General features: G+C 49.1%; 50 protein-coding genes and 5 pseudogenes (1 of these 55 running past the window's edge). 6 read left to right on the forward strand and 49 right to left on the reverse strand.

What is annotated here, in order from left to right; all coding sequences use genetic code 11:
* Nucleotides 1–174: 174 nt before the first annotated feature.
* The 3 genes and pseudogenes from D3H35_RS34550 to D3H35_RS01395 all read left to right on the forward strand — a co-directional run.
* Nucleotides 175–285: pseudogene (locus D3H35_RS34550) on the forward strand (mannose-1-phosphate guanylyltransferase); the annotation flags it as partial.
* Nucleotides 286–372: 87 nt separating this feature from the next.
* Nucleotides 373–1,218 (forward strand): annotated as a pseudogene (locus tag D3H35_RS01390) (DUF6492 family protein).
* Nucleotides 1,215–1,994 carry a YheC/YheD family protein gene (locus tag D3H35_RS01395; protein WP_119147436.1) on the forward strand — a complete coding sequence of 260 codons (780 nt, stop codon included), beginning with the start codon at nucleotides 1,215–1,217 and terminating at the stop codon, nucleotides 1,992–1,994. The pseudogene D3H35_RS01390 and the gene D3H35_RS01395 overlap by 4 nt, the downstream one beginning before the upstream one ends.
* 933 nt (nucleotides 1,995–2,927) lie before the next feature.
* Here the strand turns inward: D3H35_RS01395 and D3H35_RS01405 are convergent.
* Together D3H35_RS01405 and D3H35_RS01410 are read right to left on the reverse strand one after the other, a co-directional pair.
* Entirely contained in the window at nucleotides 2,928–5,150 is a 2,223-nt protein-coding gene (locus tag D3H35_RS01405) for a tetratricopeptide repeat protein (protein ID WP_119147437.1), read from the reverse strand.
* A gap of 112 nt (nucleotides 5,151–5,262) precedes the next feature.
* Nucleotides 5,263–6,372, reverse strand: a complete 1,110-nt coding sequence (locus D3H35_RS01410; protein ID WP_119147438.1) for a metallophosphoesterase family protein — start codon at nucleotides 6,370–6,372, stop codon at nucleotides 5,263–5,265.
* Between the two features lie 448 nt (nucleotides 6,373–6,820).
* Here D3H35_RS01410 and D3H35_RS01415 point away from each other — a divergent pair.
* Nucleotides 6,821–7,890 (forward strand): annotated as a pseudogene (locus D3H35_RS01415) (IS3 family transposase).
* Nucleotides 7,891–8,414: 524 nt separating this feature from the next.
* On the opposite strand, the pseudogene D3H35_RS34555 reads toward D3H35_RS01415, so the two are convergent.
* The 40 genes and pseudogenes from D3H35_RS34555 to D3H35_RS01605 form a co-directional block, all read right to left on the reverse strand.
* Nucleotides 8,415–8,849, reverse strand: a pseudogene (locus D3H35_RS34555) (tyrosine-type recombinase/integrase); the annotation flags it as partial.
* A gap of 284 nt (nucleotides 8,850–9,133) precedes the next feature.
* Complete coding sequence (locus tag D3H35_RS01425; protein ID WP_119147440.1) at nucleotides 9,134–11,071, reverse strand: hypothetical protein; 1,938 nt, start codon at nucleotides 11,069–11,071, stop codon at nucleotides 9,134–9,136.
* A complete protein-coding gene (locus D3H35_RS01430) occupies nucleotides 11,064–14,903 on the reverse strand; it encodes an HTH domain-containing protein (protein ID WP_119147441.1) in 3,840 nt (1,279 codons plus the stop codon). Before D3H35_RS01430 ends, D3H35_RS01425 begins: the two co-directional genes overlap by 8 nt.
* A 4-nt stretch (nucleotides 14,904–14,907) precedes the next feature.
* Nucleotides 14,908–15,225: a hypothetical protein gene (locus tag D3H35_RS30220; protein WP_147355703.1), complete on the reverse strand. Its 318-nt coding sequence runs from the start codon at nucleotides 15,223–15,225 to the stop codon at nucleotides 14,908–14,910.
* A gap of 585 nt (nucleotides 15,226–15,810) precedes the next feature.
* Nucleotides 15,811–16,619, reverse strand: a pseudogene (locus D3H35_RS01435) (arsenite methyltransferase).
* 54 nt (nucleotides 16,620–16,673) lie between these two features.
* Nucleotides 16,674–17,483 (reverse strand): PhnE/PtxC family ABC transporter permease, encoded by an 810-nt coding sequence (locus D3H35_RS01440; RefSeq protein ID WP_119147442.1) that lies wholly within the window; start codon nucleotides 17,481–17,483, stop codon nucleotides 16,674–16,676.
* 1 nt (nucleotide 17,484) lies between these two features.
* Nucleotides 17,485–18,270, reverse strand: a complete 786-nt coding sequence (locus D3H35_RS01445) for a PhnE/PtxC family ABC transporter permease (protein WP_119147443.1) — start codon at nucleotides 18,268–18,270, stop codon at nucleotides 17,485–17,487.
* Nucleotides 18,260–19,045, reverse strand: coding sequence for a phosphonate ABC transporter ATP-binding protein (gene phnC, locus D3H35_RS01450; RefSeq protein WP_378124785.1), 786 nt, complete (start codon nucleotides 19,043–19,045; stop codon nucleotides 18,260–18,262). Before phnC ends, D3H35_RS01445 begins: the two co-directional genes overlap by 11 nt.
* A 47-nt stretch (nucleotides 19,046–19,092) precedes the next feature.
* Nucleotides 19,093–20,163 (reverse strand): PhnD/SsuA/transferrin family substrate-binding protein, encoded by a 1,071-nt coding sequence (locus D3H35_RS01455; RefSeq protein ID WP_119147445.1) that lies wholly within the window; start codon nucleotides 20,161–20,163, stop codon nucleotides 19,093–19,095.
* A gap of 114 nt (nucleotides 20,164–20,277) precedes the next feature.
* Nucleotides 20,278–20,979 (reverse strand): phosphonate C-P lyase system protein PhnL, encoded by a 702-nt coding sequence (locus D3H35_RS01460; protein ID WP_119147446.1) that lies wholly within the window; start codon nucleotides 20,977–20,979, stop codon nucleotides 20,278–20,280.
* A gap of 13 nt (nucleotides 20,980–20,992) precedes the next feature.
* Nucleotides 20,993–22,177, reverse strand: a complete 1,185-nt coding sequence (phnM, locus tag D3H35_RS01465; protein ID WP_119147447.1) for a phosphonate metabolism protein PhnM — start codon at nucleotides 22,175–22,177, stop codon at nucleotides 20,993–20,995.
* 25 nt (nucleotides 22,178–22,202) lie between these two features.
* On the reverse strand, nucleotides 22,203–23,054 hold the full coding sequence (locus D3H35_RS01470; RefSeq protein WP_119147448.1) for an ATP-binding cassette domain-containing protein: 852 nt from the start codon (nucleotides 23,052–23,054) through the stop codon (nucleotides 22,203–22,205).
* Between the two features lie 7 nt (nucleotides 23,055–23,061).
* On the reverse strand, nucleotides 23,062–23,913 hold the full coding sequence (locus D3H35_RS01475; protein ID WP_119147449.1) for an alpha-D-ribose 1-methylphosphonate 5-phosphate C-P-lyase PhnJ: 852 nt from the start codon (nucleotides 23,911–23,913) through the stop codon (nucleotides 23,062–23,064).
* Nucleotides 23,897–25,054 (reverse strand): carbon-phosphorus lyase complex subunit PhnI, encoded by a 1,158-nt coding sequence (locus D3H35_RS01480; RefSeq protein ID WP_119147450.1) that lies wholly within the window; start codon nucleotides 25,052–25,054, stop codon nucleotides 23,897–23,899. Before D3H35_RS01480 ends, D3H35_RS01475 begins: the two co-directional genes overlap by 17 nt.
* A complete protein-coding gene (gene phnH / locus D3H35_RS01485; protein WP_119147451.1) occupies nucleotides 25,054–25,644 on the reverse strand; it encodes a phosphonate C-P lyase system protein PhnH in 591 nt (196 codons plus the stop codon). Before phnH ends, D3H35_RS01480 begins: the two co-directional genes overlap by 1 nt.
* A gap of 16 nt (nucleotides 25,645–25,660) precedes the next feature.
* Nucleotides 25,661–26,086, reverse strand: coding sequence for a phosphonate C-P lyase system protein PhnG (phnG, locus tag D3H35_RS01490; protein ID WP_119147452.1), 426 nt, complete (start codon nucleotides 26,084–26,086; stop codon nucleotides 25,661–25,663).
* Complete coding sequence (locus D3H35_RS01495) at nucleotides 26,083–26,802, reverse strand: GntR family transcriptional regulator (protein ID WP_119147453.1); 720 nt, start codon at nucleotides 26,800–26,802, stop codon at nucleotides 26,083–26,085. The genes phnG and D3H35_RS01495 overlap by 4 nt, the downstream gene beginning before the upstream one ends.
* 27 nt (nucleotides 26,803–26,829) lie before the next feature.
* A complete protein-coding gene (locus D3H35_RS01500) occupies nucleotides 26,830–27,462 on the reverse strand; it encodes a DapH/DapD/GlmU-related protein (RefSeq protein WP_119147454.1) in 633 nt (210 codons plus the stop codon).
* Nucleotides 27,459–28,379 (reverse strand): PHP domain-containing protein, encoded by a 921-nt coding sequence (locus tag D3H35_RS01505; RefSeq protein WP_119147455.1) that lies wholly within the window; start codon nucleotides 28,377–28,379, stop codon nucleotides 27,459–27,461. Before D3H35_RS01505 ends, D3H35_RS01500 begins: the two co-directional genes overlap by 4 nt.
* Nucleotides 28,380–28,645: 266 nt before the next feature.
* Complete coding sequence (map, locus tag D3H35_RS01510; RefSeq protein ID WP_119147456.1) at nucleotides 28,646–29,392, reverse strand: type I methionyl aminopeptidase; 747 nt, start codon at nucleotides 29,390–29,392, stop codon at nucleotides 28,646–28,648.
* Between the two features lie 27 nt (nucleotides 29,393–29,419).
* Nucleotides 29,420–30,142, reverse strand: a complete 723-nt coding sequence (locus tag D3H35_RS01515; RefSeq protein ID WP_119147457.1) for a TetR/AcrR family transcriptional regulator — start codon at nucleotides 30,140–30,142, stop codon at nucleotides 29,420–29,422.
* 309 nt (nucleotides 30,143–30,451) lie between these two features.
* Entirely contained in the window at nucleotides 30,452–30,931 is a 480-nt protein-coding gene (locus D3H35_RS01520) for a hypothetical protein (protein ID WP_147355704.1), read from the reverse strand.
* Entirely contained in the window at nucleotides 30,903–31,394 is a 492-nt protein-coding gene (locus D3H35_RS01525) for a hypothetical protein (RefSeq protein ID WP_119147459.1), read from the reverse strand. The genes D3H35_RS01520 and D3H35_RS01525 overlap by 29 nt, the downstream gene beginning before the upstream one ends.
* Nucleotides 31,382–31,963: a MauE/DoxX family redox-associated membrane protein gene (locus D3H35_RS01530; protein WP_119147460.1), complete on the reverse strand. Its 582-nt coding sequence runs from the start codon at nucleotides 31,961–31,963 to the stop codon at nucleotides 31,382–31,384. Before D3H35_RS01530 ends, D3H35_RS01525 begins: the two co-directional genes overlap by 13 nt.
* Nucleotides 31,920–32,384 carry a thioredoxin-like domain-containing protein gene (locus D3H35_RS01535; RefSeq protein WP_119147461.1) on the reverse strand — a complete coding sequence of 155 codons (465 nt, stop codon included), beginning with the start codon at nucleotides 32,382–32,384 and terminating at the stop codon, nucleotides 31,920–31,922. Before D3H35_RS01535 ends, D3H35_RS01530 begins: the two co-directional genes overlap by 44 nt.
* On the reverse strand, nucleotides 32,381–34,174 hold the full coding sequence (locus D3H35_RS01540; RefSeq protein ID WP_119147462.1) for an ATP-binding cassette domain-containing protein: 1,794 nt from the start codon (nucleotides 34,172–34,174) through the stop codon (nucleotides 32,381–32,383). The genes D3H35_RS01535 and D3H35_RS01540 overlap by 4 nt, the downstream gene beginning before the upstream one ends.
* A complete protein-coding gene (locus D3H35_RS01545; RefSeq protein ID WP_119147463.1) occupies nucleotides 34,171–34,665 on the reverse strand; it encodes a hypothetical protein in 495 nt (164 codons plus the stop codon). Before D3H35_RS01545 ends, D3H35_RS01540 begins: the two co-directional genes overlap by 4 nt.
* Nucleotides 34,666–34,760: 95 nt before the next feature.
* A complete protein-coding gene (locus tag D3H35_RS30545; RefSeq protein WP_158593892.1) occupies nucleotides 34,761–34,928 on the reverse strand; it encodes a hypothetical protein in 168 nt (55 codons plus the stop codon).
* 139 nt (nucleotides 34,929–35,067) lie between these two features.
* Nucleotides 35,068–36,402: an ABC transporter substrate-binding protein gene (locus D3H35_RS01550; RefSeq protein ID WP_119147464.1), complete on the reverse strand. Its 1,335-nt coding sequence runs from the start codon at nucleotides 36,400–36,402 to the stop codon at nucleotides 35,068–35,070.
* A 16-nt stretch (nucleotides 36,403–36,418) separates the two neighbouring features.
* Nucleotides 36,419–36,664 (reverse strand): helix-turn-helix transcriptional regulator, encoded by a 246-nt coding sequence (locus D3H35_RS01555; protein WP_119147465.1) that lies wholly within the window; start codon nucleotides 36,662–36,664, stop codon nucleotides 36,419–36,421.
* Nucleotides 36,665–36,698: 34 nt separating this feature from the next.
* Nucleotides 36,699–38,036 (reverse strand): ABC transporter substrate-binding protein, encoded by a 1,338-nt coding sequence (locus D3H35_RS01560; protein WP_119147466.1) that lies wholly within the window; start codon nucleotides 38,034–38,036, stop codon nucleotides 36,699–36,701.
* A 481-nt stretch (nucleotides 38,037–38,517) separates the two neighbouring features.
* Complete coding sequence (locus D3H35_RS01565) at nucleotides 38,518–39,243, reverse strand: cytochrome c oxidase assembly factor Coa1 family protein (protein WP_158593893.1); 726 nt, start codon at nucleotides 39,241–39,243, stop codon at nucleotides 38,518–38,520.
* Nucleotides 39,244–39,543: 300 nt separating this feature from the next.
* Entirely contained in the window at nucleotides 39,544–40,137 is a 594-nt protein-coding gene (locus D3H35_RS01570; RefSeq protein WP_119147468.1) for a YdeI/OmpD-associated family protein, read from the reverse strand.
* A gap of 334 nt (nucleotides 40,138–40,471) precedes the next feature.
* Nucleotides 40,472–41,968 (reverse strand): MDR family MFS transporter, encoded by a 1,497-nt coding sequence (locus D3H35_RS01575; protein WP_119147469.1) that lies wholly within the window; start codon nucleotides 41,966–41,968, stop codon nucleotides 40,472–40,474.
* Nucleotides 41,969–42,088: 120 nt separating this feature from the next.
* Nucleotides 42,089–44,506 carry an RNA polymerase recycling motor HelD gene (gene helD, locus D3H35_RS01580; RefSeq protein ID WP_119147470.1) on the reverse strand — a complete coding sequence of 806 codons (2,418 nt, stop codon included), beginning with the start codon at nucleotides 44,504–44,506 and terminating at the stop codon, nucleotides 42,089–42,091.
* Between the two features lie 381 nt (nucleotides 44,507–44,887).
* Entirely contained in the window at nucleotides 44,888–47,143 is a 2,256-nt protein-coding gene (locus tag D3H35_RS01585) for an ATP-binding cassette domain-containing protein (protein ID WP_119147471.1), read from the reverse strand.
* A gap of 81 nt (nucleotides 47,144–47,224) precedes the next feature.
* Nucleotides 47,225–47,623 carry an SRPBCC family protein gene (locus D3H35_RS01590; protein ID WP_119147472.1) on the reverse strand — a complete coding sequence of 133 codons (399 nt, stop codon included), beginning with the start codon at nucleotides 47,621–47,623 and terminating at the stop codon, nucleotides 47,225–47,227.
* Nucleotides 47,620–47,949: an ArsR/SmtB family transcription factor gene (locus tag D3H35_RS01595; protein WP_119147521.1), complete on the reverse strand. Its 330-nt coding sequence runs from the start codon at nucleotides 47,947–47,949 to the stop codon at nucleotides 47,620–47,622. The genes D3H35_RS01590 and D3H35_RS01595 overlap by 4 nt, the downstream gene beginning before the upstream one ends.
* Nucleotides 47,950–48,123: 174 nt before the next feature.
* A complete protein-coding gene (locus tag D3H35_RS01600; RefSeq protein WP_119147473.1) occupies nucleotides 48,124–48,753 on the reverse strand; it encodes a DUF2306 domain-containing protein in 630 nt (209 codons plus the stop codon).
* A 1-nt stretch (nucleotide 48,754) separates the two neighbouring features.
* Nucleotides 48,755–49,762 carry a DJ-1/PfpI family protein gene (locus D3H35_RS01605; RefSeq protein ID WP_119147474.1) on the reverse strand — a complete coding sequence of 336 codons (1,008 nt, stop codon included), beginning with the start codon at nucleotides 49,760–49,762 and terminating at the stop codon, nucleotides 48,755–48,757.
* A gap of 189 nt (nucleotides 49,763–49,951) precedes the next feature.
* On the opposite strand from D3H35_RS01605, the gene D3H35_RS01610 reads away from it, so the two are divergent.
* The gene (locus D3H35_RS01610; RefSeq protein ID WP_119147475.1) at nucleotides 49,952–50,644 is read left to right on the forward strand and encodes a response regulator transcription factor; all 693 of its coding nucleotides are present in this window, start codon (nucleotides 49,952–49,954) and stop codon (nucleotides 50,642–50,644) included.
* Nucleotides 50,641–51,735, forward strand: coding sequence for a sensor histidine kinase (locus D3H35_RS01615; RefSeq protein WP_119147476.1), 1,095 nt, complete (start codon nucleotides 50,641–50,643; stop codon nucleotides 51,733–51,735). The genes D3H35_RS01610 and D3H35_RS01615 overlap by 4 nt, the downstream gene beginning before the upstream one ends.
* A gap of 740 nt (nucleotides 51,736–52,475) precedes the next feature.
* On the opposite strand, the gene D3H35_RS01620 is transcribed toward D3H35_RS01615, so the two are convergent.
* From D3H35_RS01620 to D3H35_RS01650, 7 genes are all read right to left on the reverse strand, one after another.
* On the reverse strand, nucleotides 52,476–52,829 hold the full coding sequence (locus D3H35_RS01620; RefSeq protein WP_119147477.1) for a VOC family protein: 354 nt from the start codon (nucleotides 52,827–52,829) through the stop codon (nucleotides 52,476–52,478).
* A 27-nt stretch (nucleotides 52,830–52,856) separates the two neighbouring features.
* Nucleotides 52,857–53,585: a VOC family protein gene (locus tag D3H35_RS01625; protein ID WP_119147478.1), complete on the reverse strand. Its 729-nt coding sequence runs from the start codon at nucleotides 53,583–53,585 to the stop codon at nucleotides 52,857–52,859.
* Entirely contained in the window at nucleotides 53,524–54,363 is an 840-nt protein-coding gene (locus D3H35_RS01630; RefSeq protein WP_119147479.1) for a MerR family transcriptional regulator, read from the reverse strand. Before D3H35_RS01630 ends, D3H35_RS01625 begins: the two co-directional genes overlap by 62 nt.
* 156 nt (nucleotides 54,364–54,519) lie before the next feature.
* On the reverse strand, nucleotides 54,520–55,140 hold the full coding sequence (locus D3H35_RS01635; RefSeq protein WP_119147480.1) for a CDP-alcohol phosphatidyltransferase family protein: 621 nt from the start codon (nucleotides 55,138–55,140) through the stop codon (nucleotides 54,520–54,522).
* Nucleotides 55,137–56,402, reverse strand: a complete 1,266-nt coding sequence (locus D3H35_RS01640) for a hypothetical protein (RefSeq protein ID WP_119147481.1) — start codon at nucleotides 56,400–56,402, stop codon at nucleotides 55,137–55,139. The genes D3H35_RS01635 and D3H35_RS01640 overlap by 4 nt, the downstream gene beginning before the upstream one ends.
* The gene (locus D3H35_RS01645) at nucleotides 56,399–57,175 is read right to left on the reverse strand and encodes a phosphatidate cytidylyltransferase (protein ID WP_158593894.1); all 777 of its coding nucleotides are present in this window, start codon (nucleotides 57,173–57,175) and stop codon (nucleotides 56,399–56,401) included. Before D3H35_RS01645 ends, D3H35_RS01640 begins: the two co-directional genes overlap by 4 nt.
* Nucleotides 57,176–57,276: 101 nt before the next feature.
* On the reverse strand, nucleotides 57,277–57,671 hold the final stretch of the coding sequence (locus D3H35_RS01650; protein ID WP_119147483.1) for a PfaD family polyunsaturated fatty acid/polyketide biosynthesis protein. Its footprint extends 1,219 nt past the window's final position; the window shows 395 of its 1,614 coding nt (coding positions 1,220–1,614); its start codon lies beyond the right edge, outside the window; its stop codon occupies nucleotides 57,277–57,279.

Below are 57,671 nucleotides of genomic sequence, written 5' to 3' on the forward strand. Positions count from 1 at the left end.
CGCATACGCCGGCATGCCGCGGCTTTCCATCGATTATGCCGTTATGGAGAAAGCAAAGACGATCTACTGCTTGCCGGTAAATTGCGGATGGGACGATATTGGATCCTGGGGCTCTTTGCTGCGGCATCTGTCGTCGGACCGTGCGGGAACGTCATCCACGGCGAGGTCGATCTGATGGATGCGTCCGGAAATCTCGTGTTTATGGATAACAAGAAGGCGGTCATTATCGGGGTTAGCGGCCTTATCGTCGCCTCTACTTCCAACGGTTTGCTCATCTGCCCTAAACACGAAGAGTCTCGGTTGAAAATGGCTGTCGGCGGGGAAAGGAAGTGGACGACTGCCCAACCCAAGACGATCAGCCGGCATATTCTGATGAGAACCAGTTATGAAAGGAGCGGATTCGCGATTGTCTCGGACTCGGGTATCATCATCGACGTCGTCATTCCGGCTATTGACAAAGATTTGGACACGCTGCCCTATGTGATCGACAGCATAAGAAAATACGTGCGGCATCCTATCGGCCGTATTTTCGTCGTGGCCCCGAACAGCCCAAAATCAAAGCCGTCTGCCATCGCAAAGGCTGTGTCTTCACTCATGAAAGTACGGTTCTTCCCCTGCGAAAAAATCAATAGCCTACCGTTCCAAACGGTGGGAGAGATCCGGTTGGTTGTACCCAGCAGCTGTTGAAGCTCGGCAGCAGTTCCATTGCGACGCAGCGGCACTTCTTGGTTGTTGACGCGATACCGTGCTGATCCGGCCGACCGGTTTTACGCCGACGGAAAGCATCTGTTCTATTGCCGAAGCTGGAGCCAGCCCGAATATTTCGTCACCTACCGCAAGCTGCTCGGAAAAAAAGCCCCGTCCCCGTTCTTTCGTGACGCACTACATGTTGTTCGACAAAACGAAGCTGAGATCGCTCAAGAACAAAATCGAAGCGAAACACGGAACGAAGTGGTATAAAGCCATTCTGAGAAGCATTAATCGAAAAAAACAGTTCGGCTTTTCCGAATTTGAGACATACGGAAATTACGTCTATTCGCTAACCCCGGGAAGCCGTCTCAAAAGCGCGCTTAACAAAGTCTCTCGACCAGCCCCTCCGCTCTGTCGGGTTCTACAATCGGCAAGCTTGCCCAGCGCTACCGCTCACTGTCTTTTCACAAAAGAAGGGTTACACCCGAAGCGCAAAATAATCGTAAATGCAGGAGGTTCGACGCTTGAAATCAACGGCGCGAAAGAACGTTTTAAGCAAATGGCTGAAAACAAAGGCCATATTGAAAGACCCGAAAGTCCGCAGAGTGGTGCCGGAAACCCACCGAATGAATGAAAAATCGCTCCGCGAAATGCTGAGCCGTTATTCGATGGTTTACATCAAGCCGGAAGCCGGCACATACGGCAAAGGTGTCATGCGCGTGGAACAAGACAACGGTTCTTATTGGTATCAGAAGGAAGAAAAAAAACGCGCGTTCGATTCGTTTTCATCCATGTATCGGTCTATCGTTCGCAACAAACGCAAACGTCCTTATTTGGTTCAAAAAGGAATCCATCTCTTGAAATACAAAGGACGCCGGTTTGATATCCGCGTCATGGTTCAACGCAATCGCAAATTGGCTTGGGAGATGACCGGCATGATCGGGCGGGTCGCTCACCCGAGGAAGATCGTCACGAATTACCATAGCGGGGGCAAACCGACGGACGTTCGGACATTGCTGAAGGCTTTTGCTTCCGGAGAGAAGCTGTCCTCAATCGAAAAGAACCTTTCCAAAACCGGGTATGACGCTGCCATAGCTCTAAGCCGAACGTATCCCGGACTCAACATGGTCGGCGCGGACATTGGCTTGGATAATCACCTTCGCCCTTGGATCATCGAACTTAACACGAATCCCGATCCCTATATATTCCGGCATTTGGCGGACAAGAGAATCGCCCGCAAAGTACTAAGCTACGCCAGAGCCTTGCGTCGAATTCCTCCGGCCAAATCCAAGCCGAAACGGTGATACTCTAAACATCGTGCCCGTCGCATACTTCAATTTCAAGTTCAAGTAGCACGACCTTGATACCTTCTTTCATACGATACAAACCAGCCCTTAATGTTTTACCTTGACTAATAGAACGTAACGTACCACGAATAGAAGGTATCACAGGGCTCGGATCTAATCCTCTCGCCGTTTGTTAATAATATTCTATTTGAATATCACTTTGCTTGCCCAAGCGTATTCTCATCAACCATTTAAAATTGTTCATCTCAAGTCGTGCTATATCGCCAATCGTCTGTAGACCCATCCGTAAAAAATGACCCAATTCACATGTTCTTGAATGTGTCGAGCTAGTTCCTTAGCCGATTTTAAGTTTCTTAATACATCAGTGACATCCAAAAACTGCTCGTCGATTCTGTTGTCAAGGGGTTGTACTCTATTTGTCAACCATTTTAAATATTATATTTTTGTTATCTAAGTTAAACTCTCCGCTTATAAATCGATGTTTAAACTCAAACAAATAATCCATATTAGTATCATACCCCTATATATCATGATAGAGTTTGTGAATGGGGTTTAATGAAGCTACACCAAAGACTAGTGGATGAAGTAAAGTAGTTTGTGTACCAACATTTGGAGCCTTAACAGGCAACAAAAAAGTAGGGTATTCTCGGGGTTACCACACACCAAGAAGGAGCCCTAATCGATGACTACTATACCCGATAATGCGTTTGACAATCTACTTGAAAATGCTGTACTAAGCTGATTCAGCAGAATCTCGAATTTCTGCTTCTCGAAGAAATCAAGAACTATATCAGCACCAAGCACCAAGGCCCGCGTACCAGTCTTAACGACATACACACGTACTTACCAAACGCGCTATGGCACCATTAAATAGACCACCGTTGCTGTGAAGTAGAAGTCCCGTCACGAACAAATAACTATTCATCTATTTCAGTTGAAATAATTATTTTGGATAAAAATAATAAATTCTGCTTCTTTTTGTAAATTATTAGTTTTTAGTATAAAGGAAACAAATGTATTGAACAAGTTGTAGGCCAATTGATTTTCTTGTCCGTAATTCTGGTGAATAATTGCCAATGCATTTTTCAAGTCTGCTTTGGCCGCCTTATTTTGTCCTATCATATACAATGCGGATGCTCTATGCCCTATCGTAGATGCATAATCTAGACTATTCGTTAAGCCATTATTTCGATATATTTTTTCTGATTGATTTAAGTAATCAACGGCTTTTTTATAGTTATTTATATCCATCATTATCACAGCCAGCTTACCTAAATCTTTTGCAACCTCCGGGTGGTTATCTTTAAAGATGGCACGATCGATTGCTAGTGCTTGTAGTACATGTAATTCTGCCTCTTTGAAGTTACCCAGAAACTGATATGCTCCACCAATGTTGTATAGCACATTTGAATTATCCTCATTTAGTTCTTGATTCAAAAGTTTGAATATTTCCTTCGACTTGAGATAGTACTTCAAAGCATCGTCTATTTTATTATCTAATTCATAAGCCATGCCTAAATTATTGGTAATATGAGCAGTGACAATGTTTGGTAGAGGATTAATTTCACTTATGATTTCTAATGCTTTTCTTAAATATCTTTTTGCATGAAAGGCGTCATACAGCTTATAGTAGGCTAGCCCTAAATTTGAATACTCCCGAGCAAAGTGTTCATGTGCCTCTTGAAAATACTTTTTGCTAATCTCTATAGATTTATGATAATACTGAATTGCCTTCTTTAGATCTCCCTTCTTCTCATAAACTTGCCCAAGGTTACTTAATATCGAAGGCTGGTCATATTCTCTTGCAGTTTCTAAAGATTTGTTCAATGTAATCTCTGCTTCGTCATATCTCGATAAGGCAATTAAAACCCTGCCTTTGGAATTAAGAATTGCATCATAACCATCATTTCCAGTAGTAGTAGCGATAAATTGTTCGGCTTTTTCTAGATATTCAAGTGCGGACTCAAATTTTCCCGATTCTCGTTCTACATTAATTAATGTATTTAACACATTTAATAGGTTTTCAGAGTTTTCGGGGAGAGATTGGTATGCTTCCAAAAGAAAATTTCTGGCCTCTATATAATGCCCTTGTGTGAAGTGGAAGGCCCCCAAACGAAGAGCAGCTTCGGCTAACAGTTCAGGACTGTTGTTTAAATAAGTAGTAGTATTAGTGTATAGAAACATTGAGAGAGAAAGCGCGTTTTCATAATAAGAAAGTGCGAGATGAACTTTTGCTTGGCTAGCAATAAGTTCGGCAATATTTTCATTAAAAATTTGATTATCAATGATGTGTTTTATTAAATAGTCTCGATGGTGTAGTAGCTCTGAACCAGTGCGTTGCTCCTTGTTGGCACTAAGTACAGTATCAACATGAAGCTGGATCCATTTGGCTCGTTGCTCAGATTCTAATAAATCAATAGTCATGGCTACAACCAAACGATGTATCGAAATTCTGCCGTCGACAATTTTAACTAATGAAAGTCTTCTTAGCTGCGCAATAATTTTATCTAGAATCAATTCTGAAGTAATGGTTGTATCAGATACAGGTGAGATTTTTTTGTTTAACAAGTAATCTTTACTTATTCTGTCCGGCGCAAGAAAACAAATGTATGTAAATAGATTATGGGTAATTTCAATATTTTCTGTTATTGAATTTAATAATAATTTCCATGTGGTTGCGATATTTTTATCATAGTTTAATGGTTTTCCTTGTACAGCAAGTTCTGCTCTATATTTTTTGAATTTTTGAAGATACTCATAAATACTAAGACCAACTTCTCGAATATAAGCAGCAGCTTGTTCCAAAGCGAGAGGTAAGTAGCCTAGTTCACTACATAATTCTAGCGCAACGGATTCATCCCCCTCGTTTGCATTGGTGCTGCTGCTTATCAATTTACACGCATCTTCAGGCAATAATATGTCTATCGGGAGTGAATTTCTCCAATTTGGATTAGTAGATGTAACTATGATGTCGCAATTCGGATAATTATAGGGGATATAATTGCTCAATTTTTCTTCGTCTAATGCATTATCAAAAATTAAAAGACAATTTATTTTTACATTATTCGACAATATTTTTTTGAAATTTTCTACCAGGTTAACTCCTTCTTTTACAACAACCCCTAGTTCTTTGCAGAAACTCTCAATGCTCATTAATAAAGAAGCTGACTCTTCCCCTCAAACCACCAAACCACATCATATTTACCTTGATGTTCAAAAGCATATTCAATTATGAGTTGGGTTTTACCTATACCAGACAGCCCACTCACGCATAAATACATTGATTCATGGGTATCAAAAAATTATTGATTTTTTTTAATTCGTGGATTCGTCCTTGAAAAAACGGATGTTTTCTGTAAGGTACATAAAAAACTTTTTTTTGTGCTTGTTGTGGCAATGATTCAATTAAAGCTTTTTTTTTAATATCTAGGTAGGTATTCCTTTTTCTCTCCCACTCGGTTGAACGAGGATCATATTCAAAAGGGATTTGATTTATTTGGAACGAGCTCCTGTTAACTTGAATAATTGAAAAGTTGTTTCTTAATCTGTTTCCGGCATATGAAGCGCCATTTGTTATTGCATAAGCAGAATCGTACATTTTATTTGGCTTTTCAATGTACGCATGTACGTGACCAGATAGTATGAGATGAGTTCGCTCTGATAAATATTTATAAGCAGCAGGTCTTTCATATGACTGTAATTCTTCCTCATTAAACCAGTTAGAGGGGTGGTGCACGATTGAGATAGTTATATTTTCATCACTGTCTCGCGTGATTATTCCTTTACTTTCTAACAGTTGAAGTTGAGGTAGTCCTAACCATAGTTTTCGAGCATCGTCATTGGACCGACAAAACCACGCAGAATTTAAAACGACAAAACGAATTCCTTTATGATCGCGATATCCGACTAGATGATTAGAATATTCATTTATTGTAAGGGGGGGGATATTTAGTGCTTGACTGAATGCAGAATAGTTACTAAAAGGTCTATAAAAATTTTCTAAATTTTCGAAAGATAGCCATTCATCTGCTTCAGTGGAACTAATAGGTGGATTCATCCCAATTGTTTTTCGTCTCTCGATGTCATGATTTCCTGCACAAATGATAAGGTCGCTTGTTGTGAGATTTAATTTGTTGAGTACCTCTGTAATCCATTCTGCTGCTTGAGTATATCCATCGGCATTACCTTTCCATGTAATATCTCCGGAGATTACCACAATGTCCGGTTTCTCATGTTCTTCTACTCGTTCAAGGATGTTAGTTAATCCAATTAGGGCATTTTTTCTTTGTGCAAAAGCGGTAGGATTTTTATTATTATCCTCAGTTCCGAAATGTATGTCTGATAAATGCAGAATATTTACAATAGATGCACTCATACGCAACTCTCCTTTTAAGCACCTGTATGCATTATGAAATTTCGACAAAATTTGTTTCCTTTTATTATACCTTCAATAACTATTAATTCATACCGGGTCATATAGGTTTATGCCCTTGTCCACGTTCGCGTTGAAACTGTCATTGAGGGATTTTAGCTTTGCAGATACTTCTCGTACTAACAAAGTAAAACCCACGCACGCTGTTTATTAAAAGTCAACGTTGACGTGGTGTGGGCAATTCGCGGATTAAAAGCGGTTCAAGCGCGCAGCTAAATTGGCCTACGCTGGTATTATGGAGTTGTAAACAGCACAATCGGTGGTGGCTTGGATCGGCTACACTGGGTTGGACAGAAAAAATGAGGGGGAGTAAACTACAAGAAAGAACTGAAGGAGCGGATAGCTGTTGTCGCAGTCAAGACGAACGTTTATACCCGAATTTAAGCATCAGATGGTGCAGCTGTACGAGAATGGGAAGTCTAGTGCAAGCATCGTTAAGGAGTACGATCTGACTGCCTCTGCTTTGGACCGTTGGATCAGCCAGAGCCAATGGACAGGATCATTTGCAGCCAAGGACAATCGCACGCCCGAAGAAAATGAACTGATGGAGCTGCGCAAAGAGAACCAGCGGCTGAAGATGGAGAATGACATTTTAAAGCAAGCCGCGCTGATCATGGGACGAAAGTAAATGTGATTCGCAATAATGCGCACAAGTACTCGGTATCAGCAATGTGTAGCGTCCTGCAACTACTTAGAAGTACGTACTACTACGAACCTCTGCCAGCGCTCGATCCGCAAGAGCAGCAACTGGAAGATGCTCTTGCGGATCGAGATCTTCAAGCTCAGTCGCAACAACTACGGTACGCGAAAAATCAAGATCGCATTAGCCAAGAAGTCGCTACAAGTCTCGCGTCGTAGAATTGGCCGTATGATGAGAAACATGGATTGGTCTCCAACTACACGGTCGCGCAGTACAAGCCTCACAAGGACGTGCCGAACGAAGCAGAGATCGGCAATGCGTTACAGAGAGAATTCGATCAAGATGAGCCCTTTGCGGTTGTCGTAAGCGATCTAACGTACGTACGGGTGGACGCCAAGTGGAACTACGTCTGCTTATTTGTCGACCTCTTCAACCGTGAAATCATCGGCCACAGCTGCGGTGCAAACAAGACAGCCCAACTCGTTTTCGAAGCCATTGCAAGCGTCTCGGGGCGTCTGGATCGCATTGAGATGTTCCATACCGATCGCGGCAGTGAGTTCGATAACAAACTCATTTCCGAAGCGCTGGAAACCTTCGAAATTGAGCGCTCGTTGAGCAATAAAGGATGCCCTTACGATAACGCGGTTGCTGAAGCGACGTTTAAGATTTTCAAGACGGAGTTTATCAAACAACGACATTTCAAAAATCTTCAACAATTAAGATTAGAACTTGACGATTACGTTCACTGGTATAACCATCACCGTATTCATGGGACTCTTGGTTATCGGACGCCTGTTGAAACTAGGCGGTTGCCCTCATAAACTCTGTCCAATTTCGTGTTGACAATCCACTTTAACTTCTCGGTGCAAATTTCAAATAGCTTAAAATACCCTCCATGCCCGAAATACTCTCCGCATAAGATTTCTGCACCACTTGGCATTGCACTAAGGCATCCCTCGATAGTTTTTGCCGTGCATACACGATTTCGAATCTGGTCTTCACCACCTAGAGTGCTATGTGGTACCCGGGGATCGAATTGTCCGTTAAAATCAAGATTGACGGATACATGGTATAGCTTCATCACATCACCTCAAGAAACTAGTGAACTCCACTTTTGGAATGGTTCGCTATAATGTTTGAGAAACGCAACTTCAATGTCACGCTCGAACTGCTTTAATAAAGCTTCTTCCTTACACCATTTAAGTTCGAATTGAATTCCATTAATGGTTAGATGATAGTATTTACGAATTGGTACTTTGGTTTCCATTTTGGCTATCCTCTCTACGTACAGAGTTTTCTGCTTTTTTAAGTAGGATAGGTTGTATTCTTTGCATGATTTTTTGCTTTAATTTTTAGAATAGCCCTTCCTATATACTTTTAATGTTTTGATGCTACTCCATCCCAATTCTTCAATGATAAATGTCTCAGTGATCCCCAGCTCCGGATGTTCTTCCATCAGTTCAACTAATTGCTGCGCACGAGTACTACGCCCACTGTGAGTCCGAATTTCGGATCTGGGTAGAGAGGAAACTTCGCCGGCATCTTTTAATATTCGAAGGAAATTGCGTGTTCTAAAGGGCTGACCTTTATGATTACCAAATAAATTAATGAAAAGATAGTTGGTGCCATTAATACCAGATTCGTATCGTTCGGTGTTAATATAGGCTTGGATCATACTGGAAAGGGAGGGAGTAATGAAAACTACACGTTCTTTTGTCTTAGCCCCCGCTTTATTTTCACTATTGTTTTGACGGATGATATGTAGAGAGTATTCGTGGGGGTCAAAATGCTCGAGTTTTAGACCTAGTAATCAGGATCACCGACCGCAACTGGCTTATTTTTGTACTCATCATGTTATACATTTCAATCACAGGAACATTCGTTCTCTTTATATAATACGAACTGTTCCTATGGTATGCGAAAATATGCACAAAAGAGGAAGCCCTATTCGGCAGACTACTTAGCCGCGACAATAATGTAGGTTCTGTATGTTCATGTCCCTCTAAAATAAGCTGATGTAAAAGTAAAAGAATCCGCTTCCCAGCGGATCCTTTCGTTGTTTGATCAATCCCAACTTTGTGATCTAGTATTAAAAGCAACTAATGCTGCCTCTGCTCTACTGCAACTAATCCAAAGCTCAGGAACTAAACCACAAAGGCTTTGTAGATAGGAATAAAGCAATTCTCCATCTTTTCCACGTAATTCACCAAATGCAAGCTCATTGAGACAATCTCCTAAAAAAGTCCTCCATTGTCTTGGATCTTCACGACTTGAAGCTGAAATTAGAAAGATCCTCATAGACTCCTCAATAGAAAGAGCAAATTGTGCATCATGCATATATCTTCGTACAACAATTCGGAGATCGTCAGCAAGCGCACAACTTCTTGAGATTGCGGCAACTGTAGCAAGCCCGTTCAAAATGGTCAGAAGTTGCGATTTCTCTTGTACATTAGCTAGTCGGTAACTTCCCAATTTCAAAGCTTTTGCCGCTAGTTCAGATTGATCGATTCCAATCCGAAAGATTAATGCGGAATTTACCAGTGCAATAAATGAAGATAGTGTTGTTACTTCAGAGCTAAGTTGTGTATCAATCGCTTTTGAAATTTCAAGAGGTAGGGCGTTGGGGGTTTCCTCGCCTCCTTCAAGCGGCCCTGGAAAAAATACATCAAGGGATGTTGTAAATTTTGATAGACTGTCGGGATGGCTTCCAAGAATGAGATCATATAATTTACTGTCTTTGATATCCTGAGTAAAATTCAAAGCTGCAGTAATGATTCGACCTAAATAATTTGCCTTTAAATGCACATCTTCCGCCAACTCTGGGTACCAGCGTGGTTCAGATCGCATATCAATAAGTGTTTGAAGATAGTATGTCTCATCTAGATTATTGGCTAACCACTCACAGAATGAACTAATATTAATTTTTACACTGATAAGCTGCCGAGAGATCAATGCAGCCTGTGCTAAGGCAGCAAGTCTTCTATAAAATGGAGGTTTAGAAGTAAATAGTCGACTTGCTATGAGTTCGCTATCCACAAACATAAATAGTGTAGATAACAATTTAAATCTACTATCTGAGGCCCCTGAGTCATCATCTCGAATTTGCTCAATTAATCGAATCAAATGTTGTTCGATTTCCGGTCTTGTAGTAAAGATACGCAATCCAATTTCTATTGCCCCTATTTGAGATAGTCTGTCACCATTTTTATCCAAAAAATCATAAGCGCGTACAAGTTCTTCGTTGCTCAAATGATCAACATCAATTTCAGATGTCAGTGATAAATGAGACGATAGAAATAAGCTAAACATTAACCCATCGTATGGGTGCCATGAGGATAATTGTTTTATGAACTCTCTACAGTTTCCAATTGCATATTCATTAACAGAGGAAGCATCATCATAAGTTCCAACCAGCCTTGAGTAATAATCAAATGATGTTGGAACTAATAGTTCCTTTGTGACACTACCTCTTAAAAAACGTCTGCGAATGGATTGGGCAAGTTTAATAGGCGTCTCCTGAATATATTTGTTTAAAAGTTCTACCTCGTCATCATAGAGTGCCCGATTATCTAATACAGTTTGCCACTTTTCTAGTTCTGCACTAGACATGTTTATTTCTTTGGCGATTTCATTGATGTTATGAAGACGCACCGATCTATCCGGTGATAAACTAAATAATTCTGGAAATACAATTTCTTGGTGACCATCAGTAAGTTTAAAACCGCGTGATTTCCCATCAGTAGTTATACTTAATAAATTCCATCTACCACCATTATCATCTTCGACAATCGTGCCATTAGACGTAGAGTTTCGGATAGCATTGTAAAGTGTTGAGCGTTGAATAGCGAATTTTATATTATCAACTGATAGGACAGCATTTAAGGTTATACCGTATTCATTAGTAAACTCTTTTTTTTCTAATAAAGTGTTAGCAATTAAAGGCGGTATGTGGGTTAATGCTAATTTTGCAGTTTCAGGTTTGATAAAAGGATTATTAGTCATCCAATAATCCCCCTTGTGCATACATGTTTGATATTGTTGCTATTAATTCAGAGTAGCGGTCTAATAGCCATAAGAATAAATCAGGAAAGTTATCTTTTATAGGAATTAACACCACTTCCTCTACCCAATCCCAATATTCTATTTTTAATTCTTTAGATGCTCCTAATGGTGGTACGAGGAGTTTAAAGATAAACTCGCCTCGTCCTGTTTTTATTAGATTCTCTGCAGGTTCACTTTCCAAAGTATGAGCCCATCCAAGTAGGTCAATTTGGTTAATAATCCAGTTTGAACGTGCTCTAATATTGGGTAATTCTTCTTCCGTACACCAAACTTCCTTAAGGACAGTGGTAAACACGGATAGAAAATCGTCTAACCAAAGTGATTCACTTGGTAGTTGAAGCCATGTTCTCATCCTAACCTGCAGAATATTCTCTCGGATAGCTTTAAGTTCTGCAGATTCGAGAACTTTGTCGCCTAGTACTGATGAAGCTTTAAGATGATTTGAAAGTTCGAGGTCAGTTACAGGTATAGAAAAATAACCCGCTCGACGTAGTAGTGTTCTATGCTCCATTCGTTCTTCGTCGGTAATAAGATTTATTGAAACTAAAGTATCAAGTATATCTAATGTCGAATAAATTGTCATTTGTTGTATTCCGTTTGCAACGTATTCGTTTTTGTTGAAAAATCTGTCATCAATGATAATTGAATGGCAAGAAGTTGCTAAATTAAAAATTTCCGCTGTTGGATGCTCAGAGATCACATTATTTTCATCAAGACTTATTCTGCATATTTTTATTTTTCCAGACTCTATTCGTGAATTTACAACTGAACGAATACTTTCTATTGCTGTGATAATTTTGTCTGATATGTTTGAATAGGATACGAGGTTGTTTGCTTCTATTAACTCTCTAGAAGAAACGAATAGTTTAAATCCCGCAGCTCTCAGTTTCTCTAATATTCCAATTTGGTGAAAATAGGTTAGCGCTAGATCGTCTAAATAAAGCTTTGCACCCATTTTAATTTGAGGTTGATTGGGCCAAGGCTTTTCATGGAATTTTAAATAGTTTGTCGCCTTCCTTTCTTCCTCTGCAGTGATCTGACCCATTCTTCGCAATATCTGCACAATTGCATTACAGCTGGAAAGCACATGATCATATTTCGTTAGATCTGCCTCCTCTTCCATTAATGAAGAAATACGATGTACTGGATATGGACGAACAACATAACTGTTATCATTGTCAAGTTTGGCCTCGGTAATAAATAATGCAAGTTCGTCTCCAATCTGCACCGCCAATTCACTATCAGGTGAGGTTTTCGGTATGTGTTTCTCAATAACTCCTGTCGCGAGCATATGTTGAATTTGCCGGGCAGCGGTTACTCGACTTGGTTGATGAAAAGATATTTTTTGCTTCTCTTCAAATAGCCATTGTAATGTAGAGTGAGGGAGATATATAGTATCAAAAAGGTCAAATACCTTATCAAGTAAGCTGAGGAAGTTTAATGTGAGCAATGCAGAGACATCAAATGCAATTGTACCATCTAGCTGTAGGATTCTTTGTCGACGGTTTCCACTGTAAGCTGGGATAGATACTATCCTTCGTGGATCTCTTTCCACAAGATTTATGTGTGCAGGAATAAGCATAGTTTGGACTAGAGTCTTATTTAGAAAATCGGCCGCAAAAAACATTGGAATGTCGCCACGTCCGTATAATTGTAGTACTTCTGACTCTCGGCGATCCCAATTCGGTTTCATGTCAACCATCTCTTTTAAAGAATAACTTTGAATTGGCCCGTTTATATCTGAGAGTCCTGAAGCTGAGTTCAGCCAATTAGCAACATTCTCGTCATCTTCCCAACCGGCTTTAGTAGCTAAAAAATATGCTTTAACTAGTATATCAGCATCATCACTACCTTTCTCTACAGCCGAAAATGTTAATTCCTTAGCTTCTGGTGAGCCTAGATTATGAGCTAATTGAGCAGCGCTGATTAGTTCTTTTGCAGTTCTCTTTTCTTTTTTTTGATACTCCTTAGCAACAAATGCTGCTAGAGAGTTCCAATCTCCCACAGTTATTCCGAGACTAACTCGTAGTAATCGATAGTTCGGATCATCATATTCTTCATCGCAATTTTGCATTTCAGAACGTGCTTCGATTAAGGAACCTTCACTGTAAAGGGACCAGCAAAATAGCATATGCAAAATCTTAGATTGCGATAATAATTCCCTATTCGCTGCAATTAACTCAACAACTTTTTCACTCTTTTTCAACTTATGTAATGTAGTGGCCAACCGTTCAGCATCAGATAGTGCACTTGTACGAGTGTATAATAGCTCACTATACATACTTAATTCTTCATAACTGCCTAACTTTTCGAGCTGATCAATCAATAGTTGTAAATCAACAATAGAATCAGTTTTTTTGAACTGTTCTTTTAATGCCTCAATTGGATTTATTCCTTCAATCTCAGAAATAACTCTTCTGAGGCGGTTTTCTTCAGCTTGGGTAAGCCCTTCTTCTAAAAGACGTTCAAAACTCTCTTTAGCTCTATCAGGCAATGATGCCTCTGCTAGCATTTCAATTTGTAGAATTTGCATATATTTTCCATCTATATGCTGAGAAAGCTCTTTTAGATGCCTCATAATATAATTAGCAACATCTTCTGGATTATTTTTTGTAAATGCCAGTGCAAATCTTGCTACCGCAGTGTCATGAGTTAGTCCACCATGGAGAATAATATGTCTTTCAATTTCTCTTTCTACCATTTCAAGATCCAATTTTATTCCAAATTGAATTCCTAAATGAATAATTCTCAACCTAGAAAATGGCTCTCGTAGCCTAACCTCGAGTTTTTCTCTTCCATTTGCTGCTTCACTTGGATCCATTAATTGTAGCCAGAGAGCATATTCACTAAATAATGCTTCAGAACGATGACACTTTAAATCATGAGCAATATTAGTAGCAGTAATAAAATACTGGCATGCAATACGGCGTCCTGTTAATGCCTTACTATCTGCAGCAAGTGGAAATCGTGCTGCATGAAACGGAACCTGGTTAAGAACAGATGTACGGAATTCAGCGGGTATCGCACCTACCAGGTGACAAATTCCCAAAATTTGATTTAGTGCAGGACTATTATTTTGATCGTCAACAGTTATTTTATCTAGACATGACTCAATCTTTTCCCATTGTGAAGTTTGTAGATAGAGCGTCATTAGATGATATTTCCCATCCGAGTTAAGATCCAAAATAGTATATCCTGCATGTTCAAACCAGACAATTGCTCCTAGAGCACCATCGTGTTGCACAACAATCATAATAGCTGCTGAACGGGATAACGGGGAATTTTCGCTAGCCAAAGCAGTTAATGCAGCATGTTTATCACCTTTTTTTGAAGTAATAAATGCTTCAGCAACATTGATTTCCGGGCAACTCCCTAAAGCTTTAGCGTGGTTAAGTAACTCTTGTGCTTTGTCAACTTCCGTAATGGATAATAGCCTTGAACACCAGGCTAATGAATGACATCTAACGACAGAACTGCCACTGGAAAGCCCTCCGTCAAGAAGGCTATTAGCAAATATTAGAGTTTCACGTGCAGTATCAAAATCACTATAGAATCTGGAACGCCGAAGGCATTCTAATTCCTTGCTTATTCTCTCATCTATAATTCGTTCGGATGTGCGATTACCTTCATAATATTGCATTATTGTAGAACCCGTAATGTTTCGAGCAATGATTGACTGATTTCCATTATGAGTATTATGATTAATTGTTTCGTTTATTTGCCTTTCTTCGCTTATCTGTTTTCTATTGAATAGCCTTTTAATAAAATTCATTGATCTAACCCTCTTTATCTTTTTTAATTTGAATGATTGTCGAATTTTTTACATTATGGGTCCGAATCGTTTGACCGATAGAAATATTAGAAGTTGAGGTTGCTTGTGAAGAATTTTTTCTTGCAAACTCAATGATTACAAGAATTGTATACAAGAATAAAGTTCCAGTTATCAAAATGTAATAAGAAAACGGCGAATGATTCTTTATAACGTCTAATATATTAAAATCTGTTAATTGAGCAATATCTGAAGCTATAGATAGACTACCAATCAAGTAAATGCCTAATAATATCCTTAATGGTTTTAAGAAAAGTTTTAACATGGACATCCCTCGTATTACATGATTATGAAACTCAGAGAAAGTGATACTTTACCGTATAAGTAAGATGTATTAAAAGTTGTTCTACAAAGTTACACCGGTACGAAGTCCCAACCAAAAACGTAATGAACGTCTTCTTTTACTCTTGACTGTAATAGAATCGTCATCTCTTCGACGTCATGTGCTTTATATATTACACAATTCGTTTTATACATATAAATTTCCTGTTCTTTCCTTTAAAATCTACAAATAAATCAGAGACGCTCGTAATAATTTGTAAATAACCATATCGTGGGATTGGGAGGGTAATGTTCTTGACTCAAAACGGGAATGGGATCAAGTTCTTGAGATCAACCAAAGACAAGAACTTGATCCCATAAATTAAAAAGCCGCGATCTTCGCGACTTTTAATAGGAAAATGTTATTGATTTTGACATCCGACACTTTTTGAATGATTATGATGTGCCACATTAAAAATACTGTTTTTCCCTTCTTAAAAAACTAAGTGCCTTTTACTGATGAAAAACCGTTCCTCATTAAAAGGAACGGTTCGTTAAATCTGGCTTTGTTTTGCTTAAGGATATTCAATCAGATCCTTGGCGCTTTATAGGCTTTGATGACAGCTGACTGTATATAATCTTCGAGATTGGTGCCTGGAATCCAATCCTTAATGAACATGCGCGACTCATCCTTGGCTTCAACGCTAATCTCCGTAAAACCGCTCGATTGAAGCATTGCCCTAATCTCATCCACTGTAGACGCTCCAGATATGCATCTGGCTAAGGAATCCGGATTATCTTTTACCTCATTAGGCAGCGCTGCAGTCGTTACGACATCCGAAATGGCCAGACGCCCCCAAGTTTTAAAACTCGATAAGCCTCATTGAATACTTGTTGTTTATCCGGCGATAAGTTTATGACGCAGTTTGAAATGATCGCATCGATCGAATGATCGCCAAGAGGTAAATGTTCGATCTCGCCAAGCCGAAACTCGACGTTCATATATCCATTCGTGGATGCATTCTTTCGTGCTAGGCTTACCATTTCGGGGGTCATATCTACTCCGTAGACCTTCCCTCTCTCTCCTACTTGTTTGGAGGCTAGAAAGCAATCGAAGCCGGCGCCGCTGCCGAGATCAAGCACTGCTTCTCCAAGCTCTATCGATGCGATCGCTTGCGGGTTGCCGCAACCAAGTCCTAGATTCGAGCCATCTGGAACCGCAGTCAACTCATCATTAGAGTAACCTAGTTTGGCTGATACCTCATTAGCGGTGCCGCAGCAGCTCGAAGATGCGGCGGCTGGAGTACAACAGCTTGTACTCGGTTTGCTTTCTACAACAATTTGTTTATAGCGATTACGGACGTGTTGCCGTACTTCATCGTACTGCACCTGGTTGATGATGCTTCCTCCTTCTGTTATTGGAGATCGAGACGTTACGTACAGCACGAGCTCTTAAACATTTAACCGTAGCTTTCTCTTCATTCTCGTCGCGAACACTTCGAGCAGAATGGCGAACGCCAGAATCAGATAAGTGAACATGCCGACTTCTCTGACATCGTAATAGAAGTTGCTCGCCATGAACATGTCGAAGCCGATGCCGCCCGCTCCGGCTGCCGCGCCCATGGCCACCGCCACGGCGAAGTTGATCTCGAAGCGTATGAACGTCCACGAGAGGATATAGGAGACGGAAGACGGCAGCACGGCCTGGAATACGATCTGCCACCAATTGGCGCCGCTGGCTTTCAGCGCTTCGATGACGCCGTCGTCCAGCTCTTCATAAGACGCGGAATAGGCTTTCACGAGGTAACTGACGGAGTGGAAGGTCATGCCGATGACGGCGGCGACGCTCCCGAGTCCTGCCGCCACGGCGAAGATCAGCACCCACAGCACCGTAGGGACGGCCCGGATAAACGCGCTGATTCCTCGGACGACGGCAACGACCGGCCCCGGCACCAGATTGCGGGAAGCGAGCAGCCCCAGCATTAAAGCGATGATCGCCCCGAACAAGGTCGTCAGAAATGCCAATCCCAGCGTTACGGATAAAGCCTTGATCGCTTCGACGAACGTGATGTGCTTCAGGTGCGGTTCCAGAAACATGCTCTTGACCGTCGCAGCCATCGAACTCGTTGCTTCACCGAGATCGATATCCTTATAGTCGAAAGTAAGGAAGCCGTATACCGTCAGCAAAGCGAGACCGGCGACGGTCAGCCAGATCACGAGCTTGGATCGGTTGAAGGGCCTCACGATGATTTTCTTTTCCATGCTACAGGATCAGCCTCCTCACGTAGTTGGAGATCCACTCGATCAGGAGGATCGTACCCACGATGACGATGACGACCAATGCGGCGGCGTTGTAATTCAGGTTTTTGTAATACAAGGTAAAGCTGAACCCGATTCCCGTCCCCGTCAAAATGCCCACGATCGTCGCATGGCGAATGTTCGTCTCGACCATGAACAGGATCCAGTTCAACAATTGGGGAATGACGGACGGAATGACGGATTGGCAAATGACGGACAAGTAGCCGGCCCCCGTCGCCCGCAGCGCTTCGACGGATGAAGAACTGATCTCGTCGATGGATTCCATGAATGCGCGGGTGAGAAACCCGAACGAACCGAAGAAGAGGGCGAAGTAACCCGTCAATACGTTCTGTCCGAAGGAAAGCAGCAAAATCATCGACCATGCCGCAACATCGATATTGCGGAATAAAGTCGCGATCGAGCGGCTGACGAATGCGAGCGCTCCGCCAACCCCCATCGCTTGAGAGCCCATCATCGCGAAAACAAACCCGAAGACGGCGGCGACTGTTGTCGATGCGATGGACACGAGCAGCGTTTCCACCAGCTTGTCGTAGATCGAAGGTAGCTTCTCCAACGACTTCTCGTTCGGATAAAAGTTACTTACCGCCCAGCGAATCGCCTCGGGAATGGAAGTAAAGCCCTTAACGACGTTGTACTCCGTGATCGTTACGGCTGCCAGCGTGACCAAGATCAGCGCGGCGCCGAAAGCGAGCGCGTTCCACCTTTTCCTTGCGAAATAATCAAACCGCATACCGGCCTCCGACTTCGACCGATTGTTCTTCGAGCTCGGCGCCGTATATGGTCCGAAGCTTATCCCGGCTCATGTCCGCCGGCGCTCCTTCGAAAACGATCGAGCCTTTATTGACGCCGATGATCCGGTCCGAATAATTCATGGCCGCTTCCACCTGGTGCAGATTGGCGATGACCGTGATGCCCATCGTTCGCGAAATATTTTTGAGATGGTCCATGATGATCTTGGACGCGTTCGGATCAAGGGAAGCGATCGGCTCGTCGCACAACAGAAGCTTCGGATTCTGTATGAGCGCCCTGGCGATCCCAACTCGCTGCTTCTGACCGCCGCTCAGTTGATCGCAGCGCTTGTAGATCTGCTCTTCCAAGCCGAGAACCTTCAAGATGGAATAGGCGTTTCTCTTCTCTTCCTCGCTATAGACGCCGAGCATGCCGGCGAGGGTAGACTTATACCCCAGCCGACCGTGCAGGACGTTCTCGATGACGCTCAGCCGATTGACCAGATTGTAATGCTGAAAGATCATGCCGATCTGCGTTCTGACTTTCTTTAACTCGCTTTTCTTTAGCTTCGTCACATCGCAGCCGTCGAAGGCGATCTCCCCGGCATTGACGTCGATCATCCGATTGATGCAACGCAGAAGCGTCGATTTCCCCGCGCCGGAAGGTCCGATGATCGAGACGAACTCTCCTTCTCTCACGGAGAAATTAACATGAGACAGCGCTTTTGTGTTTGTGTCGTATTGCTTCGAAACCTGCTTGAATTCCAAAATCGTCATCGTCATGTTAATTCTCCCGCATCTTTATTTGTGAGCCTGTACCGCGATTATTTGGACAGCTGGCGAATTGGATCGAACCAGGCGTCCTCTACGGTTACGAACTTCTCATTGCCCGACTTCTGTTTAAGCAGCCCGGAGTCCTTCGAATCCTTCGGCAGGAAGATGACGGGGTTCTTCGCCACAGCGTCGGAGGTGAATGCATCCTTCAACTTCTGAATGTCTTCCGCGCTGATCGAATCGGTGTTGACAGCGAACGGAGAATTCAAAACAGGCGTATCGGAAATAATCGTGAATTGTTTGCCGACCAGCGTATTGAACGGCTCCGCCGCGCCTTCTTTGACTTTGTATACGGCTCCCGGCTCGTTTTCTTTGCCGGATTCGAGCTCCACGTAGTTCGATACGCAAGTGTCGCAGAAAGCCGCTATATCGGCTTTGCCGGTCAACAGGTTAACGGCCGAGCCTTGATGGGAACCGCCATACAACACTTCGCTGAAAAACTTGCCTTTGCCGCCTTCGAGCAGGTCGTCGACTGTCAAACTTTTGTAGGCGTCTTGCTTACCGAAGTAGCTGATGATGCCAGCCGTTGGGACTTTGAAGCCGGACGTCGAGGAGTTGGAGACGAAAGAGAACTTCTTGCCGACGATGTTGTCGAGCGAGTATCCGTCTCCGCTCTTGTACGCTCCGTCTTCGCCTTTGCGTACGTTCAGCCAGCTGTGGTAGATCGCATCGTTCAACGTGCCGGACTCGCCGCTTGGTACGACTAACGGCTGTACTTTATCGTTTTTGGCGTTCGCTTCGATATAACCTTGCGGTCCCATGTAGGCGATGTCCGCATTGCCGCTGGCGAGAGCTTCGATCGCGATGATATAATCCGTCGTCGTCTGATGCTCGACCTTCTTGCCGGTCGCTTCTTCGATGATTTTGCCGATGGCGTCGCGGGCAGGCTTGATTTCCGGGCCGGATTCGTTCGGATACCACACCATGGTCAGCTTGTCTTTCGTTTTCGTTCCCGCTTGTTCCTTGCTCGGGCTGGAGTTGTTGGAGTTGGAATCGGAATTCGAGGAGCAGCCTGCGAGAACTAACGCAACAGTAAGAACGAGACCCAATGCCTTCTTCATTTTTCATTTCCTCCGTTTTATACAGGTATGGTTGTGAATGACGATGAACAGGGCTCATCTATGTCAACGAACAGCCTCGGGAACATCAAGCGAAGGTCTCTTCTCTTGACCTTGTCATCCGATTCCCATTTGGCCGTCCTTCATTTGATATTCCCGGTTGCACAGGCCTTGCATGAACTCCAGGTCGTGGAAAATCCCCAGCATCGTCGTGCCTTCCTTCATCAGCTGTTCGATGAGCAGCTTCACCTTTAGCTTGGACGAATGATCCAAGCTTGCGGTCGGCTCGTCCAACAGCAGCAATCTCGGCCGTTTCACCATCGCTCTTGCGATATTGAGCCGAAGCTTCTCTCCTCCGGAGAAAGTGGCGGGATAGCTGTCCCATAGTCCTCGATCCAGCTCGAAGTGCTCCAACATGGCTACCGTCTGCTCCTCCGCGTAATCCGCGTCGTTCCCCATCTCCTCGATCGCATGCCGGACCAGCTCTCTGGCCGTCGTACGAGGCATCGCACTCAAAAATTGGGACACGTAGCCGATTTCGCGTTTGCGAAGCTCGATTATCGTTCGTTCCGAGGCGGCAGCCAGATCGACCGCTCCGAAGGTTCCCGATTGAAACTTGATCATGCCGGAGTTAGGCAGATACGTACGGTAAATGCATCGCAGAATCGTCGATTTCCCGCTTCCGCTTTTGCCCGTTATGCCTACGAACTCGCCTTCTTTTAAATGAAGGTTCACGTCGATAGCCGCCGGAATCCGTTTGTCCAATTGATGCAGCATGAACGATTTGGACAGGTGTTCGATCGTCAGCAGATTATCCATAGGGAACCGCTCCTTACGTTCTGTAGTTCGTCCGTTGAATCAGCTTGCCGTCGACCATCACGGCGGTAATAACCGGAAAAGCATCGTCGTCCAGACTCTCGATGATGAGCAGGTCCGCTTTCTTCCCTTCCCGCACGGAGCCGAAGTCTTCATCGATATTGACCGCCCTGGCCGGGTTCAGGCTGACGAGCCGGAAGACATCCGCCAGATTGCCCGAGTTGCCGGAGGAGGCCAGTTGGAATACGGCGTGAAGCATCGCGGCCGGGTAATAATCGCTGCATAGAATATCGATGCAGCCGTCTTCCACCGCTTCGCTGGCGGAGAGATTGCCGCTGTGGGAGCCGCCCAGGATCACGTTCGGCGCTCCGGCGATCGTGAACAATCCCTTGCGCTTCGCTTCCCTCGCGATCTCGAGCGTAATCGGGAATTCGCTGATGGCGGTTCCGAAGCTCTTCACGAGATCCAGCTTCTCCAACGAATCGTCGTCATGGGAGGCGATCGCGATATTCCGCTCCCTCGCCATTCCGGCGACCTCGCGAATCGCGTCCTCCGTCATCTTCGGCTTCGTCCGATGGCTTTCGAGAATTTGCTCGATGCCGTCGTCCGAGACGTCCTGATACCCGCGAATGTTTTTCTTGTACACTTCCAGATCGCGGTATTGCCCTTGTCCGGGCGTATGGTCCATGAACGATACCAAATGAACCTTCTCTTCGCGAATGTACGTCTTCAGGTTCTCGATCTCGTCGATGCTGTCAATCTCGAATCGGGCATGGAACCGGTGTCGCACCAAGTGCTTGTCGACGTGCGTCCGATCGATCAGGTCGATGATCTTCCTGACGTTCTCCGGTTCGCGGATCGGCCGATATTTATAGTCGGCGGATTTGAAAATCGATAAGGAATGGTACATCGTCGTGATGCCGTGCGCGATCAGCTCCTTCTCCGTCTCGCGAAGGCTGAGCCGGAAGTCCATGAGCGCCGTCGGTCTCGGGGCCGTCATATGCTCGATATAATCGGAATGAACGTCGATCATACCCGGCGTGACGTAGCCTCCGTGGGCGTCGATAATTTCCGCGCCCGGTTCCGGCGCGATCTCTCCGCTTCGCGCGATCCGAACGATCCGGTCGCTCTTCACCAGTAGATCGAAGCCTTCGAGCAGCGCCTCTTCGGTAACGATAATTCCGTTCTTGATGAGATACACGGGTAGACCCCTCTCCGGTATGAAATTACAGCAAGGAATGAACAAGCTGCTGCGTATAGGCGTGCTGCGGATCTTCCAGGATCTGATCGGTGAGTCCTTGCTCGACCACCTTGCCGTCCAGCATCACCAGCGTCCGGTCGGCCATCATGCGGATAACGCCGAGGTCGTGCGAGACGAGGAGCATGCTGATGCCGAGCTCCCGCTGCAGGTGCTTGATCAGATCCAGCACGTTCGCTTGAACGGACAAATCAAGTCCCGTCGTCACTTCGTCGAGCAGCAGAATCGGCGGATTGTTGGACATGGCCTTTGCGATCTGCACGCGCTGCTGCATGCCGCCGGAGAAATTCTTCGGCGCTTCCTTCCTTCGGTAGAGGGGGATGTGCACGCGCTCCAAGAGGTCGCTTCCCCTGGTTTCCATCGCGGCCACGTTCCGGTTGCCGGCGGCGATCATCTTCTCCGCGATATTGCCGATGGAAGAGAAGCCCATCCGAAGCCCCGCCAACGGATTCTGATACACCATGCCCATCAGATGATTGCGAATGTACCGCTGCTGTTGGGAGGATTGTGCGAACAGGTTGCTTAGGCCGTCTTTGTAACAGGAGAGGTAAGCTTCACCGCTCGTCACCTGTTGATCGAAATACAATGCGCGCATGAGGGTCGATTTTCCGCTTCCGCTCTCCCCGACGACGCCGAGCACTTCCCCGGGGTACAGCTCGAACGATAGATTTTGGCAAGAATAGACGGTGCCGCAAGCCGGGCAATAATTTTTCTCCAACCGTCGGTCTGCTCCGCCTGCGCATCGTATGCATCCGTCTCCGAATTGCTTGTTCAAGTCGTGGACCGTCAAGATCGGGGCATCCATAGCTAGTGAACTCATATCTTCGTCACCTCGATTGCGATTGCTGTCGATTTCTTCTATCCAGGCAGTTGCTCGTATCGTTGCATTGGAAGTACGCGGCATCCGCTTCCTCGTCGTATAATTCGTCCATGAACACTTCCGTGGCTCCGCACAGCTTGCAGGCGTGATCCCGGAACGTCTCGGGCTCGAACGGTACGTCCTCGAACGCCAGCGACACGACTCGCGTGTAGGGCGGAACGGCGTAGATCTTCTTCTCCCGGCCCGCTCCCAGCAAAATCAGCGCTTCCGAACGGTCGAGCTTTGGATTGTCGAACTTCGGAATCGGACTCGGCGCCATAACGTACCTGTCGTGGACCATAACGGGATGATCGGCGCCGGTCGATACGCTTCGGTATTTCATGATCTGCTCGAACAGCATGAGCCAAGCGCCGCTATATTCCTTCTCCCCGTGAAGCCGCTTTGTCTCTAGCTCGCTCGGCTCGTACGGCCGGAGCGGCTCGGGCATCGGAACCTGAAGGACCAAGATTTGCCCCGCCCGTAAAGGAACTTCCGGAACGCGGTGACGAGACTGGATGAGCGTGGCCCGGTCCGTCTCATCTACGGTCAAAACGCCCGTCGTCTTGCCGATCAGCTTCTTGATGCTCACCGCGTTGACCGATTCGTCCGCGCCTTGATCGATCACCTTAAGCGTATCGTTCTTACCGATTAGAGACAGGGTGAGCTGAAGCCCTCCCGTTCCCCAACCGCGGCCTATCGGCATTTCCCGCGAAGCGAACGGAACCTGAAAGCCCGGTATCGCGATTGCCTTCAGCGTCGCCCTGCGAATCTCCCGTTTGGAGCCTTCGTCGAAGAATGCGAAGTTATAGTGAGTTGGCATATACATTTCCCCCTTGAGGCTCCTCAGTCGGTTGCGCTTGCCGCGTTTTGCGGACGTCGTTCAGCTTCGACTGGAATGTCACGTAATGCGGCATTTTCAGATGAGAGATAAATCCCGTCGATTCGACCGAATCGATATGGTAGAGCACGAATTCCTCGTTCTGCGTCGGGATGCTCTTGTCGCCGCCCTCCAGGCTCTTGTCCAGAATGCTCATGGCGATCGCCTTCGTCTCGTTCTGGCCGAAGCATAGCCCGTATCCGAAATCGAGCTCCAGCTCCTTCCGGCCTTGTTCCTTCTCCGCGACGGCGGGAATGAGCATCTCGACCTCCGTCACCTTGATCTCGCCGATATAATAGGAGTCTTCATCCTCGCCGTCGACATCGAGAGGCGGGCTCACGTACACCGGAAGCTGTCCGACCCGCAGCTCGCCCACCGTGGGGTGAACCATTCCGTAGCCGCGGATGACCGCATAGGCGAGCGAGGTGACGGCACCCGTCTGCCCTCTTGTCAAAATTTGAAGCTTCTCGCTCCGGCTCGCGGGAAAAGCGAGGCTCGTACGCGTCACATCGTTCGGTTCGGCGTCGTTTGCCGGGCAAGCGGCGATCAGCCCCTCCTTGCGAAGATAATCCAGCACCTTGGGCAGCCGATCGCTTCCCGTTGCCGAGCTCCGAGCCGCTTGATCCGTTTTCGCCGCGCTCCTGAATTCCCGAAGCCAGTCCCTAATCGTCGATTCCGTCTCATCAATGAGGTCAAAGTCCAGCAATCGGTGGGAATAGTCCGCGGACGCACCCAAGATTTGACCGCCGGGGATGTCTTTGAACGATGCCGATATTCGCCTCTCGACCCGCATCTCTGCGGAATGGACCGCGAGAGAGTAATGCTTGCGCGGGAGAGTGGACCGATAAGCCCTCAGCAGGAATACCGCTTCCTCCGGATTCCCTTCCGCCTGCTTGATGGCCAGCGCCGCAAGCGTCTCGTCGTACAGGCTGCTCTCCGACATGACCTGATCGACGAGTCCCCTCATCCCCATCCGAACCGAATCGACATCGATGGCGCGTCCCTCGCGAAGCCTCTCGTACTGCAATCGCCGGAGCGATTCCTCGATGGCTCGCGTGCCGCCCTTGACCGCTACGTAACCCATTAAATAACCTCCCTTGTCGCCCTTGTCGTTCTGGGCAGGGCGAGGAGACGGTGGTCGGCATCCACGAAAATCAGATCGACGCCGAGAGGAAATTCTTCGTTCCTTTCCGCTCGCAGCTCTACCCATTCGTCCACCGTCCGAACGTCGGCGAAGGCTTCGGTCTCGATTCCCGGACCGGTCAACCGAAGCCCCGCCTCGCCGGATATTCCCCGCGTCTCGACGATAATCGTCGCGGACCGGTTCGGATTCTGCAAATCCCCCGCGCTTGCTTCGCTTAACGCGCGCCGAAGCTCTCCCGGCTTCGCATCGTTCAGCACGAACAGGAAATCCGCCTCGCTCGCTTCCGTATTTTTCGCGTAGGTCAGTTGAGCGAAGCCGTGAGCGACCTCCGCCTCCCGCTCGGAAAACACTTTGAACCTGACTTCCGTATCCAGCAGCATCAACGCCAAAATCTTCGTTGCAGGCAAGCAATCGTCGTTCCCCGGAAGCTTCCCCGCCTCCGGCGAGAGGTCCGAGACCAAGCCGGGCCGGGAAAGGGAATCGACTAGCTTCCGATAGGCGCTCTGTATGTCATGAATCCGATCTATCATCCAAGATGCACTCCCCTTAATCCGTATCCATCGTTTCGAAGCTGACTTGGGTCCGAAGCAGATCTGCAAAAGCGGCGGACCGCTCCGCTTCCAATCGCTCGTTCTCCGACTGCAGCCGGGCCGTCCACGCCGACGTTTCGCTCAGCTCCGCCGCGTACGCCGCATCGATGACGGCCAGATCAGCAGCCTTTAGCGGTTCGTCTCCTTTGACGATCCCTACTCCGACGGCATTCCCGATCCGAACCTTGCACTCCGTGACGAGCACCTCGCCCAAATAAAATAAGCTGTTCCGCGCGGTTTCTCTCACTTTAACCATGACCAGCCCATGGTTCGGCTCTTCGACGACGACGACCTCGTAGCGTTCGCGAATTTCGTCGGCCATGGCGGCTGCGACTTCGGCCGATCCGTTCACGAGAATTTCCGTTCTCCGTTTGCGCTTCATGCTGCTCCTACCCCCTCATACGACATAGGTGAAAAAATCTCCCGATACATGATCTTGCTGTATTCCAGCGTGTTGCCCGATACGTCGTCGATATGCTCCGATTCCAGCACCAGAAGCGGATTGACGCCGGCGCAGGCGAACAGCTCCCTTTCGTACTTGGACGGAAACGTTACGCTGAGCAGACTCTGGGTATAACGGAAGGTGTGGTACCCCCGGCTTTCATAGAACTCATACATCGACGTGATCTCGCGGCCGACGGTGCCGATATCGGGGAACAACGACTCGGATACGTACGAGATATGCAAGGCGATCGGCTGTTTGTCGATGAGGCGAAGCCGTCCTACGCGAAACACCCGCCCCCCTTCTTCCGCGCCCAGCGCCTCGTAGATTTTGTTGTTCGTTTCGATCTGATCGCAGAACAGATTCCGCGATTCGTAGTCGAAGCCCAAATCCTTCATTTTCCGGCTGAAGCTTTCGCGCGACGATAACGCGAGGGGAATCCGCTGATGCCGATCCTTAACGAAGTTGCCTTTGCCTTGCATGGAGTAGGCGTAGCCAAGCTCCTGAAGGCGCAAGTACGCTTTGCGGACCGTCATCCGGGGCACCTTAAACCGCTCCGCGAACTCGTTCTCCGATGGCAGCTTGTCGTCGGGCTCGTAAGTGCCGGATTGAATGCTTTCGATCATGTGATCCAAAATATCCATTTCTTCGGACATTGTTCAGCGCCTCCCCGTTCGTTGGAATCAGCCGTACTTGCGAACAAAAGCGAGCGTGTCGTCCAATTCGCCAAACCTCTCCATGAGCGTATCCCGGGGCCAGTCCCACCAAGCGATACGAAGCAAGGAGTCGACGATTTCCTTCGGAAAACGGGACTTAATCTGCCGGGCGGCGACACCGACCACGACGGCGTAGGGCTCGACGTCTTTCGTGACGACCGCGCCGGAGCCGACGACCGCGCCAGTCCCGATCGTTACGCCTTTCATTACGATCGCGCCGTGCCCGATCCATACGTCGTGTCCGATGGAGACGCGATTGCCCCGGCGCCAATCGAAAAATCGCTCGTCATCCGTCTCATCGAATCCATACGAAGCTCGACGGTAAGTCATATGATGCTGCGTTACCCGATCCATCGGGTGGTCGACCGGGTTAATGCACACATGCGAGGCGATCGAAGTGAACTTGCCGACTTCGGCGTAATTCATCGTCACGTCGTCCATCGTGTACGTGTAATCTCCGATTCGGGACTCGATGATTTTGTTGTGGGGGCCGACGGATGTCCACTCTCCGGCATGGCTATTCCAGATTTGGCTGCTCGGATGAATGGAGGGTTCCGCGGACAGAGGCGTTTGGGCATGGGTTTGGTGAATAGATTTCATTTGCTGACAGCTCCTTCGCGAAAGCCTGGATCGGACATTGGCTTGGATACCGTCATGGATGCGGGGGCGGGCTTCGACGCAATAGCTTTCATCGCCAGAATCGCTTCCGCGCCCGGGCACTTGCTGCCCAAATCCGTTTCCCGCTCTCCGTAGATTCCGTGAAAATCGGAGCCTCCGGTCATCACAAGACCGTATTCCTTAGCCAGGCAAGCGGCCATCGCTTCGTCGGTCGGACCGTTCAGCGGATGCCATACCTCGATGCCCCGCAGCCCGTTTTTGACCAATTCAGGCAACGCTTCGAAGCTTCGGTATTGACCGGGGTGGGCGAGCACCGGAACGCCCCCCGCTTGAAGGATGACTCGGATGGCGTCGACTGCGGAAACGTAGGTCGTCTTGACGTAGGCGATGCCGGGCTGCTCACCGTTCTCCCCGCGGGAGAACAATTGTTTGTATAAGTCTCCATAGATCGCCGTCGCATATCCTTTATCGATAAGGGCATGCATAATATGTTGTTTGTAGATTCCCGTCCCGCCTTCCGCGTAGGTCAGGACGTCCTCCAACGAGATGTCGTAACCGGCTTCGATCAGGTTGGCGATCGACGATAAACAGCCTTGATGGCGCTGCTCCAGCAGAGGCGCGCATAGAGCCTCGATAGCCGGGCTTGCCGGATCGATATAATACCCGAGAATATGGACTCTGCGGTTTCTCGCAAAATCGTAAGCCGAGATTTCGATGCCGGGAATGATCTCGACTCCTCTTGCAAGTCCTTTGACGCGCATCTCTTCCAAGTCGCGAGTCGTATCATGATTGGTGATCGCCAAGCAAGAGATGCCCTTATCGATCGCCGACGCCAGTATTTCGTCAAAAGTAAACGACCCGTCCGACAGCCTCGTATGGCAATGCAGTTCCGTTTTCATTCGGCATCATCCCTTCGTCTTTCGGCCTGTGAAGCAAGCCTAACTTGGTGCCAAGTCCGACGGGTCATCCCAATGTAAGTACCGTGTAAAAATACCGTTAAACCTCGGAATTATGGGTAAAATAGAAAAAACCGCGATATTCGCGGCTTGTTAGATTACGTCTTCAATTTGGCAGACAATCGCTCGGTGGTTTCGAGCCCATCCAGGCACCCCGACTCATATTCCGTGCTTATAATAGGTAAGAATCGAAGTTGTCGTCTCTATCCTTAATGGGCAGTTAAAATCAGCGGCCCGTCCGGCGTGACTGCGATCGTATGCTCATATTGAGCCGACAACTTGCCGTCGGCCGATCTCGCCGTCCATTGATCATCGTCAATCGTGATACGGAACGTACCTTCGTTGATCATCGGTTCAATCGTAAACACCATGCCTTCCTTTAACCGAATGCCTTTGCCGGCTGCGCCGATATGCTCGTAGTTTGGCTCCTCGTGCAGGCTTCGCCCGATCCCGTGTGCCAGCAGATCGCGTACGACCGAAAACCCGTTCGCTTCCGCATGCTGTTGAATCGCCGACGTTATGTCGCCGAGCCGGCCCCCGGGGAGCGCCCGAGCGATGCCCAGATCCAAGCATTCTTTTGTCACTTTCATTAATTTTTGCGCCTCCGGCCGGATATTGCCCACCGCATAGCACCAGCACGAATCGCCGAGCCATCCGCCGTATTCCGCGACGATGTCGAGCTTCAGCAAGTCACCGTCCATAAGCACCCTGTTCGAAGGAATGCCGTGGGCCACCACATCGTTGACCGAAGTGCAGGTTTCGGCGGGGAAACCGTTGTACCCTTTCGTAAACTGCTTGCCGCCCAGCTTGATGATGTGTCTGGCAACAAAGTCGTTGATTTCCCGGGTGGTGATTCCAGGCTCGATCAATTTGGCCACCTCGCGGTAGCAGTCCGCAACGATTTGGCTCGCCGGCTTCATCTCTTCGATTTCTCTAGGTGATTTTAAAATGATCATCTTTTGTTTATTCGCTCCCTAGCCATTCTATAATTTTAAAAGCAGGGCGATATCCCTGGCCTCCTCGTGCAGCTTTCCGCGGCGAAGCGAAACCGAGGCGCAGCCGACCAAGGCGGCCAGCAGCATTTCCGCGCGCTGCAGCCGATCCGGCGGCTCCGCCGCGTTTCCGCCGGAAGCGTCAGCCTCGTCCGCCGCACGCCCGGTTTCCAGTAGCGCGACAAAAGGCGCGAGCACCTCCCGGCGAAAGGCAGTCGAGAGCGGGGTCGAGCGCGCTTCAGGCAACGAGGCGAAGCCCTCGCCGGCCAGCTTATGCAGCAGGTACAAGGCGTGGTCCTCCGCCCAAAGCTGCAGCAGCCGGACGCCGGCGGCGGCGACGGGACCAAGCTCTGCGGCAGCGGCCGTTTCGCGGCTTCCGATTCGAGAATCCGCGGCAGCGGAGTTCCCGGTGTCCGCCGCAGCAGCCCAGCCGAAATGCCCGCCCGCCGTCGCCTCCTCCGAAGCTGAAGCGCGCGGAACCTCCAGCCATTCCCCGGCCCGCTCCAACGCGTCCCAAAGCAGTTCGTAAAGCAAATCGCCCTTATTGCTGTAATAATGATATACCGTGCCATAGCCGAGTCCCGCCTGCGCGGCCACATCGCGGATTTCCAGTAAAGGTCCTTTATTCAAAAACACATCGGCAGCGGCTTTACGAATTTGCGCCAGACGCAGCAGCCGGATCTCTTCGTTTTGTTCCTTCGTGCGTGGAGTCATCTCGTCCGTACACCTCTTTTGTTATTGACCTACTATCATGTCAATATAAAACATCAGCTTGCGAATAACAAGAGATTAGTTACTATTCAAGGCGGTTTATGCCAAAAAAAAGTCTTCCTCCGGTTTCACGACCGGAGGAAGACGTCTTTCATTCGTGCTGCCGTCGATTAGATTACTTGGCCGTAAAGGTAACCGGCGATGGCGTAACCGCCCAAGCGCCTGTGGAAGCGAATCGACACGTCTTTTCACCCTTTCCGTCGGGATCGTTAATCCAAAGCCGCGGCCGTCGTTCGTCTGCCAGAAAGCTTTCTATTGTCGAGTTGGAAAACGGGTATCTATATCAATACCCAGGAGATGCGAAGTTTCCAGAGAGATGATCCGTTTATCAGGAACAACCTCTCCCGCGACATGCTGAAGCCGGACAACCAATGAATACCGATCAAGCCATTCGCCGTTCGCATACAAATCGATTTGAATCGGCCCGGTCAAGCATATCGTCGCGGCGATTGTCGTGCTAATATCTACTCCCGGAGGCTGGTCTTCGGAACGATGATTGCGCGTTGCAAACGACTCCAGCATACCGATTGTTTCCTCCTCTTCGTCGCGAATCGTAATCACGATGTCGATCGTTTCGTGTGCCGGAATTTCGCTCAGCTTTGCAAAAATGTGCAGCGTTTCCACGTAAGGCAACACGGACGCATGCATGGCATTGATCACTTTTCCTAATCGATGGCTTTTTTCGGCTCGGTCGAATTGAATATCATCGCACACCAGCAGTTGACCCTTCATCACTCATCCCCTCTTCCGTCCATTTGAGCGATTGGTATCGGAAATCGTTCCCGATCGTTATGGCTTGAGGAAAATGCGTCACCCGGAACAATTGGGCCAGCTTGCCTTTCTCGTCAACCCAGATCGTCTGATCTTGCAGCTTTTTTTGGAGCGCATTCGCTTTCCATTGCGGGCCGATCAGAACAATCAACATACGATGCCCCTTGCATGCTTGCCTCGCCTTTTGAATGTGAATATCGTTATGCGGATGCTTATGATCGATAAAAAGCCAAATGTCGCTGCTCCCGAACAGTACGACAGGGCTTTTCGAAATCGTGTCATTCGCCATGAATGCCGTCCACTGTATTTGCAGCTCCCTCTTTAAGCGGTTCATCTCCTTCAATACAAAAAGCAGTATGGAACACATAGCTACAAGCAGCAGCCACAGCACGACATACGACGCTTGCTGCCCTATATTTTCCATGACTCCCCCCGCCCCCGGTTTAGCCGATAAATGCCAATGGCTTCCCTGACCGAGACATGCATCAAAACGCCGCACAGTATGCTCAAGCCGAAAATTACATTAGGCAGCGTGACAGGAACGTCGAAATTCGAATAGCAGCACCCTACGGATGCCGTCAAAATCAATGTGACATTTCGAATAAAAGCGAGCCCCCACCTTGTCGGACGATTTCGACTTCCGAAGCAGGAGCAGTCTATGTGCAGTTGCCGGCGCCATGCTTTTGCCGCCAGCCACGTAAAGCTCCCTAGCATGAGCCATGCCGCCGCTAGCAATACGGTTTCTCCCGGAACGATCAGCAAGCCCAAGCCGATCAAGCCTTCGGAGACAACGACGGCATTCGCCGCCCCATGCGCCTTGTCTGCTCCGACGATTCGAAAATCCGTAACCGCACGCCGAAAGCTTGCCAAATCCATCATTTTGCTTATCGCGGACAGAGCGAACACAAATTCGAACACGTATGACGATAGCTTAGCCGGGTGAAGCCACTCATTCCCGGCTATGCCGGACAAGAAGCCCAAAGTCGTTGGCATTGTAAAGAACTCCTTTGCTGGATACGATTCCTTGCTCATTCGCGACAATGGCAAAGGGCAAATATTCCACCTGGAACAATGCCTTCATCTCCGACGAGTTCATGCTAACAACGGGAAACGTCCATCCGAAAAAATCGACCATCGCCTCATGATCCTCCCTCTCCCCCGCAGAGAACAACAAAATGCGGAATTGCCGTTGCTCCTCGATTTCGGAGAGATAGGGCAGTAAGTCGACGCAATGGATGCAGGTGACGGATACGAAAAACAAAGCGCTTTTCGCCCCCCTAATGTACTCCTGTACGCAAAACTTGCGGAAGCCCGAATCGATGACGTCCAAGGCCGGTACTTCATCATGAAGGGGAAGCCCCGTATCCGCCGTTTTTTTAACCGTTTTGATCGATTGCGAGTCTGCATGCCTCATCCCGTCATCCCCTCCTTCGATTTGCCGACGTACCACTCGGCTTGCTTCTCCCACATTTCAAAATAAGCCCCTCTCTGCTTTAACAACAGCTCATGCGTTCCGGATTCGATAATTTGACCGTTGCGCATCAACAAAATGTGGTCGACCTTGCTTGCAATGCCAACGCGATGCGAAATGACGATTAACGTCTTGCGCTCGGCTAAATTCAGCATTTCCTGAAGCAGCTCGAGCTCGCTGTTCGGGTCCAGCGCGGAGGTCGGTTCATCAAAAATGACGAGATCGGCATTTTTCATCCACGTTCGGGCCAGCACGAGCCTTTGCCACTCTCCTCCCGAAAGGTTGATCGAATCGTCGCTAAGCCACCCTAACCGGGTATCGATGCCTTTGGCCATGCGGAGCACGTTCGGGAGCCCGACTTTGCCGAGCATGCTCTTGATCCTGTCCTCGCGGCACAACTCTTCGGCAACGCCCAGACTTACGTTCTCTTTTACCGAAAGCATGTATTGCTTAAAATCCTGAAAGAGGACGCTTGTGTTTTTCCACAGCTCGTCCATGTTCAATTGCTCCTGCTTGATCCCGTCGTAGTAGACGGTTTCGTTCGGAGGCCGATACAAACCGATCAGCAGCTTGATCAAGGTCGATTTCCCCGCCGCATTGTCGCCGAGAATCGCCCATTTTTCGCCTTGCCGAATCGTAAAGCTTATATTATTCAACGCAGGCTTGTTCGAATTTGGATACGTGAACGATAGATTTTTGACTTCGATTTGCCGGAAGGAAGGGAAAGGGGCAATGGAACGAGACGTATTCGCAGGCAAATGATGCTCGTCAGATGAGGTAGAAACGCCGGAAACGTATTTCAGGTCTTCATAAATATGCACGAACTGTTGAAAAATCGTTACGATACTTCCTTCTACAAGACCAATGGCCATCGTGATCGCCACATAGTCTCCCAACGTCAATGATGACGCGAACACCTGCGTTCCGACGATGCCCATGACCGCCGTCGTGCCAAGCGTTGACACGGTTCCCGAAAAATATCTGGCGCGAATCGAAAGCGAATCCATCTGTCCTTGAAAGCCGGACGCTTCATTCGCTTTTGCGAGCCATTTGGCTTTCATAAATGGAAAAACGCCCATCACCGTAAGCTCTTTTTGATGCGGGCCTCCGGTCAGAAGGTTGTAAAAATAGCCTGTCTCGACGATGTTTTTTTGCGAAAGCGAAGTCAGCTTTAGACGTTTCGGAACGATTTTGTAATCGATCGCTATTCTCGCTATCGCGATGGACAATACGAATAGCGGAACGAGCCAATGCGTTGCCAGAAGAAACACATTGTTCAATAGCAGAATGACGACGTTCTGGACGATGGCGTTTAATCGCTGATACACGCCTGCCCGTTTGCCGCTTGCGAGCTCCCACTCGGAAGATCGCTGCATAAACGCGGGATGCTCCTTCGCGAGCAGGTCAAGCTTCGAAAGGGAATCCACGAAATCCGATTTGACATCCAATTGAACAACGCGATCCATTGTGCGATCCAGATGATCTTTCCACGAATACATACAATCCGCAACGATTCTGAAAAGCATCAGGCTGACTAGCAGCATATAAAAGGCTTGCGCATGCCCGCTTGTCAGACTGTCAATGACCGCCTTCGACAGCCGGACGGTAACGAGCGTCTGAACGGATAAACAAATTCCTAGTATAAATCCCGCAATAACGTAGCCCTTTCTTTTGTTCCAGACTAGCAAGAAGGATTCCTGGCAAAAAGAAAAGTAGCGCCGAAGCGAATTCATATCGGTACAGACTTCTTGCTAACACGGATGAAGGGGTACGCAATCTGCTCCAGATCGTCCAAGTCGCGGTAGATGCCGCAGCTCACAATTTGCAATTGGCTGTTAATCGCAAACGCCGCCGGGGCAAGACTCGACAAAATCGGGGCAATGTCTCCCAAATGACATACTTCGATCGGCATACCCAAGGAACGGAGCTCCTTCATCCGTTCAAGCGTCTCATCGCCGTTATGTAAAAACAGGCGATAGTTGAAGAAAGGATAACGTTCCGCAAAGGCAATGACAGGCTCCAGCTTGCAAGCCGAGCACCCGAAGTCCGTTGTGAACATTACGGTTCCGTACGTTGATTGCCGCAGATCCGAAAAGTCGAGCGTTTGATCGGCGTTATCCCCTAGCGGATAGTGGTCTGGAAGATAAGATCCGATTCGCTTATAAATCGCTTGAATGCCGCCCTTGTAAAATTGGCGATGATCGTTCGCAGCGTCCGAATTCATCACGGTGCACTCCCCTTTCGACATAGGGTCGTAACGAAAGTACGTGCGAGCAACAGAAAAAACCGGATGGCGCCGGTTTTTTCTGTTGCTCGTTATTATGCGCAGCAGCCGCCTTGACTGTACTCTCCGCATGAAACCGTGTAGGTTCCCGTCGTATAGATGCAAGTACGCTTCTTCTCGTCATAGCTGTAATAGTACTGAGGCAAAAAACAACTTCTGGAGTGGTCGCACGCATACGTTACCCATGAGTCGCTGGAACTCACGTAACTCCCCCCGTTGTAAGACGAATTGCAGGATGGACAGGCCATTTCTATCACCTCGCTTCCGTGATAGGATCAACTTAATAGTATTTGATTTTCCGAGATTCGTATGTCACCCTTATGGGTTACATTTCCGTCATTTTTATTTCTTCTCCGCAGCCGCTGAGCGCACTTTCATTAATTCCTCCTGTCCCAAAACCTGAAGCTGCTCGACCGCCTCTTCCACCGTCAGCTTTCCGGCCAACACTTCGTCCAGCTTTCCGCTCGCTATTTTTTCGAATACGTTATAAAACGCGTTCTTGAGCGGATCGGATGCCACGTAGTTGAGTGAATTCGGCTTGAATTGAGCGAATTTGTCGAGCTGATTACCGTCGAATTCCCGCATGCTCCCTGTTCGCGCGAGCAGTGGAGGAATAGGAAGCAATTGGTTTTTAATGCGCGCGTACTCCTCGCTATTCACATATTGGACGAACGCCCACGCTTCCTTGGTTTGAGCCGATTCCGCGGAGATGACCGTCAATTCGTCCGAAGCGAAGTAGATGCCCGTTTCACCGTCCTTGTCGCTAACCGGCGAAGCTGCGATGCCCCACTTGATTTGTTGATCCGGAGCTCTGCCACTGGCCTGCAACAGACCAGTTGCTACGCTGTAATAGCTGTCCAGCGTCATCGCCGTGTTCCCCTTCGCAAACTCATTCTCGTTCGCAGACTGAACGCCGGCAGACAGTTGTGTCCGTTTTATCGCCCCAGAACGAAACAGCTCGACCGCTTCAAAATAAATGCGTCTCCACGCTTCGGTGTTCAGCGTAACTTGATCGCCTTCGGCATTCCAATAAGCAAGACCTTTCGTCTGTCCGATATACCGAATGAGCTCGACCAAGTTGTCGCTGTACGACGAACCGACGGACAACCCGTAGACTCTGCTTTCTTCCGGACCGTCGGTCGGAAATTTTTTGGCCAGACTCATTACCTCGGTCCACGTCATTCCGTCGCGCGGATATTCCAGCTTATAGCGATCAAACAATTGTTTATTGTAAATCAAGGCTATGCTATTAAAAGTAAGCGGAAGCGCAAACAGCTGGCCCCCGCCTCGCTCCCGCAAAGCGCTTATCAAGCCCGGATGCAAAGACCCGAGGTCGAAGGAGTTCTCCTTCAGGAACGGTTCCAGACTAACGAGCGCATTATTCTTTACAAGAAACTCGAACTCATTCATATAAGTGAAAAAAACGTCCGGCTTTTGCTGCTGGATGAGCTGCCATTTTTGCTCCGAAGTGACAAGCCCCATCGGAATAACCTCGATCTCGATATTCGGATATTCGGCGGCGAAATATTGCCCGTATTTTTGATTGAAATCGCTTTCGCTGCTGAACATCACTTTGATCGTTTTTTTCAAGCTCGTTTCCTCCGGCTTCTCCTTCATGCATGCCGAAGCGAGCAACAGAACCAATCCCCCAACAACCGCCGCGAGCTTTCGAACCATTCCGCGAACCTCCACCTTATTCGTTGGATTCCAATATTTTTATAATCATAGCCGTCTTCGAGCTGACATTCATCTTCAAATAAACCCGCTTCACCAACGTGCGAACCGTGTTCGAGCTAATGTCCAAGCAGATCGCGATTTGCGTGCATGACTGGCCTTGCATGAGCAGGTATACAATCTGGGTCTCGCGGGGAGAAAGCAAATACGGCTTGGATTGCGCAAGAATAAAGCTGTAGTTGACTTTTGATTCGGCGCTTTGCAACGAAACCCCCTCCGTCCGTGTAAGTCATTACGATTTACCGGTCTTGAGCGTTGGCGAGGTCTAGTTGTTCCTGTGCATTTTTTTGCAAACGGTCAAGTGCTTCGTCTAACGACATCTTGTTCTGCAATACTTGCTGGATGGCATCCTCAGCCAACGAGGACATTGTGGCGTAGAAGCGGTCGGGAGCATTTCGCACGGGTGGATCGGCGGGCGTTAGTTCATAAAACGAGGACAGATGACGATTATCGTTGTCTCTCAGCAAATCTTCGCGTATGGGCATGCTGTCTCGCGTTAACGATTTGCTCCGGATCGCGTTTTCGCTGACGATGTATTTCAGCACAGCGGCGGCCAGCGATTGGTTCGGCGTGTCGGCGCGAATTGCAAACAACGTGGAAGGGGAAGCGAAAAACGTTCGATTCGGGTTTCGAGGATCGACTGGAGCTGTAACGACTGCCCAATTTTTAGCTAATTGCTGTTCGCTTGGCGAATTCCAGCTTTGCTCCAGCATGGGGATCAAGTACGAACCGCCGAAAGCCATAGCGGCCTTTCCTTGAATAAAAGGGTGAGAGGAAACGGAATCCGACGCCGTATTGCCGTCTTGCCGCTCTGGCGGACGATAGATCCCTCCCGTTTGATAAGCGTTTAGAACAAGCTCGAACACCTTTCTCCACGATTCGGAATCGATCGTAACGTTTTTCCCCCTCGCGTCGACGGCATTCAACGAGACGGTCTGACCGATCGTTTCGATAAGCGGGTACAGCTCGTCGCCATAATGAGCATATCCGTACACAGGACTTTTGGGATCGGAGCGCGAATAGATTTGATTGGCTAGCTGCATGACGTCTTCCCAGCTCATCCGATCTCGCGGATATTCGACTCGATACCGATCGAAAATATCCTTGTTGTAATAAAGAACCATGCTCTGAAAAGCAGGCGGCAGTCCGTAAAGCTTACCGGCAGCTTTGCCTCGAATCCATGCCATAAATTCCGAATCGAACGATTGGGCTACGTCCCCTACTCCCTCCAGCAAATCCAGATCGTACAGCTTGTTGCTGTTCGCAAGCTCATCGAATAAAGGCGACCATAAGCCGAACAGATCGGGCTTTTCCTTATCGATTCGTTCCAAAATCGATGGGATGTAACCGCTTCCTTGAGTCATTAAATCTTCCGTAGGAACGACCTTTACCTCAAGCTCGGGAAATTCCGCTTTTAGCCTTTTGCCGTAATCTTCTGCGAACAACGTCTCATTGTAATAAAGAACCGTCAAGGTTCCTTCCACCTGATCTTTATCTTTGTGTGTGGACAGGACACTGCATCCCGATAACGATACGGTGACCATAATCAAAACGCACGCAAGAAACCGCCCTCCCAATACCTAAGCACCTCCTCGTGTTCTCCATCCCTCCACTTTATATATATCACGCTGTTTATTTTTTCACAATATTTCAAAAATTAAATTAATTTACAATTTATACTTTCGCACATGGCTTATAATAACTTATGCAGTTTGCGCCATTGAGACCGAAAAAGTTAATGTTCGCGTATCACAAAAATCAAAAACCAATAAGCCAATAACTAAGGGTTCATCTTGGTCAAAAAATTTGAGTTAAAAACAAATCAGCGCTGCCATATAGCAGCGCTGATACGCCAAAATCTCTAGACTCGGATCAAGTTTATTACATCGCGTAGTGACGAATGATGACTTCCCTCGTCATTGGCGGTTCATGGATATAGATTCGTTCCCAAACTAACATAATAAGCGGATTGAAACCCGAATAGTAATAAGCCATTGTTTTCTCATTCAAGGCCGGATTTGCGGAGCAGCCTGTTATTATCGAAGTAGGAAAAGCACCTTAATAATTGATTTCTTTAACTTTCCATTTTTCATTTGGTTCTTTAACTAATATGATATAAACTGAAAGACTATTATTTTTATCCCCTGAGACTTTAATATTAAAGCTTGCTTCGCCATACCCGTTAGTTCTACTTATACTGCCAGAAGGGAAAAAACCAATGTCAACATTACTTCCAACTTTATCTTGTATTTCTTTATTGTTTTTAATGTAAATAATAGCTTCCTTGTATGAAGCATCCTGCTTAATCATTGTAATAATTCCAAAAACTAAAAAAACAATTATTACGCTGATTGAGATCACTATTTTCATTACTATTTTTGTCATACTTTTTGTATTCTCTAGTTGATATACCTCAGTTCCATTTCGAATATCACCTTGCTTACGTTTGTCATTACTAAATAATAGGTTATATAAATCTTTTGGCCAAAACAAAGAAGAAAAATTTCTATTAATTAGCTTTCCAGTGCTAGGAACAGAGCCATTAAGTTCGCGAACGCCAAGGTTGAAAATTCTCTTTCCTACACTTCTCCCGTCAACAACATCCTTAAACAGAACAGTAATCATTCCAACAGAAATCAAAAATAAAGTTAAAAAGATCGATATGACGAAATCATCTTCAAACCATTTTAATAATAAAAAGATCAATATCAATACTATAAAAATAGTTAAATAAATATCTATTACACTAGCAATGATTCGACTTATTGTAGATGCTCTTTTCATATTAGTCCCTCGGTTTTCACTTTTTTTGCTACTAGTGATCTTTGGCATGACGTTGTTATATTCGCGATCTTATCAACTTTTTTGTAAAGTTCAGAAACACCCTGCCTTGCCAATGTATCGACTTCACGTCAAAAATCGTTTCTGCTTCATGTCAGATGGGTGGTTCTTCGAGCGCGATTAGTTTTTCATATATCGCCATATTGCCGTCTCCATTATATCAACGTTCCTGTTACTTCTAGTCACCCGACAAATGAAGCACAACAAAAAGCCCGCGGTTTACGCGGACTTCATCAGGGCGCCTTAATCATCTAATCCCTTTCCATTGAGAATATGCGGCAAATATTTTTCAACCCTTGCCTCTCTGGTTTTGGATTGTTTGGGTTGAGCAAAATGGAGAATATACGCTCTTTGCCGTCCCGGCGTCAATGCTTCAAAAGCAGTTTTCAAGTCAGGGATTTCAGCGAACTTATTTTGTAGTTCTTCAGGAACGGCGTAATCTGTGTTCTTTTTAAATTCCACTTTCAATCCGGCTTTTTCAACTTCAATGGCTTCATCAATATAAGTTTTCAAGATCAGCTGCATCTCATCAATTTCTTGGACATTGGTGAACCGAATCTGGCGCGCCGCTTGTACATTCTCCGTTTGTTGGATGAGAATCCCATGGGGATCCTTTAGCAAGGCGCCTTTATGAAATAAAAGCGCACAGTATTCTTTAAAACCATGAATTAAAACGATGTTGTTATTCTGATACGTGTAACAAGGATGCATCCACTTAAAATCTTCGGTCAGCTCGCAGTCAAGAACGATATCTCTCAACTTCTCGAATTCTTCCTTCCACTTTTTTTCCTTTCTAAAAAAAGGATCTATTTTAGGATTTCTTTCGCCTTTTGTCATCAAAGAACACTCCTTTTCAATTTATCGCGATTATTGTTCCATCATTTGGGAATTGTGCTTGAATCAATTGAGGCGGGCCAGAGCTTATCGATCAGCCTGCGCCTACGAAGAGATTGTTCACCATTGGACACCATTTAGTGACACTTTGAATATAGGACTCCTTTCGGTGTCTTGTCAACAACATTTTTTTAACTCCACATGAAAACTGTTAGTCAGTTATGTGTGGTATGTTCTTGTTCTTAATTGGCAAAAAATAAGGCTGCCTCTCAGGTCATTTTATGACCTTTGAGACAGCCCCCTATTTGCAAACGAGCGAATCGGAGCCGATTCGCGATTAGTGACCCATCATCATCGCCGGGTCCGGATTGTCTCCGCCGACGGTTCCGTCTTCTTCTTTCTGCTTCGGTTTACGCAGAAGGAGCGACAGTGCGACACCTGTGGTCGCGATACACGCGGACAGGAAGAACGTGTCGCCGTAACCCGCGACGACAGCGTTCAGCGGATTAGCGTCCGCTCCCGCGCTTGCGGCGTGGGAAGTGATTTGCGACGTCAGATACCCCGTCAGGCCTGCGACCGCGAACGAGACGACGACTTGCTGAGCTGCTGTTGTCAGCGGTGTAACGCGGCTCACCAGACGGCGAGGCGCTGAGTTCAGAACATGCGTATTGAGCGGCATCATGGAGAAGCCCATGCCGAGACCCATGATGCAGATGCTCAGGACGATAACCCACAGCGAGGTATCCACCGATATGCCGGACAGGATGAACAGGGAAATGGATACGGCGGTAAGTCCGGCGAAAGCGAGCGGACGCGCACCAATCTTATCGAACAGCCGGCCGCTGATCGGCATGCCGATTCCCGCGCATAGCGCCTGCGGCATCAGGATCCAGCCCGTTTCAAGCGCGGTGTAGTGCATGACGCCTTGCAGGTACAGCGGCACGATCAGCATTGCGCCGAACAGCGCGAGCTGTACGATCCACGCCAAGATGATACTTCGTGTAAAGTCGGACGACTTGAACACCTTCAGCTCCAACAGCGGCTGCTTCTGTGACAGCTCCACGAAGATGAAAAGGATGAGCGCAATGCCGCCGACGGTCAAGCCCGTGATCGTCGAAACCTGGGACCAACTGGTGCCTCCTTCGCTTACGCCGTACGCCAGCATGGAGAAGGCGATCGGCGCGAGGCACATGCCGATGATGTCCAGATGCGGCGCCGCATGACGGTCGGATTTCGGCAAATATTTATACCCGAGAATAAAGGCGATAATGCCGATCGGCAGATTGATGATAAAAATCCAGTGCCAGCTGACAGAATCGACCAGCCAGCCGGATAGCACCGGCCCGAATGCCGGCGCCATGAGCATGGGGATGCCGAGTACGCCCATGATGGATCCGCGGCGCTCTGGAGGCGCAAGCTTGAACACCATGGCCATCCCGATCGGGGCCACCATGCCGCCGCCCAAGCCTTGAATAATGCGGAAAGCAATCAGTTGTTCCGGTGTTTGCGCGATACCGCACAGCACGGAGCCGATCGTGAACAGGGCGATCGTAATCATGAAAATTTGCTTGGAGCCGAATTTATCGGTCATCCAGCCTGCAAGCGGGATAACGGCGGATAAGGCCAGCGTATAGCCGGTGACGGTCCATTGGATTGTCTTCAGATCGGTGTCGAAGTATTCAACGAGCTTCGGAATGGCATTATTGACGACGGTGCTGTCCAGAATAACCATGATCATGCCGACAATAATCGCCAAGAGCGGCGGCAATATGGCTTTCAGCGAGAAGTTGTCCTCACCGGCTGCCATCTGTTTCGTTTGCGTAGGAGCTGACATAGGTCCCTGCTTTCTGCTCATCGAGCTGAGCTGTGTATGGATTTAAATAATGGTCGAGGAACAAGAATTGCTGAATCATAACAATAACAGCTTATCGCGGCCGACGTCACCCCCTATCCGTCAATATGGCGCTTTCTCGTACACATTCACAGGCAATGCCTGCACGAACGGCGACCAATCGCCCGTCGTGTAAAGATGAAGCCGGTGCATGGCCCGCGTACACGCCGTGTAAAGAAGCTTGCGTTCGTTGGCCCGGCCGTAAGCTTCGGGCGAAGCATCATAGACCAACACCGCATCGAACTCGACACCCTTGGCGAGATACACGGGAATGACCATCGCTCCTTTTTCAAAACCCGGCGTCTCTTTCGTAATGAGCTGCAAAGCTTCTCCTCCATGAATCTGTAACGATTCATAGGCTTCCCGGCTTTCGGCTGCGGTCTTCGTAATGACGGCGATGGAATCGAAGCCCTCGGCCCTAAGCGCCGCGATGTCTGCCAGAATTTGCGCATCACGCTTTTCCCCGCCATCCAGTCTCGTCAGAAGGGGCTTTTGGCCTCCCCTTTCAAACGGTGTAATTTCTTCCCCGCCTGGAAGCATCGATTTCGTAAATTCAACAATCTCTCTGGTTGAACGATAACTGCGTACAAGACGGACAAGGCTTGTTTCCGCTTCCCCGAAAAGGCGGACCAGCGGCGAATCGGCTGCTTCCAAGCTTGTAGCCTGCATGAAAATCGCTTGCCCGAAATCGCCGAGCACCGTCATTCGGGCACGTGGAAACAGCTTTTTTAGATATTCATATTGAAACGGCGAATAATCCTGACCCTCATCAACAAAGACATACCGGATTTCCGTGTTCGTCCGGACGCCTTCGATCAGTTCTTTTACATACAAATACGGAGTCGCATCCTCGTGGAACAACTCGTTCCGAAGCAGCTTTTCCTTGGTTTGCCTGCATATTTCAGACCACTGCGCTGGGACGGCCGCCCCATTCGTTCTCTGCCGATAAGCGGCTTCGTCGACAAACAATTGGCCAAATATGGCTTTGACATCTACAAACGAGAATTTTTTCACACTTTTCCTTAGCGGTTTAAAGCTTTCTTTTACGATGCTTCGGCGGAGCAGATCTTCCTCCCTCCCGGCAAAGTCAAAGTCGCCTTCATCTTCCCGGCGCTTGTTGCTCATTTTCTCGCGAACTGTGGCGTAAAGTTCCGCAAGGTCGAATAATTCCCTCTCTTTATGCAGCATTCCGAAAACTTCCGCGTACTGCTCGGTGTCGAGATAATCGAGCTCTTCCTGTACCCAAGGCGCATTCCGTTCCATGCGTTCCAGCGAAGCCAGTTCATTCAGCAGCCATTCCTGCAAGAGAACGACACGATTGAACAACGGCAGGGAATGGTCATAACCGTAAAATTTCACTCTCATTCGCTCGGCTGTAATCAAATCGCGTTCCCTAACCCGAATACCGTTGAATCGCATGCCTTCCCGTCCCAACCACATACCATAGTTCTGAAGGGCTTGGAGGAAAGTCTCGGAAGCTTTATACTCGATCCCCTGAAGACGAGCCTCATACCCCGGCGTACCTTGTGCGGTCAGTACAAATTCGATCTGATCAAAGGCGTCCTCCGGCCGTAACGAGGAACCTAACCAATAATCGAGATATTCTTGAAAAGTCGTCTGCTGCATATTCTCCTCACCGAGCTCCGGAAGGACGGTGGAAATATAACTGGTAAACATCGGATTCGGTGAGAAAAGAACGATTTGATCGGCCCTGATCGTCTGGCGGTGTTTGTACAGCAAGTACGCCACCCGCTGCAATGCCGCGGAAGTCTTACCGCTGCCGGCCGCCCCCTGTACGATAAGCATCCGGCTTTTGTCATTGCGGATGATGGCGTTTTGTTCCTTTTGAATGGTTGCCACGATACTCTTCATTTGCGAGTCCGCGCCTTTGCCGAGCACTTGCTGCAGCAATTCGTCTCCGATCGTTTCGCTCGCGTCAAACATGTTGCGGATTTGCCCGTTTTGAATCTGAAACTGCCTTTTGAGCTCCATCGTCCCTTCGATTCGTCCGGCCGGCGTGACATAAGACGCCAGACCGGGGGAATAGTCGTAGTACAGGCTCGCGATTGGCGTACGCCAGTCATAGATCAGAAAGCTCAATCCGTCTTCGTCGACGAAGGAAGATACGCCGATATAGATTTGCTCGCTGAGGTCCAGGCCATCCTCTTGAAAGTCGATGCGTCCGAAATAAGGAGACGGGAGCAGGCGGTTCATGCTTTTCCATTGCTGCGTCAACAGCTTGTGGCCGCGCTCCCGTTCGGCCAATACCGCGGACTGCTGGTTAATCGTGTAGAAGGACTCTTCGAAATCTTCGTGCGTGCTTGTGTTGATCGTCACTTCTTCCCAAAACCGCTTGCGGATGTCCGTAGCCTGATCGCGCAGTCCGGCAACCTCCGGCTCCAGTTCGACGATTCTCGCTTGCAGCTTGTTCCTGACCCGCTCCAGCCGCTCCTGTTCCAACCGCCAATCCTTCGTTTCCATCTCTCCCTGAACACACTCCTTTTTCCGATTTCTAGGATAAAAAAGAGCATTGACAAATCATAATTACAGATGTACAATTAGAGTAGGAATAAAAATGCTAACACCCCTTAAATCAATTTATCGATAACGCTACTGAGTATATCATAGCGTTATTTCTTGTTCAATTTATTTTTTGTTACTCCCCTCCGACAGAGTTGCACACTGGCCCGGATTGCGGTCAGTTTAAACAAAAGATGACCCTTGAATTCATCAGGGTCATCTTTTTTATTGTCGTTTTTGCTTAAGCGAAAGGCTGCCGATTTTGCTGGCAGCCCTGGTTGAGCATACGTGAATTTAACCTTTAGTTACGAATCCCATTCATTACGAAAGTGGATTTGATGATTACAGCAAGTATTTTCCCGTGATCGACCGCTCTGCATGGACGATCTGCGGAGGCGTGCCCTCGAACACAACCTGGCCGCCCTTGCTGCCTCCGTCCGGTCCCATATCGATGAGCCAATCCGCTTGACTGATTACATCGAGGTTGTGCTCGATGACGATCACCGTATTGCCGGCATCGACGAGGCGGTTCATGATTTCCAGAAGGTGACCGATATCTGACATATGCAGGCCGGTCGTGGGCTCGTCCATCACATAAATGCTGCCCTTCTTATGCAGCTCGCTTGCCAGCTTGATGCGCTGACATTCCCCGCCCGAGAGCGTGCTGAGCGGCTGGCCGAGTGTAATATAGTTCAGCCCCACATCGCTCATCGCCTGTAGCTTGCGCACAACCTCTTTTAGCTGGAAAAAATCCAGTGCCTGCTCCACGGTCATCTCCAGCACTTCTGCAATGGACTTGCCGTTCAGCTTGTACGTGAGCACCTCTTCTTTGAACCGTTTACCTCCGCATACTTCGCATGGCAGCTTCACGCTGTCGAGGAATGCAAGGTCTGTATACACAACGCCGAGCCCTTGGCAGTTCTCGCAAGCCCCCTTGGAGTTGAAGCTGAACAAGCCTTGGTTAACCTTGTTCGCGGAAGAAAACGCTTTGCGCACATCATCCATAATGCCCGTGTAGGTCGCGGGATTCGAGCGTGTTGATACGCCTACCGCCGATTGGTCGATGACGATCGCATCCGGATGCTGACCGAGGAATACTTCGTTAATCAGCGTACTCTTGCCTGAGCCGGCGACACCCGTAACGACTGTCAGCACTCCGGTTGGAATATCCACGCTCACGTTCCGCAGGTTGTGCAGTGTGGCATCCTTGATGGACAGCTTGCCGGACGGCTGCCTGAAATCGTGCTTCAGCTGGAGCGGCCGCTTCAAATGGGTGCCTGTCAGCGTACCTGCCTCCAGCAGGCCTTGGAAGCTCCCTTCATACATGATAGTACCGCCGCGGCTGCCGGCGTGAGGCCCGACATCGACGATATGATCCGCCACTTTGATCACATCGGGATCGTGCTCGACGACAATAACGGTATTGCCTTTGTCGCGCAGCTTCTGAAGCAACTCATTCAACCGGTGTACATCACGGGGGTGCAAGCCAACGCTGGGCTCATCGAAGATATAAGTAACATCCACCAGGCTGCCGCTTAAGTGCTTCACCATCTTGACGCGCTGCGACTCGCCGCCGGACAACGTATCCGTCTCACGATCCAGCGTCAAGTAGTCAAGTCCGATATCCACCAGATGCTGCAGCCGCTCCGTCAGCGATTTGACGACCGGCGCAGCGATCGCGTCGTCAATCTCCCGAATGACGCGGATAAGCTGTCCGACCTCCATGGACGACAGCTCCGCAATGTTATGTCCATTGATCCTGCAGCCCAGCGCAGCCTTACTGAGTCTCGCGCCGCGGCAGCTGGTGCAGGGACCCTCGGAGATGTACGGCGCAACAGCTTGTTGCGTGCGCTCGGACTTCGTTTTCACATCCTGCTTGATGTACTTGTTGGTGAACTTCTCGATGATGCCTTCTACTGTAATATTCACTGCCTTCCCGGCGAATTGCGTCTCCACTTTCCTCGCCTTGCCGTACAGCAGTTGCTCCAGCTCCTCATCCGAATAATCGCTCAGCGTCTTGTCGGGATCGAAGAACCCCGTCTGCACGATCATGTTCCAATCCCAGCCGTTCACCGTATATCCCGGCAGCAGGATTGCCCCTTCATTCAACGACTTGGACTTGTCCAGCGCCTTGCTCATGTCGACGCCCAGCCTGCGGCCGATCCCGTTGCACTCGGGACACATGCCTTGCGGATCGTTAAACGAGAACATGTTCGCTTGTCCAACATAGGGCTGACCCACTCGGGAGAAGAGAAGACGGAGAATGGGAGAGATATCGGTAATCGTGCCCATCGTGGAATGAGAGCCGCCGCCCAGCCGCTTCTGATCCACAATTACAGCCATGCTCAGGTTCTCGATCGCGTCCGTATCCGGCTGCGGAACGCGGGGCAGGAAATTGCGCACGAACATGCTGAAGTTCTCATTCAGCAATCGCGTGGATTCTGCGGCGATCGTATCGAAGACGATCGATGACTTGCCGGATCCAGATACCCCGGTGAAAATCGTGATCTTCCGCTTGGGAATGCGCAACGATACGTTCTTGAGATTGTTCTCCCTCGCACCCGAGATTACGATATACTCCTGGTTAGATTCGCTCATTCTTTTCATCCTTCCGATAATGTTCATAAACAAGCAGAAGTGAACCGGCCGCAAACGGTATGCAGCCGGTTCATCGAGCGTTTATTGCGCCAGAAGCTTTTCAAGCTCGCCTTGCCATTTGCTCCAGCCGTATTTGGCGCCATTGAGTCCTTGTTCGTTCGCGAAGCCGGTTTGGTCGAGGTGAAGGTTAACCTTGCCTTCTCCTAAATCCTGCAACGTCCACACGACCGTGTGCTGCTCTCCTCCGCTGGCCCACGTATAGGACAGCCGGTTAGGCGCGTCCACGATAAGCACTTCTCCTTCGATAAGGCCATCCCACCATTCGGTCGGCTCGGCGCGAAACTGAAATCGTTGACCGACGACGGGCTTAAAATCGTTCGGCAACACCCACTTGGCAAGCGTATTCGAATCGGTTAGCGCGGACCAAAGCTTTTCGATCGACGTCTTATACTGAAAATCCAAAGCTAATGCTAAACTCATTGTTCATCCTCCTCTAATAATAGGTTCAAGCGCAACATATTCGTACTCCAGAACTTGCTGTAGAAAGCCAGCCAATCTTGAATTTCTCTAAGTGGAGCGGCGTTTAGCCGATATCGCGTTTCTCTGCCGACTTTTCGATCAATGACCAGGCCGGCCTCTTTAAGGATCGTCAAATGTTTGGATACCGCCGTGCGGCCCATTTGAAACTGTGCCGTTAGCTCATGAAGCGGTATTTCCTCTGTATCTGCTAACAGTCGAATCAGTCGGCGCCTGGTTGGATCTGCAATCGCGTCAAAAACATCCCGTAACAGGTTGTTCTCGCTCACAACACCCTCTCCTAAGTTTTTGTTGATTTCGAATTTGGACACCATTTGGTGTCTTATTTGATTATAAGGCACCATTTGGTGTCATGTCAAGGGAACTCGATAAGGCGCATTCTTATATTTGATCTTGCCTATCCCTGTCTGATGTTCTCATGTCTATCTATTCGAGAACCACGTTTATTTTTGGAATCGTTGTCTTCTGTTAATAAGCGTCGGAACCGTTACTATCGTCGCAATCGATCCGTAAATCCCGATCGTATAGCTGGACGTGTAACCTAGACCGAATCCGTCATGCAAGATGGCGGTAAAAAGATGGATCAACATATTGTTGAAACAAAACGCGTAGCTTCGCACCATCCACGCACGGTGTAACGTTATCCGTTTCCGCTTGATATGTACGAATGCGGTGATAGTCGTGAATAACCAAGTCAGATTAAGGACGTTGAAACCGATGCTGCTGATTTGATTTCCGGTGGCGTACGGCGCCATATACCCGGACGTCAGTAGGACGATAAGGACCGAAAACAAATAAATATAGCCGTTGACCCGATGGAGTTTGCGGTGGCTGTCTAAGGTATGTTTCGAAAAATTGAGAAGCCCCGAAGCCATGGCCAAGCATGCGAATGCAACATGAATGTACATTACCTTTAACCATACCGAAACGTTCAGCTCTCGTTGAAGCCCGGTTTTGGAGCTTAGAAAATGCTCCCTTCCGGGGTCGAGCACGTAATTGTTTGCTAAGGCGTATACGATCAAGATCGTACAGACGACGGATAATAAGAGATAAGCGATTTTCCGTTTCTCCATGTTACAATACCCGCGTGCCGGTTAGCTTGGACGACGGCAAAATGCCGGCTTTGGCGATTCCGATCATTCGGTCTCCGCTGACGCTAACCTCGAACGTCAGATTTAAGCGCATCGGCTTCGTGATTCGTTGCTGCCAACGAAGGACATGGTCCTCGAACTTAGGGTTTAGAAACGCGCTCCTCTCTCCTCCTTGCGTTGCCATGCCTTCAATCATCTCGCCGTTACGCGCAGCGATTTCAAGTTTGACGGATAACTTTCCGACCGGCGTAGCGATGATCGTATCCCATTCCCCGTTGAAGTCGGATACGACGTCCCTCCTCCGGGCGTCGCTTGTAATGTCCTGCGCTTCGTCAATCGCGGAAGGAGCGCTCGGTGCCATTCCGCTCTCTCGCCATACCGTCCCCCTCTTCTCGTATTCGAACAGTCCCTCTATCGCATGCGCGATCCGCGGGCCAAGCTTTCGCTCGACCAAATGCAGAGCGACATCGAGGCCCGAAGTGACGCCTCCTCCGCTCACCAGGTTGCCGTCTTCAACGACGCGCGCCGAAACGGGAATTGCGCCGGTTGCGCAGAGTAAGCCCATGCCCATTGCATTCGTTACAACGGGTCTCCCCTCCAGTAATCCTCCCATCGCTAGCACGAGGGAACCGCCGCATACGGTGGCGACAGTGACATCCTTGTGCCCGAGCGCCTGCTTCATCATGTCGGTCAGCTCCGTATTCATGGCGCGGGTCAAAATAGTCGGAACCGAACGAGGTCCATCTCCGTGAACTTCGCCCGAAGCGCCGGGCACCAGTATGATTCCGGGTCGTTCGGGGTTCAAACTGCCGCCGGCTTCGATAATCAATCCGTTGATTCCGCTAGGCACAGACCGTGGGCCTTCGGCCGTCACCAACTGTACGTCTATAGATCCTTCGGCAAATATTCCGGCAGCGCAAAAAACTTCGTAGGGTGCGAGCGCATCCATCAGATCGAATCCGTCAAAAAGTACGATTTGAACGTTCAGCATCGGTAAAACCTCCTCGAATGGTGTAAGCTGTCGGCTCTCGCCAAACCTTTCAAGGAGAATCGTAACCGGCAAGTCTCTCGAATTCGGAGCTGAAATCGTCACAAAACGATAAACAAACCATCACGAAATGTCCGAAAATGCCAGCCTCGATCAAGACTATGATAAAGTAAGAGCAGAGGTGGGATTTTCGTGAACGATGTCTATACGGTTCTGGTCGTGGACGACGACCCGAGTATCGTCGAGCTGCTTCGAGATTTTCTTGAGAACGATCGGTTTGAAGTCAAAACCGCTAATGACGCCGCGGAAGCGCTAATCGTCTTTCAGCGGTATCCGATTCATTGCATCGTCTTGGATATAATGATGCCGGGCCAGAACGGATTCGAATTATGCAGGCGAATTCGTTCGGAGAGCAACGTTCCGATTCTTTTCCTGAGCGCCCGCGGGGACGACGTCGACAAAATCAGAGGATTGACCCTCGGCGGCGACGATTATATCGTAAAGACGGCATCGCCGGGAGAAGTCGTGGCACGGGTGAAGGCCGTATTGCGGCGAACGGGGTCTCGCGAGGAAATAAACCGGCAGGTGCTGGACTTTGGCCGCCTCAAGCTGGATTTGACGATCCGGGAAGTTTATGTGGAAGGAAAACCGGTATCTCTAACGCCAAGGGAGTACGAGCTGCTGCGATTGTTCGCGGAACATCCCAAATACGTTTTCGCCTATGATCAACTGCTGACGAAATTCTGGGACGGCATCGGCGATAAGCATACGATTCGCGTCCATCTCAGCAGGCTGCGCGAAAAAATCGAAGCCAACCCGAACCGCCCTGCCTATTTGATTAACGTATGGGGCGTCGGTTATCGCTTCGAAGGAGTCAAACGATGAAGAAGCTTCGCATCCGTACGTTTTCGTTACTTTCCTTGCTGCTGATTCTTCTGCTGCCTTGGATCTTTTTGCTGACGTCGCGCCTGATCGGGGCAGGAACTCTCAACTTTGAGGACGGAAAGCCGAATGCTTATCAGATGATCGCGGGGATGACGGGGCTCATGCTCGCTTTCTTTATCGTAGGCTTCGAAATGCGGAGGTTTCTGCTCAACCCCCTCGAAAAACTGGGTTTAGCCGCCCGTCGAATCTCCGCGGGCGATCGGGATATTCGATTGCCCAAATCCGGCATCGCGGAAATCGCGGAAGTCAGCGATGCGTTCAATCTCATGGTGGACGGTCTCCGTGAAGCCAACTTGAAGCAACGGGCATCGGAAGAAGAACGTCGATTCGTGATCGCGGCTATCGCCCATGATTTACGGACGCCGCTATTCTCTCTGCGGGGTTATTTGGACGGCCTGGAGCAAGGAATCGCGCAATCTCCTGAAAAAATGGCCAAATACGTGGCAGTATGCAAGGAAAAGTCGGCACAACTGGACCGGTTGGTTGAGGACCTGTTCACGATCGCGAAACTGGATTACGCGGAAAATGAACTTAACGACCGAAGCTTCGATTTCAAACTCGTCCTCAGCGAAGCGATAGAGACTTTGCGCCCTACTGCCCGGCAAAAGCAAGTTTCCATTATCGCGAACCTTCCAACGCAAGATTGCTTCGTCAACGGGGACTCGCACTTATTGGAACGAGCGATAGAGAATCTGCTCGATAATGCGGTCAGACATGCGCCTAACCAGGGTAAGATTCTCGTACAATGTAGGCAGGACGGCCCGGTTGTAACATTCGCCGTTCAGGATTCGGGTCCAGGCTTTAATGACGAGGAGCTGCAACGCGCCTTCGACCCCTTATATCGCGGCGAGCAATCTCGGAATCGCTCTACCGGAGGAGCCGGGTTGGGCTTAACGATCTCGCAGCGAATCATTCGTCGGCACGGAGGCGAGCTGACGATCGCCAATCATCCGGACGGCGGGGCTCTGCTGTCGGGGAGACTGCCCATGACGTTGAGCTCCGCGACGACATCGAACGACAGCTACGGATAGGAAACGTTATCGCCGCGACCATACATCCTTAACCGCTATTCGCGAAAATCCAGCTTGACCAGCGAGCGGATTCTTGGCCGGACCTTCCACGACATTCGATTAATGTCATTAAATAAGGCGTCGGATGGAATTGAGGCAGTAGCTTTAGCGCTCAAGCTTTATATATCCGCCGAATGTACGGTACCACGTACCACTGATGCGCACTCAGTCACACTTTTCGCCGAATGTACGGTACCACGTACCACTGGTGCGCTCTCAGTCACACTTTTCTCCTAATGTATGGTACCTCATCCCACTGATGCGCTCTCAGTCACACTTTTCGCCGAATGTACGGTACCACGTACCACTGATGCGCACTCAGTCACACTTTTCGCCTAATGTACGGTACCTCATCCCACTGATGCGCACTCAGCCACACTTTTTGCCGAATGTACGGTACCACGTACCACTGATGCGCACTCAGTCACACTTTTCGCCTAATGTACGGTACCTCATCCCACTGATGCGCACTCAGTCACACTTTTCGCCTAATGTATGGTACCTCATCCCACTGATGCGCACTCAGTCACACTTTTCGCCTAATGTACGGTACCTCATCCCACTGATGCGCACTCAGTCACATTTTTTGCCTGATGTATGGTACCTCATCCCACTGATGCGCGAACGACCGCACTGAAAGAAACAGGGGCTATCCCTACGGTCTTTGCAAACCGTTTGGGACAGCCCCAAGTCTCTTGCTGTTACTTCTTATTTTCGATCAGGCCGTAGTGAACGCCAAGTGGATCGACTATATAAGCAAGCGCGAAGTCGCCGAAATCCATTTTCTCTTGTACGACCGTAGCTCCATGCTCGACTGCCTTGGCGATCGATTCATCGATGGAGTCGACTTGAATCTGCAGTCGCACACCTACCGGAAAATGGGACGGTCCCTGCGCGATACCTCCGTCGATGCCCGGCTCAGCAGCCGATCCCGTCTTCGCCGGGTAATAGCCCCAGTTGGGCTGACCCAGCTCCCACCCAAACACATCTGCGTAAAATTTCGATTGTTTCTCGGCATCCTGACTGCTGATTTCGAATGCAATAACACGGCTCATCTTAATACCCTCCAATGGAAATTAATCCTATGTATCCTCGAGAAAGCCAAATTCTCGCCCCTCGGGATCGAAGAAACTGAAGCTTTTTCGTTTCGTGCTAGAAAGAAGCGGAGTTACGCGCACGCCCTTCTCCAGAAAATAAGCATAGTCCGCCGCAGCATTGCTAGTGCGGAAATCGCAGAACCGATGATGGATCTCCCCTGCCGGAGACTCGAACAGCGTGAAGGGAACACCGCGGAGACAGCACATCCTGGCTTCTGGAGAAGAGGTCGTAGCGACCGTAAAATCATACTCAATCTCCGTACCGAATAGGTTAAGGTACCAATCGAGAGTGGATTCGAAGCGTGCGGAGCCCAAGAACAAGCCGTCCGTCCGGAAGTAATTGTTCGCGTGAGGCGACCAAGCCGGATCGCTAATAACGCCGACCGGATTGCCATCAGGATCCCAAAAGCAAAAGTCGACGTAATTGTGCCAGTTGACCGGCTCCGTCGCTTTGACCGCGCGCTTTGCCAATTCGCCGTGAGCCCTTCGCGCATCATTGCATTTGAAATGAAATGGACTGCTCTCATACACGTTCCGAATGGCCGATTCGACAAGTACAATTGAACTGCCCTCGGATAGTCTTATGCCGCAATAGGAGCCGTAGTCCGATTCTGTCATCCCGAAGCAGCTAGCATACCACTCCGCCGAGCGCCTAGCGTCCGCGACCGTTACGTAGATGCCATGCAGCGCGGAAATGTTCAGAGCGACTGTCATTGTTCTCACTTCTCCCCGAATGCTTGCCTTGAATTAAGACCGGCACCATTAACGTATAGTTCCTCTCGTCCCGGAAGGCGATCTTTCGAAGCGGCTCGCCGACGGTTTCGAATTGAAACCGCGCGATTGTGGACAGGATCGGCTTACAAGATGCGGGCAAGTCCCAACTGCACGACATCGTAGCGAACAAGGTGGGAGGCACTATTTCCAGCCGACCATCTTTTGGAGCCTGGTTTTCATTCTCCAAAACGAATCCGATCTCCGGTTGAAGCGTCCCCGCTTCTTCGCCAGCTTCGGCGAACCGAACGTATCCGGCGCGTTCCGCGATCATCGAGGGGCTGAATTTCTCCTTGCACATTCTCCATACTTCCCGGGGCAGCGACGCCCCCCAGCCGATTTCCTTCACGGAAAACCATGCCACCGTCCGACTGCAATCCCAATGCACCAGATGCATCCGTTTCGTTCGCGAATCGAAGCCCTGCAGGAACTGGTTAGCTATTTTCACCGAAAGCAGCTTTATCTCAGCCAAACTTCTCCATTCGGCAAGCAGCTCGTCCCTTCGTCCCGGCGTCGCGGTAAGAAACTCTCGTATGCCCGACATGCTCACATCGGCTTGCCTAAGGCTGTGGATCAGCAGCGCGGTTTCGACTTGCGACTCCGAGTACTTCCGGTAACCATTCGCGGAGCGCAAGCAAGGAACGATCAGCCCGACTTCTTCATAGTACCTTAATATTTTGGGGCGAAGACCTGTACGCTCGCTGAATTGGCCGATCGTCATCACGCCAATCGTGTCTCCTTATACATGAATAGGACGTCCTGTGCCTAGTATAAAGGTTCCAGTAACCGGAAGGTCAAGCAATTTTTTGTTAAATAAAAAAAGAACGCTCCCGTACCTCCGCTTGGGCTGCATCCTCCCTCTATTGCTGCTTCCCATTTATTGCCCGACCAGCAGCCAATTCAACACGACGGCCGCAGGCAACAGAATGTATAAAGACTTGGTCAAAAGACCGTTCTTTCGAATCGGTATGGACGAGAGCATTAGCAGCCCGCAAGCGGCGAGGAAAAAAGCGAGCAGCGGCGTTTTTCCCGGAAAATCGACCGACAGCAGCAGCGGGCTCACTACCAGCAACCAACTCGCTGCGATCGTGGTCGGCACTCCGGTGTAATACGAATGGCGTCCATCCTCCTCCAAACCGCTCACATTAAAATAGGCGAGCCGCCACAGTCCTGCGGCCAGGAATAATACGAGAGCCGCAATTCCGAGCGGAGATGTCACGCCCAGCGCATAACCGCAAAACGCCGGGAGTACGCAAAAGCTGATGGCATCGGCCAGACTATCGAGCTCTTTGCCGAATTCGGATGTTTGCTTGAGTTTTCGCGCGACGATTCCATCTGCGTAGTCACCCAATATGGCCGCTCCATATAGCGTGAAGGCTCCGACAAACCGCTCTTGAGCGAACATCACCATCGACAGAAGGCCACAGACGGATACGGCCGTCGTAATGGCATTGGCCAGGCCGAAATATCGCAGCGGCGGAAACCATTTTTCGATCATTGTTTCTCCTCCTCTTGAGGTATCCCAAGCGCCGGGATGACGGCAAGCGCCATACAAGCCGCCAGTATGCAGACGATGACGGCCAGAATAACGAGCCGAACGTATTCGATATGCAGCCGCGAACTAGCCGACGCAAGCGCAAGCGCCGAACTGAATCCAACCAAAGAAGCTATATTTTTCAGGTTATTGTAGCTCGTCAGAACGATACCTGCGCCTTCGCCGACAGCACGCCGGGAGGCGTATTCGCGGGCAAGCAGCTGGAAGATGCCGAAGGCCCCTCCTACAAGGCAGGCCAGCGCCAGAATGAAAGCGAAGCCCGTCAACCACCGTCCATAAAGCAGCACCGCTGACGCAAGCAGGCAGGCGACAACAGCGGCATGGGTCCTTGCCGGCAAGGCAGTCGACGATACGACCGCTTTTGCATGGCTCTTGCGCACCATCTGCGCCGACTTCACCCGGAAACAGCCGAGCACGACCGCCACAGCGACAAGATTGCCGATGCCGAGCAGCAGTCCGCCTTTCCACGTGGCCCCCGTCATCCCGTAGTAGTCATGAAGAATGTAAATCAGATGCGAAGAAAAGATGAACACCGCAACGTACACCGCAAGCGCGTAGAGCAGAAAGGCAAAATCGCGGGTCCGCAGCCGGTTTGCGCCGCTAGCCGCCCTTGCTGGTCTATCTGCAGTATCCATGGCCAGAACCGTCTGTCCCTGCTTTGCCGCCGATGCGGAGCTCAGCATTAAGGCAACAAGCATCGCTGAGCCGCCTGCCGCCAGAAGCACTTGCAACCAAACCATATCGACCGTAAAAGTAAAGTAAAACGGCGCCGCCGTCAAGGCGATGAGCTGCACGACCGTTACCCTGCTTGCATGCGCCTTGAACTCGATACCGGATAACTCTTCCACGTAACGATGATCCAGCATGTTGAAGAGAAGTTCAAGCAACCCGGATACCAAAGCTACCGCGATAAAATAAATCGGCCAGTCATGTGTCAGAAACATGGAGATCACCCCCGCTCCTACCAGCGCCGATAGGCCGATACCTATCGCAGCGCGTCCGTCAACCGGTCCGCCGTAAAAATAACGACTCAGATGCCTCGATGCAGCGATCCCGCCGATCGAGCTTATCGATGCGAGCAAGAGACAGAGCGGAAGCAGCTCCGAGCGATGCAGCGGAACATAAGCCATAATGAACAGCTGCGGGAGCACGGTTTGAATGCCGGTCGACAGAAAGGTCCGATAAAAATAAATGAAGGTCTTCACGGGAGCAGCCCCCACAGGAGAGCGAAGAGCGGCGCGCCAAACAGGATGTTGTCGTACCTGTCGAGAATGCCTCCGTGACCGGGGAGCAGGTTGCCGAAATCCTTAATGCCAAGCTTGCGCTTAAGCGCGGAAAACAGCAGATCGCCGAAGTTGCCGAACACAAGAATAAAGCAGACAATCAGGAGCTGTTTGCCAACCGATGTGCCCGATAGAGTATGAATCCACCCGTTCAGCAGCAGGATACCGGCCAATACGCCGAGCGCGCCTCCAATATAGCCTTCAAGGGTCTTGTTCGGGCTGATGCGGGGAAACAGCTTCGTTCGCCCGAAACGTTTGCCGGCAAGAAGACCAAATGCATCGTTTAGCTGCAATAGCAGCAGGAAGGTCACGACGGGAGCAATCCCGTTTTCAGCCATAAGGGACAAGCAGCCGGCGCCCAGCGCAATTACGCCAACGGCAAACAGCGCTCCGAACGTTGGGCTTCGCACCTGGTGGGCGGGCCCCCAGAAAGCATATACGGCTAGCGCGAGCCCTATCGGCAGCACATAGACCGCAAATCGCTCCGCTTCGAGAAAAAGCACGGCGGAAGTTAAGACGGCAACGACGATTAAGACATTTGCATATCGCCCCGGCCTGACAGATCGATAATGATACACCAGCTCCAGCAATCCTGCCGCGAGGACGAGGGCAGCGTAAATCCGGAAAGCCGGATAGCCGATCCAGAGGGCCAGGCAGGTCAGGTTCTGCAGCGCGATCAGCGTCAACCCGCGCACTACAACCTCTCGCTTCGCCCGATCCACGCCGTGAGCGTAAAGAACAAGATCAGCGAGAGCGTAACGATATAGAAAGTCAGCAGCAAATCAGTCGCCCCCGTTCATGTCTGAAACGGCCGAGGACGGAAATCGAACGCATGCGCGGGAACCGGAAGACCGAAACTGCGGAGCTGTTGGGCTCTTGTGACGACAGCCGCTCCCTCCAGCAGATTGCAGGCGATTTGGACAACCGTTCGGTTCCGGGGCTGCTCGAGGAAGGAGCCGGCCGTCCACGCATTAAACGAACCCATTGCGGGTCCGCACCAAATCTGGTAATCCAGCTTGCGTTCCGGCGTGCCGTCTATCGCCCATCGGCTGGCTTTGCCCAGGTACCAGCGAAAAATGAGCGCCATTTTGTGCTTTGGATCGCGCAAGGCCCGTTCGATCTGTCCGGGTTCTCTTTTCTCAAAGAAGCGGACGGTGTCCTCCCAAATCCGGTCGAGCGGAGCCTGAAAGA

It is taken from the genome of Cohnella faecalis (assembly GCF_003570905.1).
GTDB classification, from domain to species: domain Bacteria; phylum Bacillota; class Bacilli; order Paenibacillales; family Paenibacillaceae; genus Cohnella; species Cohnella faecalis.

Bases quoted from the DNA above. Each gene is read 5' to 3' on its own strand.
- D3H35_RS01570 (WP_119147468.1), bottom strand. From the start codon at position 40,137: ATGACAAAAGGCGAAAGAAATCCTAAAATAGATCCTTTTTTTAGAAAG.
- D3H35_RS01600 (WP_119147473.1), bottom strand. From the start codon at position 48,753: ATGGAGAAACGGAAAATCGCTTATCTCTTATTATCCGTCGTCTGTACG.
- D3H35_RS01545 (WP_119147463.1), bottom strand. From the start codon at position 34,665: ATGAATTCGGACGCTGCGAACGATCATCGCCAATTTTACAAGGGCGGC.
- D3H35_RS01625 (WP_119147478.1), bottom strand. From the start codon at position 53,585: ATGACAGTCGCTCTGAACATTTCCGCGCTGCATGGCATCTACGTAACG.
- D3H35_RS01505 (WP_119147455.1), bottom strand. From the start codon at position 28,379: ATGAAAACGGAACTGCATTGCCATACGAGGCTGTCGGACGGGTCGTTT.
- D3H35_RS01535 (WP_119147461.1), bottom strand. From the start codon at position 32,384: ATGAGGCATGCAGACTCGCAATCGATCAAAACGGTTAAAAAAACGGCG.
- D3H35_RS01495 (WP_119147453.1), bottom strand. From the start codon at position 26,802: ATGTCCGAAGAAATGGATATTTTGGATCACATGATCGAAAGCATTCAA.
- D3H35_RS01475 (WP_119147449.1), bottom strand. From the start codon at position 23,913: ATGCCAACTCACTATAACTTCGCATTCTTCGACGAAGGCTCCAAACGG.
- D3H35_RS01590 (WP_119147472.1), bottom strand. From the start codon at position 47,623: ATGAGTTTAGCATTAGCTTTGGATTTTCAGTATAAGACGTCGATCGAA.
- D3H35_RS01540 (WP_119147462.1), bottom strand. From the start codon at position 34,174: ATGAATTCGCTTCGGCGCTACTTTTCTTTTTGCCAGGAATCCTTCTTG.
- D3H35_RS01550 (WP_119147464.1), bottom strand. From the start codon at position 36,402: ATGGTTCGAAAGCTCGCGGCGGTTGTTGGGGGATTGGTTCTGTTGCTC.
- phnH (WP_119147451.1), bottom strand. From the start codon at position 25,644: ATGATAGATCGGATTCATGACATACAGAGCGCCTATCGGAAGCTAGTC.
- D3H35_RS01520 (WP_147355704.1), bottom strand. From the start codon at position 30,931: ATGAAGGGTCAACTGCTGGTGTGCGATGATATTCAATTCGACCGAGCC.
- phnG (WP_119147452.1), bottom strand. From the start codon at position 26,086: ATGAAGCGCAAACGGAGAACGGAAATTCTCGTGAACGGATCGGCCGAA.
- D3H35_RS01460 (WP_119147446.1), bottom strand. From the start codon at position 20,979: ATGGATAATCTGCTGACGATCGAACACCTGTCCAAATCGTTCATGCTG.
- D3H35_RS01575 (WP_119147469.1), bottom strand. From the start codon at position 41,968: ATGTCAGCTCCTACGCAAACGAAACAGATGGCAGCCGGTGAGGACAAC.
- D3H35_RS01630 (WP_119147479.1), bottom strand. From the start codon at position 54,363: ATGACGATCGGCCAATTCAGCGAGCGTACAGGTCTTCGCCCCAAAATA.
- D3H35_RS01445 (WP_119147443.1), bottom strand. From the start codon at position 18,270: ATGCGGTTTGATTATTTCGCAAGGAAAAGGTGGAACGCGCTCGCTTTC.
- D3H35_RS01425 (WP_119147440.1), bottom strand. From the start codon at position 11,071: ATGACTAATAATCCTTTTATCAAACCTGAAACTGCAAAATTAGCATTA.
- helD (WP_119147470.1), bottom strand. From the start codon at position 44,506: ATGGAAACGAAGGATTGGCGGTTGGAACAGGAGCGGCTGGAGCGGGTC.
- D3H35_RS01620 (WP_119147477.1), bottom strand. From the start codon at position 52,829: ATGAGCCGTGTTATTGCATTCGAAATCAGCAGTCAGGATGCCGAGAAA.
- D3H35_RS01405 (WP_119147437.1), bottom strand. From the start codon at position 5,150: ATGAGCATTGAGAGTTTCTGCAAAGAACTAGGGGTTGTTGTAAAAGAA.
- D3H35_RS01440 (WP_119147442.1), bottom strand. From the start codon at position 17,483: ATGGAAAAGAAAATCATCGTGAGGCCCTTCAACCGATCCAAGCTCGTG.
- D3H35_RS01565 (WP_158593893.1), bottom strand. From the start codon at position 39,243: ATGAAAAGAGCATCTACAATAAGTCGAATCATTGCTAGTGTAATAGAT.
- D3H35_RS01530 (WP_119147460.1), bottom strand. From the start codon at position 31,963: ATGCCAACGACTTTGGGCTTCTTGTCCGGCATAGCCGGGAATGAGTGG.
- D3H35_RS01585 (WP_119147471.1), bottom strand. From the start codon at position 47,143: ATGAGCGAATCTAACCAGGAGTATATCGTAATCTCGGGTGCGAGGGAG.
- D3H35_RS01430 (WP_119147441.1), bottom strand. From the start codon at position 14,903: ATGAATTTTATTAAAAGGCTATTCAATAGAAAACAGATAAGCGAAGAA.
- D3H35_RS01470 (WP_119147448.1), bottom strand. From the start codon at position 23,054: ATGAGTTCACTAGCTATGGATGCCCCGATCTTGACGGTCCACGACTTG.
- D3H35_RS01515 (WP_119147457.1), bottom strand. From the start codon at position 30,142: ATGACTCCACGCACGAAGGAACAAAACGAAGAGATCCGGCTGCTGCGT.
- D3H35_RS30220 (WP_147355703.1), bottom strand. From the start codon at position 15,225: ATGTTAAAACTTTTCTTAAAACCATTAAGGATATTATTAGGCATTTAC.
- phnC (WP_378124785.1), bottom strand. From the start codon at position 19,045: ATGACGATTTTGGAATTCAAGCAGGTTTCGAAGCAATACGACACAAAC.
- D3H35_RS01635 (WP_119147480.1), bottom strand. From the start codon at position 55,140: ATGATCGAAAAATGGTTTCCGCCGCTGCGATATTTCGGCCTGGCCAAT.
- D3H35_RS01410 (WP_119147438.1), bottom strand. From the start codon at position 6,372: ATGAGTGCATCTATTGTAAATATTCTGCATTTATCAGACATACATTTC.
- D3H35_RS01615 (WP_119147476.1), top strand. From the start codon at position 50,641: ATGAAGAAGCTTCGCATCCGTACGTTTTCGTTACTTTCCTTGCTGCTG.
- D3H35_RS01500 (WP_119147454.1), bottom strand. From the start codon at position 27,462: ATGAAATCTATTCACCAAACCCATGCCCAAACGCCTCTGTCCGCGGAA.
- map (WP_119147456.1), bottom strand. From the start codon at position 29,392: ATGATCATTTTAAAATCACCTAGAGAAATCGAAGAGATGAAGCCGGCG.
- D3H35_RS01525 (WP_119147459.1), bottom strand. From the start codon at position 31,394: ATGGAAAATATAGGGCAGCAAGCGTCGTATGTCGTGCTGTGGCTGCTG.
- D3H35_RS01605 (WP_119147474.1), bottom strand. From the start codon at position 49,762: ATGCTGAACGTTCAAATCGTACTTTTTGACGGATTCGATCTGATGGAT.
- D3H35_RS01455 (WP_119147445.1), bottom strand. From the start codon at position 20,163: ATGAAGAAGGCATTGGGTCTCGTTCTTACTGTTGCGTTAGTTCTCGCA.
- D3H35_RS01480 (WP_119147450.1), bottom strand. From the start codon at position 25,054: ATGGGTTACGTAGCGGTCAAGGGCGGCACGCGAGCCATCGAGGAATCG.